General features: G+C 37.2%; 43 protein-coding genes and 1 riboswitch. Of the genes, 36 read left to right on the top strand and 7 right to left on the bottom strand.

Translation table 11 applies throughout. The features are described 5' to 3' along the window. The first annotated feature begins 417 nt into the window (after positions 1 to 417). Complete coding sequence (locus AMS59_RS15735) at positions 418 to 1,410, top strand: zinc-dependent alcohol dehydrogenase family protein (protein WP_053484691.1); 993 nt, start codon at positions 418 to 420, stop codon at positions 1,408 to 1,410. Positions 1,411 to 1,755: 345 nt separating this feature from the next. Here AMS59_RS15735 and AMS59_RS15730 read toward each other — a convergent pair whose 3' ends face one another. Beyond that, entirely contained in the window at positions 1,756 to 2,751 is a 996-nt protein-coding gene (locus AMS59_RS15730) for a PLP-dependent cysteine synthase family protein (RefSeq protein WP_053484690.1), read from the bottom strand. 455 nt (positions 2,752 to 3,206) lie between these two features. On the opposite strand from AMS59_RS15730, the gene AMS59_RS15720 reads away from it, so the two are divergent. From AMS59_RS15720 to AMS59_RS15700, 5 genes are all read left to right on the top strand, one after another. Next, on the top strand, positions 3,207 to 3,965 hold the full coding sequence (locus tag AMS59_RS15720; protein WP_053484688.1) for a formate/nitrite transporter family protein: 759 nt from the start codon (positions 3,207 to 3,209) through the stop codon (positions 3,963 to 3,965). A gap of 277 nt (positions 3,966 to 4,242) precedes the next feature. Further along, the gene (locus AMS59_RS15715; RefSeq protein WP_053484687.1) at positions 4,243 to 4,578 is read left to right on the top strand and encodes a hypothetical protein; all 336 of its coding nucleotides are present in this window, start codon (positions 4,243 to 4,245) and stop codon (positions 4,576 to 4,578) included. Positions 4,579 to 4,795: 217 nt separating this feature from the next. Next, positions 4,796 to 5,221, top strand: a complete 426-nt coding sequence (locus tag AMS59_RS15710) for a GatB/YqeY domain-containing protein (RefSeq protein ID WP_053484686.1) — start codon at positions 4,796 to 4,798, stop codon at positions 5,219 to 5,221. Between the two features lie 132 nt (positions 5,222 to 5,353). Next, complete coding sequence (locus tag AMS59_RS15705) at positions 5,354 to 5,932, top strand: TetR/AcrR family transcriptional regulator (RefSeq protein ID WP_053484685.1); 579 nt, start codon at positions 5,354 to 5,356, stop codon at positions 5,930 to 5,932. A 74-nt stretch (positions 5,933 to 6,006) separates the two neighbouring features. Beyond that, on the top strand, positions 6,007 to 6,954 hold the full coding sequence (locus tag AMS59_RS15700; protein WP_053484684.1) for an SDR family NAD(P)-dependent oxidoreductase: 948 nt from the start codon (positions 6,007 to 6,009) through the stop codon (positions 6,952 to 6,954). A 160-nt stretch (positions 6,955 to 7,114) separates the two neighbouring features. On the opposite strand, the gene AMS59_RS15695 is transcribed toward AMS59_RS15700, so the two are convergent. The 3 genes from AMS59_RS15695 to AMS59_RS26390 form a co-directional block, all read right to left on the bottom strand. After that, complete coding sequence (locus tag AMS59_RS15695) at positions 7,115 to 8,821, bottom strand: methyl-accepting chemotaxis protein (RefSeq protein WP_234007821.1); 1,707 nt, start codon at positions 8,819 to 8,821, stop codon at positions 7,115 to 7,117. After that, positions 8,790 to 10,439, bottom strand: a complete 1,650-nt coding sequence (locus AMS59_RS15690) for a pyridoxal-dependent decarboxylase (protein WP_053484682.1) — start codon at positions 10,437 to 10,439, stop codon at positions 8,790 to 8,792. Before AMS59_RS15690 ends, AMS59_RS15695 begins: the two co-directional genes overlap by 32 nt. A gap of 560 nt (positions 10,440 to 10,999) precedes the next feature. After that, on the bottom strand, positions 11,000 to 11,158 hold the full coding sequence (locus AMS59_RS26390; RefSeq protein ID WP_234007838.1) for a polysaccharide deacetylase family protein: 159 nt from the start codon (positions 11,156 to 11,158) through the stop codon (positions 11,000 to 11,002). 111 nt (positions 11,159 to 11,269) lie between these two features. Here AMS59_RS26390 and AMS59_RS15685 point away from each other — a divergent pair, with 111 nt between their 5' ends. The 17 genes from AMS59_RS15685 to AMS59_RS15605 all read left to right on the top strand — a co-directional run bounded on the left by AMS59_RS15685 (position 11,270) and on the right by AMS59_RS15605 (position 29,535). Continuing rightward, on the top strand, positions 11,270 to 12,460 hold the full coding sequence (locus AMS59_RS15685; protein WP_053484681.1) for a DHH family phosphoesterase: 1,191 nt from the start codon (positions 11,270 to 11,272) through the stop codon (positions 12,458 to 12,460). A 398-nt stretch (positions 12,461 to 12,858) separates the two neighbouring features. Next, entirely contained in the window at positions 12,859 to 13,701 is an 843-nt protein-coding gene (locus AMS59_RS15680; RefSeq protein WP_053484680.1) for a DUF4179 domain-containing protein, read from the top strand. 105 nt (positions 13,702 to 13,806) lie between these two features. Then, positions 13,807 to 14,967, top strand: coding sequence for a chromate efflux transporter (chrA, locus tag AMS59_RS15675; protein ID WP_082337538.1), 1,161 nt, complete (start codon positions 13,807 to 13,809; stop codon positions 14,965 to 14,967). A gap of 260 nt (positions 14,968 to 15,227) precedes the next feature. Beyond that, positions 15,228 to 16,373 carry a radical SAM family heme chaperone HemW gene (gene hemW, locus AMS59_RS15670; RefSeq protein ID WP_053484678.1) on the top strand — a complete coding sequence of 382 codons (1,146 nt, stop codon included), beginning with the start codon at positions 15,228 to 15,230 and terminating at the stop codon, positions 16,371 to 16,373. Positions 16,374 to 16,462: 89 nt separating this feature from the next. Beyond that, positions 16,463 to 17,491 (top strand): heat-inducible transcriptional repressor HrcA, encoded by a 1,029-nt coding sequence (hrcA, locus tag AMS59_RS15665; protein WP_053484677.1) that lies wholly within the window; start codon positions 16,463 to 16,465, stop codon positions 17,489 to 17,491. 2 nt (positions 17,492 to 17,493) lie between these two features. Next, the gene (gene grpE / locus AMS59_RS15660) at positions 17,494 to 18,081 is read left to right on the top strand and encodes a nucleotide exchange factor GrpE (protein ID WP_199777771.1); all 588 of its coding nucleotides are present in this window, start codon (positions 17,494 to 17,496) and stop codon (positions 18,079 to 18,081) included. Between the two features lie 74 nt (positions 18,082 to 18,155). After that, the gene (gene dnaK, locus AMS59_RS15655; protein WP_053484675.1) at positions 18,156 to 19,994 is read left to right on the top strand and encodes a molecular chaperone DnaK; all 1,839 of its coding nucleotides are present in this window, start codon (positions 18,156 to 18,158) and stop codon (positions 19,992 to 19,994) included. Positions 19,995 to 20,229: 235 nt separating this feature from the next. Next, positions 20,230 to 21,339, top strand: coding sequence for a molecular chaperone DnaJ (gene dnaJ / locus AMS59_RS15650; RefSeq protein ID WP_053484674.1), 1,110 nt, complete (start codon positions 20,230 to 20,232; stop codon positions 21,337 to 21,339). Between the two features lie 21 nt (positions 21,340 to 21,360). Next, entirely contained in the window at positions 21,361 to 22,302 is a 942-nt protein-coding gene (gene prmA, locus AMS59_RS15645; protein WP_053484673.1) for a 50S ribosomal protein L11 methyltransferase, read from the top strand. A gap of 82 nt (positions 22,303 to 22,384) precedes the next feature. Beyond that, complete coding sequence (locus AMS59_RS15640; protein ID WP_053484672.1) at positions 22,385 to 23,122, top strand: 16S rRNA (uracil(1498)-N(3))-methyltransferase; 738 nt, start codon at positions 22,385 to 22,387, stop codon at positions 23,120 to 23,122. Positions 23,123 to 23,929: 807 nt separating this feature from the next. Next, positions 23,930 to 25,279, top strand: a complete 1,350-nt coding sequence (gene mtaB / locus AMS59_RS15635; RefSeq protein WP_053484671.1) for a tRNA (N(6)-L-threonylcarbamoyladenosine(37)-C(2))-methylthiotransferase MtaB — start codon at positions 23,930 to 23,932, stop codon at positions 25,277 to 25,279. A 38-nt stretch (positions 25,280 to 25,317) separates the two neighbouring features. Next, positions 25,318 to 25,767: a hypothetical protein gene (locus AMS59_RS25360; RefSeq protein WP_234007820.1), complete on the top strand. Its 450-nt coding sequence runs from the start codon at positions 25,318 to 25,320 to the stop codon at positions 25,765 to 25,767. A gap of 272 nt (positions 25,768 to 26,039) precedes the next feature. Beyond that, positions 26,040 to 26,711: a deoxyribose-phosphate aldolase gene (gene deoC, locus AMS59_RS15625; protein ID WP_053484669.1), complete on the top strand. Its 672-nt coding sequence runs from the start codon at positions 26,040 to 26,042 to the stop codon at positions 26,709 to 26,711. Positions 26,712 to 27,596: 885 nt separating this feature from the next. Then, positions 27,597 to 28,082 (top strand): DedA family protein, encoded by a 486-nt coding sequence (locus tag AMS59_RS15620; protein WP_053484668.1) that lies wholly within the window; start codon positions 27,597 to 27,599, stop codon positions 28,080 to 28,082. Between the two features lie 257 nt (positions 28,083 to 28,339). After that, positions 28,340 to 28,567, top strand: coding sequence for a spore coat associated protein CotJA (locus AMS59_RS15615; RefSeq protein ID WP_053484667.1), 228 nt, complete (start codon positions 28,340 to 28,342; stop codon positions 28,565 to 28,567). Continuing rightward, a complete protein-coding gene (locus AMS59_RS15610) occupies positions 28,560 to 28,823 on the top strand; it encodes a spore coat protein CotJB (protein ID WP_053484666.1) in 264 nt (87 codons plus the stop codon). Before AMS59_RS15615 ends, AMS59_RS15610 begins: the two co-directional genes overlap by 8 nt. Before the next feature lie 142 nt (positions 28,824 to 28,965). Continuing rightward, positions 28,966 to 29,535 (top strand): manganese catalase family protein, encoded by a 570-nt coding sequence (locus tag AMS59_RS15605; RefSeq protein ID WP_053484665.1) that lies wholly within the window; start codon positions 28,966 to 28,968, stop codon positions 29,533 to 29,535. Positions 29,536 to 29,592: 57 nt separating this feature from the next. Here AMS59_RS15605 and AMS59_RS15600 read toward each other — a convergent pair whose 3' ends face one another. After that, positions 29,593 to 30,249, bottom strand: a complete 657-nt coding sequence (locus AMS59_RS15600; RefSeq protein WP_053484664.1) for a TrkA family potassium uptake protein — start codon at positions 30,247 to 30,249, stop codon at positions 29,593 to 29,595. 25 nt (positions 30,250 to 30,274) lie between these two features. Then, complete coding sequence (locus AMS59_RS15595) at positions 30,275 to 31,612, bottom strand: TrkH family potassium uptake protein (RefSeq protein WP_053484663.1); 1,338 nt, start codon at positions 31,610 to 31,612, stop codon at positions 30,275 to 30,277. A 133-nt stretch (positions 31,613 to 31,745) separates the two neighbouring features. Beyond that, positions 31,746 to 31,888: riboswitch (cyclic di-AMP (ydaO/yuaA leader) on the bottom strand. Positions 31,889 to 32,133: 245 nt separating this feature from the next. Here AMS59_RS15595 and rpsU point away from each other — a divergent pair. The 13 genes from rpsU to recO all read left to right on the top strand — a co-directional run bounded on the left by rpsU (position 32,134) and on the right by recO (position 43,740). Then, the gene (rpsU, locus tag AMS59_RS15590) at positions 32,134 to 32,307 is read left to right on the top strand and encodes a 30S ribosomal protein S21 (RefSeq protein ID WP_004227078.1); all 174 of its coding nucleotides are present in this window, start codon (positions 32,134 to 32,136) and stop codon (positions 32,305 to 32,307) included. 326 nt (positions 32,308 to 32,633) lie between these two features. Beyond that, positions 32,634 to 33,962, top strand: coding sequence for a nodulation protein NfeD (locus AMS59_RS15585; RefSeq protein ID WP_053484662.1), 1,329 nt, complete (start codon positions 32,634 to 32,636; stop codon positions 33,960 to 33,962). Between the two features lie 3 nt (positions 33,963 to 33,965). Beyond that, entirely contained in the window at positions 33,966 to 34,970 is a 1,005-nt protein-coding gene (gene floA, locus AMS59_RS15580; RefSeq protein WP_053484661.1) for a flotillin-like protein FloA, read from the top strand. 26 nt (positions 34,971 to 34,996) lie between these two features. Beyond that, entirely contained in the window at positions 34,997 to 35,485 is a 489-nt protein-coding gene (locus AMS59_RS15575; RefSeq protein ID WP_053484660.1) for a hypothetical protein, read from the top strand. A gap of 55 nt (positions 35,486 to 35,540) precedes the next feature. Next, on the top strand, positions 35,541 to 35,801 hold the full coding sequence (locus AMS59_RS15570; RefSeq protein ID WP_053484659.1) for a hypothetical protein: 261 nt from the start codon (positions 35,541 to 35,543) through the stop codon (positions 35,799 to 35,801). Continuing rightward, positions 35,791 to 36,909 (top strand): sporulation protein YqfD, encoded by a 1,119-nt coding sequence (locus AMS59_RS15565; protein ID WP_053484658.1) that lies wholly within the window; start codon positions 35,791 to 35,793, stop codon positions 36,907 to 36,909. The genes AMS59_RS15570 and AMS59_RS15565 overlap by 11 nt, the downstream gene beginning before the upstream one ends. Positions 36,910 to 36,911: 2 nt before the next feature. Next, positions 36,912 to 37,868: a PhoH family protein gene (locus tag AMS59_RS15560; protein ID WP_053484657.1), complete on the top strand. Its 957-nt coding sequence runs from the start codon at positions 36,912 to 36,914 to the stop codon at positions 37,866 to 37,868. A 345-nt stretch (positions 37,869 to 38,213) separates the two neighbouring features. Continuing rightward, on the top strand, positions 38,214 to 40,334 hold the full coding sequence (locus AMS59_RS15555) for an HD family phosphohydrolase (RefSeq protein ID WP_053484656.1): 2,121 nt from the start codon (positions 38,214 to 38,216) through the stop codon (positions 40,332 to 40,334). Positions 40,335 to 40,342: 8 nt separating this feature from the next. After that, a complete protein-coding gene (gene ybeY / locus AMS59_RS15550; RefSeq protein WP_053484655.1) occupies positions 40,343 to 40,816 on the top strand; it encodes an rRNA maturation RNase YbeY in 474 nt (157 codons plus the stop codon). Continuing rightward, complete coding sequence (locus tag AMS59_RS15545) at positions 40,817 to 41,167, top strand: diacylglycerol kinase family protein (RefSeq protein ID WP_053484654.1); 351 nt, start codon at positions 40,817 to 40,819, stop codon at positions 41,165 to 41,167. Between the two features lie 336 nt (positions 41,168 to 41,503). Then, a complete protein-coding gene (locus tag AMS59_RS15535) occupies positions 41,504 to 41,917 on the top strand; it encodes a cytidine deaminase (RefSeq protein ID WP_082337537.1) in 414 nt (137 codons plus the stop codon). Then, on the top strand, positions 41,904 to 42,821 hold the full coding sequence (era, locus tag AMS59_RS15530) for a GTPase Era (protein ID WP_053484652.1): 918 nt from the start codon (positions 41,904 to 41,906) through the stop codon (positions 42,819 to 42,821). Before AMS59_RS15535 ends, era begins: the two co-directional genes overlap by 14 nt. A 124-nt stretch (positions 42,822 to 42,945) precedes the next feature. Then, positions 42,946 to 43,740: a DNA repair protein RecO gene (gene recO / locus AMS59_RS15525; protein ID WP_053484651.1), complete on the top strand. Its 795-nt coding sequence runs from the start codon at positions 42,946 to 42,948 to the stop codon at positions 43,738 to 43,740. 41 nt (positions 43,741 to 43,781) lie between these two features. Here recO and AMS59_RS15520 read toward each other — a convergent pair whose 3' ends face one another. Next, positions 43,782 to 45,200: an S-layer homology domain-containing protein gene (locus AMS59_RS15520; RefSeq protein ID WP_053484650.1), complete on the bottom strand. Its 1,419-nt coding sequence runs from the start codon at positions 45,198 to 45,200 to the stop codon at positions 43,782 to 43,784. Positions 45,201 to 45,383 lie beyond the last annotated feature (183 nt).

Below are 45,383 nucleotides of genomic sequence, written 5' to 3'. Positions count from 1 at the left end.
AGTAAAGAAAACATTCCCTCTTAGCATGGGGATCAAACAAATCAAGTGAGGGGTATTCCTCCGTAGGTAGAGCTACCTGCCTTCGTTAAAACTTATTGCCAACACAACATCAGTTGTGTAAATAAGAAAGTCTTATGGAACAGAAGATAAATCAAAGATGTTGTACACAGGGCATGGCAACACCATCTGTGGAGAGCTTTGTAACGCTTCTCAAGTATATAAGAACCCCACTGCTTTAGCTGTGGGAGTAGTCAGAACCAAATAGTAGAGGAGATCGTATCCAACAATAAAGTAATTAAATATCGTTTATTTATTCAAAGTAATAAGGTCATTGGGAATGAAGAAAAGCCCCTTAAAGTCTCACTTAATGAGCCGTTACATAAAAGTTATTAATCAATCATAAAGGAGTTACAGTTTTTGAAAGCAAAAAGCATTAAATTATATGAATTCGGAAGCCCACGAGAGGTTTTGAAGTTTGAAAATAAAACGATTCAACCTCCTCAGGTACAAGAAATTCTTGTTCGAATGCTGGCACGACCTATTAACCCTTCTGATTTAATACCAATATGGGGGAGTTATGCTCATCGAATTTCTTTACCAACTATTCCTGGCTATGAAGGGGTCGGTATTATAGAGGATGTAGGTCCGTATGTTTCTCAAAATCTTATCGGAAAGCGTGTACTACCTTTACGAGGAGAAGGAACTTGGCAGGAAGTTGTAAAAACAAGTGCAGAATTTGCAGTAACCATTCCCGATTCCATTGATGATTTTACCGCAGCGCAAATGTATATCAATCCAATGACAGCTTGGGTAACTTGTACTGACATATTACAATTGCAGCCAAATGATGTATTATTAGTGAATGCTTGCGGGTCCGCAATTGGTCACATCTTTGCTCAGCTAGCAAAATTGTTAGGTTTTCAGTTAATAGCGGTTACGAGAAATAATAGACATATTGATGACTTAATTCAGCTTGGCGCTTCCTATGTAATAGATATCTCAACAGCACCGCTCTATGAGACGGTAATGGAATTGACTAATGGTAGGGGGGCTGATGCTGCTATTGACTCTATTGGGGGGACAGCAGGTAATGATCTTGCTTTCTGTCTTAAAGCTGGAGGGAATTTTTTAGCTATTGGTCTTTTATCAGGTGTACAAGTGAATTGGCAAAGAATCGTTAAAGAGGCGAATGTAAAGGCAAATATGTTCCATTTACGTCATTGGAACAAGCAAGTCTCGATAGAAAGATGGCAAGGTACATTTCATCACTTAATCAATCTAGTTAATAGTGGTAAGTTAAAAATGATGGCAGTGGATTCTCATTATGATTTGTTAGACATTAAAAATGCGATAACGGCTGTTGAATCGTCTAAAACCTCAAAAGGAAAGATCTTTTTAACGGGTTATTAATTTAGTCGAAGGGTAATACTCTGTAAAATTAAAGACAAGTGAATGTATTATAAAACAGTAATATCAAAAGGTTGTCTTTTGATTTACCGCAACATTAGATTGATTAACGAACAAATGAGTTGTTGTAGTAAATATGGTCATTTGTGGTAAAAAAGAGGATAGATAGAGCGAATTATTTAAGCTCTTCTATCCTTTTAATTTCTATACATATACTGTGTGACATTAAATAAAAATTCACTATTTAAAATAGTTTCAGCTTATAACATGACTTTTAAAAAAATTTATTTTGCCCTTCGTGTTTTATAGCTGTTAATAATACTTCGCTATTGTTCGGCGCGCTTGTTTCTAAAATAAATCTGTTGATAAATATCGTAGACCAGTATCGGGTAGGATAACGACAATCCGTTTCCCTTTGTTCTCTGGGCGTTTTGCAAGGGCTGTGGCGGCAAATAAAGCAGCGCCTGATGAAGTACCTACTAATAGACCATCTGACTTCGCAACAGCACGTGCCGCCTCATAAGCTTGTGCAGTTTCCACCTCGAGTACTTCATCAATTATTTCTAAATGAACATTCGATGGCACACGAGCCTCGTCAGCATCTGAGAAGCGGTGGACACCTGTGATTTCAATGATATCTGGAATATCAACTGTTGCAATGGAAATAACAGCAGGCTCTACACCAATGATCTGAACATCTGGATTTTTAGATTTTAAGTATGCACCAGCACCACTTATCGTACCACCTGTGCCAATGGCTGCTACAAAAATATCAATTTGTCCGTCTGTATCTTCCCAGACTTCAGGACCAGTTGTTAACTTATGAATATTTGGGTTGGCATTATTATCAAGCTGATTTAAAAATACAACATTTTCTTCTTGTTCAACGACTGTTTCTCGAAATACTTTAATCGTTTCAACAAAGTCACCATCTGTGTCCTCAAAGGCAGCTACCATTTCTGGGACATCTGAAAATGGTACAACCTCCGCTCCGTATGCCTTAACTACCTTTGTACGCTCTTCACTTACACCATCCTGCATGTAAATTCGAAGCCTATAGCCTTTTGCAGCTGCAATTGCTGCTAGGCCAATACCAGTATTGCCACTAGTTGTTTCAATTATTGTTTTATCCTTTGTCAACACACCACGAGCTTCAGCATCCTCAATCATCGCTTTAGCAACACGGTCCTTCACACTATTAGCAGGATTAAAATACTCTAGCTTTACGATAATTTCGGTTTCTAGTTGTTGCTCTTTTACATACTGATTTAATGCTAAAAGTGGGGTATGACCGATTAATTCTGTAATAGATTGTTTAATCTTATTAGTTACAATTTGACCCATCCCAATCAACTCCTTTAATTTAACTTACTTAACAACCTTGTTTTGTAGGGATTGGTGGAATCATATCAATATAAATCCATAAAAGCAATAAAATAACTAATAGAAGTATTAAATGTAGCAATAGAAAAAAATAATTAATCAAATCTACAAAATAATTTTTTCTTGGTTTAGTAATGCGAGAAATACGGATAATTATTGGCAATGCTTCTATGCAAAAACGAGTAGCCCGAAACATAAATTGATGTCTTCTCAGAAAGTAATAGTGCATGAAAATATGTATATTTGGAGGAATTTACTTTAAATTTGCTAATTAACGATATTTTGGAATAATATTTGTTAAAATGTAAGCCTTGTATAAAAGTTGGTTAGAGTGGAAACTGGAAGACTACTTGAGATCAACGTTAAAAATGAAATGAGTTATTAATTTAGCTTGATGTTGTTTGGGAGATGAAAGTATGAAAGAAACAATTTCTTCTGTTTGTATAACAGCTGAAACAAAAATTAACATGATGAAGCAAAAGCCTGCTAATTATTTATTGTTAGCTATTTTTGGTGGACTTTTTATCGGATTTGGAATTTTGCTCATCACTACTATTGGCGGCTTATTAAGTCCAGCTGGGGTACCGAGTATGAAGCTCGTACAAGGATTATCATTTGGTGTGGCACTTAGTATGGTCATGATGGCTGGGGCCAATTTATTTACCGGTGATAATCTAGTTTTAACGGTTAGTACACTATCAAAAAAATCATCACCATTAGAGATGTTGGGCATTTGGACGTTTAGTTACATAGGAAACTTCTTTGGTTCTCTTTTAGCAGCCGCATTATTTTTTTACTCGGGGCTAGCAAGTGGAGACATAGCAGCTTACATTGAAAAACTGGCTACAGCTAAAATGAGTGGTAGCTTCGTTGAACTTTTATGTCGAGGTATTTTATGTAATTTGCTTGTATGCTTGGCCGTATGGTGTACCTATAAATTAAAAACAGAGACTGGAAAATTAGTGATGATTTTCTGCTGTATTTTCCCTTTTGTCACAATTGGATTTGAGCATTGTATAGCAAATATGACATTGTTTTCCCTTGCTCTTTTAGTACCTCATGGTGAACTCGTATCGTTTGCTGGAGCCATTTCAAATTTATTACCTGTAACACTAGGTAATATTATCGGGGGAGCCGTTATTGGTTTTGTTTATTGGGTAAATGGTAGAGACTAATAAATCACTGGATATTGCTATTGCAGTCAGTATTATTCCCTCGGTTGGAAGTAATGGCAATTTGAAAAGTGATTGTAAGGTCTCCTGCAATAAAATTAACGGATGAATACTTGACAAACTTCATCTATTAATATTTTGACTTTGAAATAAATGATAGATAGAATGACAGGTAGAGTTGCTAATGTAACTCTACCTTTTTTATTTATGTCAATGTAATTAATGCTGTGAAATTAATAGATTATGTAATGAATATAAAAGAGAGCGGAGGAATTCAAAAATGGAACAAGAAGTAAACCAACATACGATCCTTCAAGCAATTTTAGAGCTTTCGAAGCAGATGCAAGACATGAAATCAGATCTTCAGCAACAAATAGAAGCGGTCGAAAAGAGACTTGAAGCAAAGATTGAAGCGGTCGAAAAGAGATTAGAAGCGAAAATAGAAGTGATCGAAAAAAGAATAGATAAAAAAATTGAAGCAGTGGACACAAGATTAGAAAAAGTTGAACAAAATTTAAGTAGAAAAATTGATCTTGTAGATGCAAAATTTGAAATATTATCACTGGATTTATTAACGACAAAAGCTGAAGTATCAATGTTAAAACAGGTAAGATAGTAGCAAGTATACCTTGGCATAATTGCCGCTGTCGCTTCGCTTTCGCGCAGATAAACAATGCTTCCAGGCTTGGCAGTGCTAGCACAAAGAGAAGCTTAAACCAACATTCATCTCACCACATAGTAGAAGTGGGAGATTCCTAAATTGGCTTACCGTATCCCTTAAGGTTACGGTATTTTTTTGTGTTATAATAAATGTCATGAAGGAGTGAAAAACATTGTTAAAAACAGAGGTATTTGAACAATTAAAACAGGCAATGAGAGAAAAGGATGTATTAGCCAAAGGTGTATTATCGCTTTTGAAATCTGCCCTAGATTTAGCTGAAAAAGAAAAGGGAGCAGCTTTATCGTCTGAAGAGGAAATGGCTATTATAAATCGTGAAGTGAAGCAAACAAACCAGGCTTTAGAGGGTGCTCAAAATGCAGGGCGAGCTGACTTAATTGAAAAAGAGGAAGCGAAATTAGTACTATTAAAATCATTTTTACCGAAGCAATTAACTGAAGAAGAAATTGCAGAAAAACTTGTGGCAGCTGGCGTTGTAAAAGGGATGAACATGGGGGAAGCAATGAAAATTGCAAAACCTTTGTTAACTGGTCAGGCTGAAGGCGCTGTTATTTCAAAAGTTGTAAAGGGCCTTATTTAATATCGTTAGAAACAGCCTCCTACTCTTAAGTAGTAAGGGGTTGTTTTTTTGAGCCTAGTTTGAGTCGCTATTGCCAAAAAATGAAAACACCTATATACTCATTATTAACCACCGGTCAACAAGGAGGATACTATGTCGCCACGTAAGCCGTCAACAAAAGATTTAACGAAAGAAATGATTATAAATGAGGCTCATAAGCAATTTATCACGAAGGATTTTCAGCAAATATCAATGCGTAGTATTGCTAAAGAGCTTGGTTGTAGTCATGGGGCTATTTACTATCATTTTAAAAATAAAGCAGAAATATTTTATGCAATATTAAGTGACTATTTTTCTGAACTAAATAATATTTTAGATGAAAATATGAACGGTCCTGATGATCCTAACACTAAACTGCTGAATGTTTTTGTAGGCTATATGGCGTTTGGTTTAAATAATCAAAGTCAGTATGAATTAATGTTTATCATGAGGGATAGCGAAATTGATGGATTATCGCAAGAGGCAGCAAACTTTAGTTATGAAAAATTTTCACAAGCTGTACAGTCCTTATCAAAGACAGAACTGTTAATTTCAGATATACAATCTACATTCATTGCTCTTCATGGGTTTGTTGCACATTATCGTCATTATGTAAAAAATTATGAAGAAGCGAAAGAAGCAGTAGATGTACATGCAAAATTTCTTATCACGGCTTTAACATTTAGAAAGTAGCTCTAGTAAAAAATCTAGAGCCTTCTTTTTACAGTTATTTGACCAGTGGTTAATTAATAAAGGGGGAATAAAATTTGCAAAAAGCATTGGTTATTGGGGCATCTGGTGGTATGGGTTATGCGCTAGTAAATGAATTAGTTAGTCGAAATATACAGGTGAAGGCATTTGCTAGAAATGAAAAAAAGTTAGTTGCACTTTTTCGGCATCATAAAAATGTCGATATCATTTCGGGTGATGTATTTAATGAACAGGACATGATGAGAGCTTCAAACGGTGTAAACGTTATTTTTCATGCTATTAGTTTTCCGTATCTGGAATGGGAAAAGCTCCATATGCGATGCTTAGATATGGTGATTAACATAGCCGAAAGGCGGGGAGCGAAAATTGCACTTGTAGATAATATTTATGCGTATGGAAGACAATCGATAAACCCTGTAAAAGAACAAGCTAGAAAGGAGCCACAGACGAAAAAAGGGCATATTCGTTTAACGATGGAAAATAAATTAAAAAACAGTAAGGTACCCTCGTTAATTGTACATTTCCCTGATTTGTATGGACCAAATGCAGAGAATACAATACTCTATGAAACATTAAAAAATGTTGCACAAGATAAAAAAGCTAATTTTGTAGGGAATATGCAAGTGAAGCGGGAATTTCTTTATACAGTTGATGGCGCAATGGCTATGGTTGAGCTTGCTTTGCGAGATGACACATATAATCAGAATTGGAACGTACCAGCTGTTCACCCAATTACAGGGGAAGAACTAGTGGGAGTTTTACGTGAAATTACAGGCTACAAAAAGGGTGTTCGTACAGTTTCTAAAGGCATGATACGACTAATTGGACTATTTTCTCCTTCTATGAAAGAAGTAGTTGAAATATTGTATTTAACAGAGGAACCGGTCATTTTAAGTGGGGAAAAATTTGAAAAGGAAATAGGCGCTTTGCCCTGTACTTCCTATAGAGTAGGGCTTGAGGAAACGATTGCATGGATGAACAAGAGAACACTAAAAAACATTTAACTTCTTTCCGATTCCAGACGCATTGTTTATCTGTGCGAAAGAGAAGCGACAGCAACAATTATGCCGGGGCATAATTGTTGAGTCAATGAAAAAAATCCGCATAAACTTCTGTTAGTAAAAACTTACCTACAGAAAGGATAGCGGATTTTTTATTAGTTCCTTATAGCTGGAATTTTTGGATGATATTACGAAGCTGTTGTGCCATCTCAGCTAAATTATTTGAAGACGCCGTAATCTCCTCAATACTAGCCGATTGTTCCTCAGAAGCAGCAGCCACATTTTGAATGTTTCCAGATGATTGAACGGCTACTACAGCAACTTCCTCTACAGAAATTGCAATGCTGCTAACTCCGTCATTAATATTTGAAATGACGTTATTGACATAATCCATTTCTTGAGTAAGTGCAGTAATATGAGAAGATATTTCTTTAAAGGCTACACCTGATTCATTAAAGGTAGTAGAGCTTTCTGCAAGATTACTACTACTAATTTCCATAGATTTCACAGCTTGTACAGACTCTTCCTTAATTGTTTCAATACGTGTTCGAATACTATTCGTCGCTGCTAAAGATTGGTCTGCAAGTTTACGCACTTCTTCAGCTACAACTGCAAAGCCTTTACCATGCTCACCAGCACGTGCTGCTTCAATAGATGCATTTAAAGCGAGTAAATTTGTTTGATCCGTTATCTCATTAATTAAAGTTACAATGTCGCCGATCTCATTTGAGTATGTGCTTAAACGTTTCACAACCTCTGAAGTCTCCTGAATAGCATTCGATGTTAACGCCATCTTTTCTGTAGCGCTTTGAATCGTCGTATTGCCTTTTTCTGAAATAGAAGATGCACTAGATGCTTTAGCAGTGACATCATTAACGCTCGCTACAACTTCCGACATTTTTGTGGAGATTGCCGTAATATGATTTTCTACTTCTTCAATAGAGGAAGTTTGTTTTTCTGATCCTGAAGCAACTTCTTGCATTGAAGATGTAATTTGTTGAATAGATGCACTTGTTTGCTCAGAGCCTGCCGATAACTCTTCAGACATAGCAGCTACTTGCTCAGCATTCTCAGCAATTTGTTGAATAAGTGAGCGTAAGTCTGCTGTCATATTTTCAATGCCTGAAGAGAGCTGTGCAATTTCATTTGAACCCTTTATTTGAAGTGGTTCAACAGTTAATTCTCCTTGTGCCACCTTACCAACATAACTAGTCATATTTTTAATTGGTTTGATAATGCCTTTGCTAATGAAATAAGCCACAATAATACCGAAAATCAAAAACATCACGGTCATGATGATACAATTCCAAATAATCTTTGTTTGAAGTTTAGATATGAAAGAAGCGTCCTTATCTAAACCAAAAAGAATATCAGTATCTTTAAATGGTATAAAAATCGATTTATGAACACCGTATTCATCTTCATAAATTTCACTAGATTGAACGGTTCCAGTACTTAGCGCTTCTTTCATGTCCTTACTAAAAACATAGTCCTCTTGATAATCATCTTTATTGCTTAAAGCTATAATATGTTCTTTACCATTTGCACGTGAAAGAACGTAGGCATTTTGAATATCATACTTTTTAAGTGCTGCATTTAATTCTTTTAATAGTTCTTCATATTTATCCTTATCGCCGTTATCTGCAGCTTTGACGTCATTTTCGTCCATACCTTCAAAAATGGTTTTAGATATAACATCCAAAGATGATTCAAATTGTGTAATAACAAAATTATTGATAATTTGATTAGACGCAATAAATAATACGATACTAAATATTACCGAAATAATAGCAATTGGAATAGTAAAACTTGCAATATATTTATAGAGTAAAGAGCTTTTAAATTTTTTGACTATACTCAACTTTAGCATCCTCCAATACTTTCACCTTTTGTTGTAAGAAATGAATCATATCACTAATATGTTCTGTCTCTGTATAAGGAGAAATTGAAAAGAATTTTGCAGCTGCGACTGGAATTTGTTGTTTTGTATCGCTAGTGCTAACAGTGCAAACACGCGTCGTATCACCGAAAAATACTTCGTCGCGACCTTCGCCTATAATTTCAAATAAAGAAGCGTTAATACCATTAATATATTCAATCTGATCTTGTGTATAGCTACCTGACTGTTCAGAGTTCCAATTAAAGCCTTCAGGATACAAACGAAAGGCAGTGACTGGTCCAATATTAGACTCATTGACTACTTGTAACATTGGAGTCTTCTCAGCTAACTGCGCACGGAACGCTAAATTTACACGCACATAATTTGCTAATATTTGTTGGTAGCCTTCTTTACCAAACGCCTGTAATGCAGCATAAATAGCAATAGAACTACCCATACGAGAGCACTCTAATGTATAGCCTGTATGATAAGAACCATAGCCTCGATTGCCAACATAAGGTGTGTCGAAATCCTCAATATCTAATAACTGTAGGTGTTTACCTTCTTTTATTAAGAATAAGCTTGTTAAATACGGTGTTTGACCAAGCTTTTGGAAGTCGAAGCAAAGGCTATCTGCAATAGGTAGATACTGCATACGTTCTTTAATTTGTTCTAGTGCTTGTAAAACATCAGTCTCTAATTGAAGTGGATTTGCCTTAAAATCATACTCGTTGAAAAATGCGTAAAAACCACCTAAAGCTGAATCAGCGTGAATATGTATAGGTTTTAAGGAATGTTTTTGTTCAAGATCAGTTGTAACTTTTTTGATTGCTTGTACATCATCAATGGCAAATTGATCTGTTGCGCCTGTTGTAGCAACTACATACACTGGAATACCACCATTTTCGATAACTTCAGTCATACGTATACGTAAGTCTTCGATATCCATTGAATGATCTTTTCCAGCTTTAATACGAATTAAATGCTTGCTACCAATGCCGACTGCTTCAATTGATTTTAATAAGCTGTAATGAGCATTTTCTGAAGCGAAGCAATATAAATTATTTGGTACGCCATTTTCTTTTGCGTTAGGGAATTGTTTAGCGATTGCAAGACGAAGCCCACTGAAAACAGCCCCTTGTCCACCCCAAGTTGTGTAACCAAAACTTTGTGTATAGTCGTAACCAACTAACTTCGACATCATTGCTACTACCTTTACCTCACATTCTGCGGCAGCTGGTCCGTATACATCCCATAGATTGTTACCGTTAAGTAGAGCATTCGTAAATTGACCTAATATGCCGGGAATACTAGCCATTGGCAAAACATTTGTTACAAAGTTGCGTGTATGGTAAGGATGTCCTTGCATCAATTGTGTTAAATCATTCACAACCTGATCAAGTCCGACACCTGAAACTGGTACTTGATTTTCTTGCATTAACTCTTTATAGAAATTGTCAGAGCGCTCTTTCATTGGTCCAAGAGTTGTTGTTTTTGGGTTTTTTAAATCATCTAATGATGAAACAATTTTCTCCAATAGGGATAAAAAATTCTCTCTTTGTTCGATATTTCCATCTTCACTTTGAAATAATTGTTGGATTTTTTTCATATTCATCTTCCTTTGTAGTTCGTTTTTCCTCTATTTTTGCCTTTAACAAAAATAGGTCGTTTTACTAAAAATATAATAACATATTATAACAGAAAATGAATTTATATTTTATTGAGAAATTAATTTTAGACATTTCTAAAAAATCTAATTTATTCTGAAGTAAAATATATGGGAGAAATATTGTCATAGGTTATGTTCGTAAATGTTGAAATTAAAGGGTTTTCATAATTTTTTTTAATGAGTTGTGACAAAGTTAATGACAGGGAAGCGTTAGGAGGAGGTGAATCTTACTTATAGTAAATACTATGTATTAAATAATTTTAATTTAATTAAAAATGGAGTACATTATAATGCTTTATGACTATTAAGATGGAAATATATATGTCAAAAAAGGTGGAATTTCTGTATAGCCAATACTTCTAATGAGCTCATCGTTTTTTTTCGATTTCATGTTTGTAAAAAGTGGGGCTTTTAAGCTTATGTGAAAAAGTTAAGTGATTTCCAATTTGGTGACCTGCCTTGATATTTTTTTGATTCTTTTGGATGTGCCTCGATTTCAATTAGAAAAAAATCGCTTTTGTATTGTAGTTATCTAATAAAGATAAAATGACGCTGACATTTTTAGTAGGGCCATCATCGAATGTTAATGCTACAACTTTCTTATGTGTTTCGACATGTGAGGTAATACAGCCAAATAGGTGGTAGGATCTAGCGCTCATTAATTTAAATGTACCAAGCCCTAAATAAGAAATTTTCTTTGTTAGTATAAACACTCCTTACAAAACCAATAATTTTTTAATGATAAACCATACTAATATAGAGGTGAAAAAATGTATAAATTGCTATCGCATAATGATTTAGATGGGGTAGGATGCGGGATTTTAGCCAAGCTTGCCTTTCAAGACCAGGTGAAGGTAAGATACAATTCAATTTCATCGCTAGATCGCGAAATTGAGTATTTTTTAGATAATAACGAACAAGATACATTTTTATTTATTACCGACTTATCTCCAAACGAGGAAAATGAAAAGAGATTAAATGATTATTATACCGCCACTGGCAATGTTCAACTGCTTGATCATCATAAAACGGCTTATCATTTGAACGATTATGAATGGGGTAAAGTATTAGTAGAAGATGAAAATGGTTATTTAACATCTGCAACGTCTTTATATTATAGGTATCTTGTTACACATGGACTTTTAGAACAAACAAATTCCATCACAGAATTTGTAGAGTTAGTGAGACAGTACGATACGTGGGAATGGGAAAAGAATGATAATCAAAAAGCGCGTCGGTTAAATACTCTCTTCTTTCTAGTATCAATTGAGGAATTTGAAGAAAAAATGCTTGAACGTTTAAAGACAAGCGAGCATTTTGACTTTGATGAATTTGAAAAGAAAATTTTGACTATGGAAGAAGAGAAAATAGAACGGTACATCCGACGAAAAAAACGGGAGCTAGTACAAACATCGATAGGAGAATACTTTACAGGTATAGTGTATGCAGAATCTTATCATTCTGAGCTTGGTAATGAATTGGGGAAAGAAAATGTACACCTTGATTTTATAGCTATATTAAATATGGGTGGCAAAAGAATTTCCTTTCGTACGATTCATGATCACATAGATGTTTCGGTAATTGCAGCAGAATTCGGAGGGGGTGGGCACCAAAAAGCAGCGGGTTGCTCTTTAACAGAGGAAGCTTATGAGCAGTATGTGGCTCAAATATTTCATATAGCACCAATACCAGAGGATGCGAAACGAAATCGCTATAATTTAAGGTTCTCTTCTTTTGGGACAATGTATAAAAACCTTAAGGAAGAATTTTTCCTCCTATATTCAATAAGTGATTTTGATTGGATAATTGAAAAAAATAAACTTCCATTAGACCAAATCTTTACAAGTTTTTATGAAGCGGAATGGTTTTTAAAAAGAAATTATCAAGCGTGGTTAGTGAAAGATGAGTTGTTTGTGGATTATTTAATGGAAGAGGCCAAAAAGGTTCGTCATCAAGAGTAAGGGGATATAGATTATTCCTTTCATAGTGTTATTATGTGAGAAATAATTAAGATGTCATACAAAGCATGGCTCTTCGGCACAGCACGATGTTGGTGACGAAGGCGTTATCACAGGACGTGATGGTTTTAGCCTTCGTTCCTCTATCGCTGATCCCCAAGGAGTCACTCAGTCTCCATTCCAATCAACCACAAAAGTGCTGCAACAATCATAAAGATTTCTTTGACCATTTTGTTCTTCAAGTTTTTCAACAACATGAAAGGAATATAAATTATTCCTTTCGATACATAGTGAAATCAGTCACACCTTATTTCGTTAGAGGTTATATAATGTTCACCTAAAAACTACAATAGATAAAAAGCATTTGTGTAGACATTCTTTCTTAAAATGAGGTGTACATGATGTCCAATGATTTGATAGTCGAGGTTCAACCTAAGGAAAATCGAGGACGGAAAATATGGTTTGTTGTAGTATTGCTTTTATTGGTAGTTATTTGTGTAATTGTTTTTTATTTTTTGTTTAATAAGGATTTGAATTTTGAAGCTTACAAAACAGTTGTCGGTAAAACTACTGAAAATAGTCTAGGACGTTTAACGTTAAATGAAATAATGATTGACGATAATCAAATATTATTGAATGCGACCTTTGAGCCAGGAAAAGACTTAAATTTCGACTATCAAATTTTTTTCTTTCCACAGGTTTTTGTGAATGGAAAAGAGTTCACGGTTAGAAATGGAGGACAGTCAATTCAACAATCCGATAAAACCTATACAATCTATAGTAGTGTGAAATTAAGTGAACTACCAGAAGATAAAATATTGAATATAGATATTCGTTATAACGACTGGAACGGGGAAAAAAAGATTGACGAGCCCTGGGAATTTCAAGTAGAAGCGTCACAAGCGCAATTACAAGAAGATAGAAAAGTCTTCCCGGTTGAGAAAAAAGTAAAGCTGTTAGATGGTCAGGAAATAACAATAGAAAAGGTTGTTTCTACACCAATATCAACAACGATTTACTTTGATTCGGAGAATAGTCTATTAAATGAAGCATTACATTTTAAAATTCAATCAGCGACAGGGAAATCTTGGCCCTTTAACTTAGCTTATCCGTTAAATGAAGAGTATACGAAGTGGGGTGTCCGCCTCGATGCATTATATTTAACGGAGAAGAGCTATGAGCTTATTCCGATTGCTGCAAATGGAAGTGAGCTTGGTTCTGCTGTTAAAATTGGAGGTAAATAACGAAACCTGATTAGCGTATTATAAAAACTTTACAATATCTTAAAGAAAAAGGATGACTGCCCCCTGTAATATGAATATAGATGGCATGGAAAGTAGTTGAAGATATTGCGAAGGTTATGGGAAATTTTTTTAGTTTCGCTCAAATTAGGTTGTACATCTTTCGGGGGCCCTGCTGCTCATTTAGGGTATTTTCAAAATGAATATGTTCAGAAGCGTAAATGGTTATCTGATAAGGACTACAGTCAGCTTGTTGCACTCAGTCAATTTTTACCTGGGCCAGCATCGAGCCAAGTAGGGATGGGTATTGGCTTATTAAGAGGCGGTTTATTCGGGAGTATTGTGTCATTTCTTGGTTTTACATTACCATCTGTTTTGCTGCTTATGACATTTGCCTATTTTTCTGCACGTACAGGGAAGGATATGGGCTGGATTCATGGCTTAAAATTAGTGGCTGTTGCGATTGTTGCACAAGCTATTTTTGATATGTCCAAAAAATTAATCCCTAGTATTCGTCATTTTACAATCGCTTTATTGGCTCTTATAGTAGTGCTTTTGTGGGTCCATCCACTTGCTCAAGTAACTACTATTATCGTTGCTTCTTTAATAGGCTATTATTTTTTTAAGAAGACTAATCAAAAAGATGACCCAAAAGAAACAGTTGTACCTATTTCAAAAACGACAGGCGCATGTTTTTTAGCGCTGTTTGTTATACTTCTCGTTGGATTACCCATTGTTAGTCCACTTATTCAATATGAATGGTTTACGATCATTGAAAAATTTTATCTTTCAGGTGCATTAGTGTTTGGTGGAGGTCATGTCGTATTGCCTTTACTAGAGGCACAGTTAGTCCAAAGTGGATTAATGAGTTCTTCTGATTTTATAGCAGGATACGGAATGACACAGGCAGTCCCTGGTCCATTATTTACATTTGCTTCCTACATAGGTATGGTCATTGCTGGAGTACCTGGGGCTATAATCGCTACGCTAGCCATTTTTTTTCCGGCATTTTTGCTAATAGTAGGGGCAATGCCTTTTTGGCTAGCTCTTAATCGTTTCGCTGGATTAAGAGGGGCGATGGCTGGTGCAAATGCAGCAGTTGTTGGCATATTAGCTGCAGCTTTTATTCATCCGATTGTTACACAAACAATTCAAAATGGTCTAGACATAGTAATTGCAGCCGTTTTTTTATGGTGCTTGATGCGTTGGAAAATTCAACCTTATTTGCTAGTGCTAGTCGGCATTTGCGTAGGAATTGTATGTTATTAAGAACACTCAAAAAATCAAAACCATTATTGCTGTGGTTTTGATTTTTTTGTGCAATGAATTAGCTATGTGTAGATAAAGTGAGTACTGCTTTTTGCAACAATCCTCTTTATAAAAAATGTGTCCAGTAGGTTCCTTCTATCAATATATTTAGCATTCAGTCTTGATTGAGTTCTTTTTACTAGCTCGATTCATGGCGTTCCATGCCGTGATTGTTTATAATGAGGAAATGGAAAAAGACTTACGAGAAAGAAGGGATAGCTATGGCACGGGGTGTTTACATTCATATTCCTTTTTGTCATCAAATTTGTAACTATTGCGATTTCAATAAATTTTATTTTAAAAATCAACCAGTAGATGAATATATAGAAATGCTTGGCAAGGAGATGGAGCTTGCGACAAAAAAGTATCCCGAGAGTTTTAAACAAATCGAAACGATATTTCTTGGTGGCGGTACACCAACAGCATTATCGCCTCAACAAATAGGGAGACTTCTTGAGCTTATTCGTATGTATATTCCAATGGACAGTGTGACAGAATTTACATCAGAGGCCAATCCGGACGAGCTATCAGAGGCAAAATTGCAGGCATTATTTGATGGTGGTGTAAATCGCTTAAGTATGGGTGTACAATCCTTTGATCAAGAGTTGTTAAAGAAAATTGGACGTACGCATAGCAACAATCACGTCTATGAAACAATTGCCTTGGCGAAAAAGGTAGGTTTCAGAAATATTAGTGTGGATTTAATGTATGGTTTACCAGGTCAGACGATGGCACAATGGAAGGATACTTTAGAAAAAGCATTCGCACTTGATTTACCACATTATTCTGCTTATTCACTAATAGTGGAGCCAAAAACGATTTTTTATAATCAATATTCAAAAGGTAAGCTCCATTTACCAACTGAAGATCTTGAAGCGGATATGTACGATGTGTTAATGAACCAGATGGAGGCACATGCACATCAACAATACGAAATTAGCAACTTTGCTCAATTAGGTTTCAGTTCTAGACATAACAAAATATATTGGGAAAACGATGAATATGCAGGCTTTGGTGCTGGTGCTCATGGGTATTTAGCTGGTGTGCGTTATTCAAATCATGGACCATTGAAAAAGTATATGGATGCAGTAAATGCAGGGGAACTACCTATTGTATATGAACATGTTGTAACAGAGAATGAGAAACGAGAAGAGCAAATGTTTTTAGGTTTGCGTAAAACAGAAGGAATTACACACCCTATATATGAAGAAAAATTTAATGAATCGATGTATAGGCATTACTCTCATATCGTTGAAAAGTTAGTATCAGAAGGTCTATTGGAACATGATACTATAGGAATTCGCCTTACGCGAAAAGGTCGTTTTGTAGGGAATGAAGTATTTCAACAATTTTTACTAGAAGATTGAGCGATATCGTTGACATAAAATGTAGGATTTGATAACTTAATAATAGTATTAGCACTCCTCTTAGTTGAGTGCTAACAGAGGTGATGATCATGCTAACAAATCGGCAATTACAAATATTGCAAGCTATTGTAGACGACTTTATTATGTTTGCACAGCCGGTAGGTTCTCGCCAAATCTCCAAAAAGCAAGAGATTACATTTAGTCCAGCCACAATTCGAAATGAAATGGCGGATTTAGAGGAATTAGGCTTCTTAGAAAAAACGCACACTTCCTCTGGTCGAGTGCCTTCGGAAAAGGGTTATAGATTTTATGTAGATCATTTGTTGAACCCACAAGGCATTAATTCAAGGGATATTCAGCAAATCCAATCAATTTTCAATGATCGTTTAGTAGAAGTGGAACATATTATCCGAAAGTCAGCAAATATTTTATCAGAGCTGACATCGTATACATCGATTCTTTTAGGACCAGACGTTCAAAGACATCGTGTTAAACGATTTTCAATTGTGCCACTCTCTAGTGATACAGCAGTTGCGATTATCGTAACGAATAACGGACATGTTGAAAATCGCATGTTTAGTTTACCGCCTAATTTTACCGCTTCTGATTTAGAGAAAATGGTTAATATCTTAAATGAACGCCTAGTGGGTGTGTCATTAGAGGATATTCATAAAAAACTCGAAGCTGAAGTGCTCACAGTATTACAGCAGCATGTTCGATCAGCGGATGATTTTATTCACGCTCTCGTTACAGCGACGATGCATAATTCGGAAAGTAAAATTTTCTATGGTGGTAAAACAAATATGTTCAACCAACCGGAATTCCACGATTTAAATAAAGTCCGTATGATTTTGGACTTAATGGAAACGACTAGCCAAGTGCAGTCGCTCTTCCAACCCAATGAATCGGGCATTCATATTCGTATTGGCTCGGAAAACAAACAACTAGAAATGGAAAACTGTAGTGTCATTACGACCACTTATTCTATTGGTGAAGATCAGCAAGGAGCAATAGCAATTATTGGTCCAACACGTATGGATTATAAGCGTGTTGTTGCTTTACTAGACGTAATACGCATGGATTTAACACAAGCCTTTACGAAGAATCGTAGTGATTGATAATGAGGAGGATTCAAGTGACGGAAACAACTGAAAACAAAGACCTTGTACAAGAAGAAAAGGATGTACAAGCTGAAAATGCAGTAGAAGCAGAAGTTAAAGAAGGACAAGAAGCTGAATTAACAATCGAAGAACAGTATGAAGCAAGGCTAGCTGAGTTACAAGCAAAGCTAGACGACGAGGAAAATCGTCATCTACGCTTACGTGCTGACTTCGATAATATCCGCCGCCGCAATCAACTTGATCGTGAGGCTGCTGAAAAGTATCGCGCTCAGAGCTTACTGTCAGATTTACTACCAGTCATCGATAATTTTGAGCGTGCCTTACAAGTTGAAGCGACTTCAGAAGAAACTGCTTCAATCGTAAAAGGTATTGAAATGGTATACCGTTCTCTGATAGAAGCTACTGAGAAAGAAGGCTTACAGATTATTAAAGCTGAAGGTGAGCAATTTGATCCGAATGTTCACCAAGCTGTCATGCAGGAGCAAGATAGTGAAAAAGAGACGGGTGTTGTCTTACGCGAGCTTCAAAAAGGCTATATGTTAAAGGATCGTGTATTACGCCCCACAATGGTATCTGTAAACGAATAGGCTTAGTACTATTTAGTTAATTACATTTAGTTAAAAAACGCATCATTTGCGTTTAAATAATAGGAGGCAATTTTATGAGCAAAATTATCGGTATTGACTTAGGAACAACAAACTCTTGTGTTTCTATACTAGAAGGCGGAGAACCAAAAGTAATTCCAAATCCAGAAGGAAACCGTACAACACCATCTGTTGTTGCATTTAAAAATGGCGAACGTCAAGTTGGTGAAGTAGCTAAACGTCAATCAGTAACAAACCCTAATACAATTATTTCTATTAAATCTAAAATGGGTACATCTGAAAAAGTTAAAGTGGAAGATAAAGAATATACGCCACAAGAAGTTTCTGCAATGATTCTTCAATATTTAAAAGGCTATGCTGAAGACTACTTAGGTGAAAAAGTAACAAAAGCAGTTATTACTGTACCTGCTTACTTCAACGATGCTCAACGTCAAGCTACTAAAGATGCTGGTAAAATCGCAGGTTTAGAAGTAGAGCGTATTATCAACGAACCAACAGCCGCTGCACTTGCTTATGGTTTAGACAAACAAGATACAGATCAAAAAGTATTAGTATTTGACCTTGGTGGCGGTACATTTGACGTATCTATTCTTGAATTAGGTGACGGTGTATTTGAAGTATTAGCAACAGCTGGTGATAACAAACTAGGTGGGGACGATTTCGACGACGCTATTATCGAGTATCTTGTAGCAGAATTCAAAAAAGAAAACGGCATTGACCTTTCTAAAGATAAAATGGCTATGCAACGTCTAAAAGATGCAGCTGAAAAAGCGAAAAAAGACTTATCAGGTGTAACATCTACTCAAATTTCTTTACCATTCATTACTGCTGGTGAAGCGGGTCCATTACACTTAGAAATTTCTTTAACTCGTGCAAAATTCGACGAAATTACATTACCATTAGTAAACCGTACAGTAGGTCCAGTACGTCAAGCATTATCTGATGCAGGTCTTTCAACATCTGAAATTGACCAAGTAATCTTAGTTGGTGGTTCTACGCGTATTCCAGCTGTACAAGAAGCTGTACGTAAAGAAACTGCTAAAGAGCCACACCGTGGTGTAAACCCTGACGAAGTTGTAGCGATGGGTGCTGCTGTTCAAGGTGGCGTATTAACTGGTGATGTAAAAGACGTAGTTTTACTTGACGTAACTCCACTTTCTTTAGGTATCGAAACTATGGGTGGCGTATTCACAAAATTAATCGACCGTAACACTACGATCCCAACATCTAAATCACAAGTATTCTCAACTGCAGCTGACAACCAACCAGCAGTAGATATTCACGTGCTACAAGGTGAACGCTCAATGGCAGCTGACAACAAAACATTAGGTCGCTTCCAATTATCGGATATTCCACCAGCACCACGTGGTGTACCACAAATCGAAGTAACATTCGATATTGATAAAAATGGTATCGTATCTGTTAAAGCGAAAGACCTTGGTACAAACAAAGAACAAACAATTGTTATCCAATCTGATTCTGGTTTGTCTGAGGAAGAAATTGAACGTATGGTAAAAGATGCGGAGGCAAATGCTGAGGCGGATACTAAACGTAAAGAAGAAGCAGATCTTCGCAACGAAGCTGACCAATTAGTGTTCCAAGTTGACAAAACTATTGCTGACTTAGGCGAACAAATTACAGAAGACGAGAAGAAATCTGTAGAAGATGCTCGTGATGAACTGAAAAAAGCGCTTGAAGCTGGCGAATTAGAAGGCATTAAATCTGCTAAAGAAAAACTAGAAGGCGTATTACAGCCATTAGTTATGAAAGTATACGAACAAGCTGCAGCAGCTGCTCAAGCAGCTCAAGGTGGCGATGCTGGTGCAGATGCTGGCGCTGGTAAAAAAGATGATATCGTAGACGCTGACTTTGAAGAAGTAAAAGACGATAAATAATAGTAAGTAACACAGTTAAGTGAAGAAGCCAAAGACCGCTTGCGGCTTTGGCTTTTCTCTTTATTTTTAGCTATATCCTACGTACACTTAATCGTTTAGCTGTATAGGTTATGAGCGAGAAAAGTGAAAAAACATGTGTGCAACAATTTTAATGTATATTTAATAATAAAATAGAGGCAGTTTTTTTAACTGCGTGATACAATAGATTTTATGCAAAAAGAGCGGAGTGTGAATCATGGAGAAACGTGATTACTACGAGGTGCTTGGTTTAACGAAATCGGCTTCTAAAGATGAAATTAAAAAAGCATACCGTAAATTATCAAAGCAATACCATCCTGACCTTAATAAAGAGCCAGGTGCAGATGAAAAATTCAAAGAAATCGCTGAAGCTTATGAAGTATTAAGTGACGATCAGAAAAAAGCACGCTATGATCAATTTGGCCATGAGGATCCAAATGCAGGCTTCGGAGGAGGAGGCGGCTTTGGCGGCTTCGAGGATATTTTCAGCTCATTCTTTGGTGGTGGCGGTCGCCGTCAGGACCCGAATGCACCTCGTAAAGGTGATGACCTTCAATATCGTATGAATATTTCATTTGAGGAAGCGATTTTCGGGAAAGAAACAGAAATCGAAATTCCAAAAGATGAATTATGTGATACTTGCAACGGTTCAGGTGCAAAACCAGGTACTAAACCTGAAACATGTTCAACATGTCAAGGTGCAGGTCAAGTAAATCAAGCTGTAGATACACCTTTCGGCCGTATGATGAATCGTCGTACTTGTTCAACATGTCATGGTACAGGTAAAATCATTAAAGAAAAATGTTCAACTTGTCGTGGCGAAGGAAAAGTTCAAAAACGTAAGAAAATCAAAGTAAACATTCCAGCAGGTGTGGATGATGGTCAGCAAATTCGCGTGTCTGGTCAAGGTGAGCCAGGTATAAATGGAGGACCAGCGGGGGATTTATATATTATGTTCCGCGTTCAAGGACACAAAGAGTTTGAACGTGATGGCGATGATATTTATTTCGAACTAAAACTGACATTCCCACAAGCAGCTCTTGGTGATGAAATTGAAGTTCCGACTGTTCATGGGAAAGTAAAACTACGTATACCAGCGGGAACACAGTCAGGTGCGCAATTCCGTCTAAAAGACAAAGGTGTCAAAAATGTACATGGCTATGGCACAGGGAATCAATATGTAACAGTAAAAGTTGTAACGCCAGAAAAATTAACAGAAAAACAAAAACAATTACTACGTGAATTTGCGGAAATCAGTGGTGATATTCCTGAAGAGCAAGGAAGCTCACTATTCGATAAAATTAAGAAAAAATTCCAAGGTGAATAATTAGAGGAGCTGAAGAGCTACGTGAAGTGGTCAGAATTATCCATTCATACAAAACATGAAGCGGTAGAAGCAATTTCGAATATTTTGCATGAAGCAGGGGCAAGTGGTGTGGTTATTGAGGATTCTGCAGAATTTGCTAAGCCACGTGAGGATCAGTATGGTGAAATTTATGCGCTAAATGAAGCGGATTTTCCAAAAGACGGTGTTATTGTTAAGGCTTACTTATCGGAGTCTAGTTTTTTAAATGAAACAGTCGAAGAAATTAAGGCGGCTATAACAAATCTAACGAACTTCAACATCGATATTGGTGAAAATGTTGTATCGATTGTGGAAGTGAATGAGGAAGACTGGGCAACAGCATGGAAACAATACTATCATCCTGTAAAAATTTCTGAACGCTTTACAATTGTACCAACATGGGAAGAATATGTACCAGTATCAACTGATGAATTAATTATTGAATTAGATCCTGGCATGGCTTTTGGTACAGGAACACACCCTACAACTGTTATGTGCTTACAAGGGCTTGAGAAGGTTGTAAAAGAGGGAGATACGGTAATCGATATCGGAACGGGTTCAGGCGTTCTATCAATTGGTGCAGCCTTACTAGGAGCTAAGAGCGTCCATGCACTTGATTTAGACGATGTAGCTGTACGTTCAGCTCAAGAAAATGTTACGTTAAACAAAGTAGCTGATAAAGTATCTGTATTCCATGGAAATCTATTGGATACAGTAACGGAACCCGCTGATGTCGTTGTGGCTAATATTTTAGCAGAAATTATTATATCCTTTACTGACGATGCATTTACAGTTGTCAAACCAGGTGGATTATATGTCACTTCAGGCATCATTGGCGCAAAACGTGATGATGTAAAAGTAGCACTGGAAGCTTCAGGCTTTGTAATCGAAGAAGTATTATTAATGGAAGATTGGGTAGCGATCATTGCCCGTCGACCACAATAAGTGGACTGAGGAAGCGCCAAATCATGAGCCGAGTGCTTGCGATTTGGCGCTTTCTCTTCTTGCTATAAAGGAGTATGGTAACATGCAGCGATATTTTATTGAGACGGCAATAGAGGAAGCACGTATTGGCGGAGAGGATGCGCGACATATTGAACGAGTAATGCGTATGAAAGAGGGCGAGAAAATCGTTGTAGTTGCACAAAATACCGCCCATATTTGTGAAATTGTAGCCTTTGAAGGAGATGAGGTACACGTTCAAACTACAGGTGACGTTGTTCCTTCTCCGGAGTTACCTGTTCATGTCACAGTGGCATGTGGTTTGCCAAAGGGCGATAAATTAGAACTTATTACACAAAAGGCTACAGAGCTTGGAATGTTTGCCTTGTTGCCATTTGAAGCAGAGCGTTCCATCGTTAAATGGGATAAAAAGAAGGGTGCCAAAAAGCAAGAGCGTCTACAAAAAATTGCAAAAGAAGCAGCTGAGCAATCCCATCGTACACATATCCCAGAAATTTATGAACCAATCTCTTTTAAACAGCTAGTAGAACAAGTTGGCAATTTCGACGCCGTTTTTATAGCAGATGAAGAAGATGCAAAAGCAGAAAAACGCACGAGGTTTGCGGAGAAGCTAAAAAATGTGCAAGACAAGAAGTCAAAATCAATTCTTATGATCTTTGGTCCAGAAGGCGGCATTGCTAGAAAAGAAGCTGATGCCCTGCTTCAAGCCGGCGCCCAAACGATGTCATTAGGACCCCGAATTTTACGAGCAGAAACAGCGCCACTCTATGCACTTTCTGCAATATCTTATGAATTTGAATGAAATAGCTTTTAAACTTGTCAAAAGAGGTTTTTCACACCTTAGCTTTGCAAGAGTAAATGTCATTATAATTGAGTATAAATACATTGGTGACAAGGTTTGAAGAGGTAGAAATCCACCTTAATGACTGCTTAACAAATAGAGCCGATTCAAAAAACTTTGAATCGGCTCTATTACATTGTTCTTCAAAAAACTAGTTAGAATAGGATAAATTAGGATCATCACCGAAACGTGTGGTTGATTTCCGTTCCGACTGGGCGCTTTCCTGGGGGCGTTCGATAAGCCGCTTCGCTTCGCTGCAGGGTCTTATCTGAAACGCTGATCCCCGAGGAGTCGCCCAGTCTCCACTACAATCAACTATTTGCATAGTAAACGTTTTAACAAAAGTCATCCACAACTTTTGGTGATGAACCATAAATTATAACAAGTGTAATTAGTGAATGTAGAATAGATTCAAATCTTCTTTAAACTGTATGAGGGGAAATTTGGGGGTTATTTTATTTATAGTTAGTTTTTTTCAAACAGGACTCCACATGAGGTTGCATAATAAGAGTGTTAAGTGATATAAACGATTAGACCAGGTGCTCAAAACGGTGAGTACCTGATGGAGTAATAAGGACAAAATGGCTGTTTTTTGTTTGTTGGAACAACCAATTATAAAGCAGATACCCAATATTATGGTACCTGTATTTTTATACAAAAAAATAAGCTTAGCCAAAAAGCTAGGCTCATTATCTTTATTTGTGCTATTATAAGACACGTTAATAATTTAATTTATTGTAGTGTACTCTTGAAAGGATGATATATATTATGAGTAACGAGCGACCGAAAATCGTGAGTTTCCATACTCTAGGTTGTAAAGTAAATCATTATGAAACAGAAGCAATTTGGCAACTATTTAAAGAAGAAGGCTATGAACGTACGGAGTTTGATAAGCAAGCAGACGTTTATGTCATTAATACATGTACAGTAACAAATACAGGGGATAAAAAATCACGTCAGGTCATTCGTCGAGCTGTACGTCAAAATCCGGATGCTGTCATTTGTGTTACAGGATGTTACGCTCAAACATCTCCAGCAGAAATTATGGCGATTCCTGGTGTTGACATTGTAGTAGGAACGCAGGATCGTACAAAATTACTTGGCTACATAGACCAATATCTTACTGAACGCCAACCAATTAATGCTGTACGCAACATTATGAAAAATCGTGTCTATGAAGAATTAGATGTGCCTGCATTTACAGACCGTACACGTGCATCTTTAAAAATACAAGAAGGCTGTAATAACTTCTGTACGTTTTGTATTATTCCATGGGCACGTGGGTTAATGCGCTCTCGTGATCCTCAAGAAGTATTGAACCAAGCACAACAACTAGTGGATGCGGGGTATCTTGAAATTGTTCTAACTGGTATTCATACAGGTGGCTATGGACAAGACTTAAAAGATTATAACTTAGCGCAATTACTACGTGATTTAGAGGCGAATGTGAAAGGCTTAAAACGTCTTCGTATTTCTTCAATTGAGGCAAGTCAATTAACAGATGAAGTGATTGAAGTTTTACGTGAATCAAATATCGTTGTTAATCACTTACACATTCCAATCCAATCGGGCTCTGACACAGTTTTAAAACGTATGCGTCGTAAGTATACAATGGAGTTCTTCGGTGAACGCTTAACTAAACTACATGAAGCTTTACCAGACTTGGCTGTCACTTCTGACGTAATCGTAGGTTTCCCAGGAGAAACTGAAGAAGAGTTTATGGAAACGTATAACTTTATTCGTGATCATAAGTTTTCTGAATTACACGTATTTCCGTTCTCTCCACGTACAGGCACACCAGCTGCACGTATGGAGGACCAAATTGACGAAGACATTAAAAATGACCGTGTTCACCGTCTAATTGCGTTAAATGACCAATTAGCGAAGGAGTATGCTTCTCGCTTTGAAGATCAAGTACTAGAGGTAATTCCTGAAGAATTCGTACATGATGGAAGCGATGAGGAAGGGCTTTTAACGGGGTATACAGATAACTATTTAAAAGTAGTCTTTGCAGGTCCTGAAAGCCTAATCGGTCAGCTTGTAAAGGTGAAAATTACCCAAGCTGGATATCCTCATTCTAAAGGACAATTTGTTCGTGTATTAGAAACTGTAAAATAACTATGTAGAGAAACACCGTTCAAACTTTGGACGGTGTTTTGTTCTTTTTTAACTTCTTTCAGTGGGTGACTAAACACCTGCGAAAGCGAAGTGAATACCCGCGGAAGCAGAGGGAATACCCGCGGAAGCAGAGGGAATACCCGCGGAAGCAGAGGGAATACCCGCGGAAGCAGAGGGAATATCCGCGGAAGCAGAGGGAATACCCGCGGAATCAGCGGGAATACCCGCGAAAGCGAAGCGAATACCCGCGGAAGCAGCGGGAATACCCGCGGAAGCAAAGCGAATACCCGCGGAAGCAGAGTGAATACCCGCGGAAGCAAAGCGAATACCCGCGGAAGCAGAGCGAATACCCGCGGAAGCAAAGCGAATACCCGCGAAAGCGAAGCGAATACCCGCGGAAGCAGAGGGAATACCCGCGGAAGCAAAGCGAATACCCGCGGAAGCGAAGCGAATACCCACGGAAGCAGAGGGAATACCCGCGAAAGTGAAGCGAATACCCGCGGAAGCAGAGGGAATATCCGCGAAAGCGAAGGGAATACCCGCGGAAGCAAAGCGAATACCCGCGAGAAGTGAAGTCGCGGAATCGAATGTGCAAGCACAAACTCGATTCCGGATGCAATTATGCCGAGGCATAATGAATTAGTTTCTACAATAGTTAGAATTCATCTAATTGCATTCAAAATTAGACGGCAACGTGAAAAAATGTTATGATGCGAGAGAGGTACGTACAACTTGTTGATAGAAGGAGAGTCTAATAAAAATGGAACAAAATTTCGCGCGTATGATTGATCACACATTATTAAAGGCTGAAGCAACTAAAGAGCAAATTGAAAAACTATGTGCAGAGGCAAAACAGTTTAACTTTGCTTCTGTTTGTGTAAATCCAACTTGGGTAAATTATAGCAGCGAGCTTTTACAAGGCTCAGATGTTTTAGTTTGTACAGTAATTGGCTTCCCTTTAGGTGCTAACACGCCAGCTGTTAAAGCATTCGAGGCGAAAGATGCAATTGCTAACGGTGCTCAAGAGGTAGACATGGTTATAAATATCGGTGCATTAAAGGATAAAAACTATGGCCTTGTGCAAGCTGATATTGCTGCAGTTGTTGAAGCGGCAAAAGGCAGTGCACTTGTAAAAGTAATTATTGAAACTTGCCTTCTAACTGAGGAAGAAAAAGTAAAAGCATGTGAGCTAGCTGTTGCAGCAGGTGCTGATTATGTAAAAACATCAACTGGTTTTTCTACTGGAGGCGCAACAGCAGAAGATATTGCTTTAATGCGTAAAACAGTTGGCCCGGATTTAGGTGTAAAAGCTTCTGGTGGTGTACGAAGCCTAGAGGATATGAAAAAGATGATTGAGTCTGGGGCAACTCGTATCGGAGCAAGCTCTGGTGTAGCTATTATGAACGGATTAATCGCAGATTCTAATTATTAATAGTAATAAAAAATACTTATAGTAAATATTTCGGGGCTGTTCAATATGGACTAGCCCCATGTCCATGTTTACAATTTTTTATTGTACAATTCGTGTGTCGTAACTTCTTCTTTAATCCCCACAATTGAAATCCCTCAGCAACAATTATGCCTCGGCATAATTGTTGCTGACGCTTCGCTTTCGCACAGAAAACATTAGTTGCTGACGCTTCGCTTTCGCACAGAAAACATTAGTTGCTGACGCTTCGCTTTCGCTACAGAAAACATTAGTTGCTGACGCTTCACTTTCGCTACAGAAAACATTGGTTGCTGACTCGCAGATAAACAATGCATCCGGAATCGGTTTTGTGCATGCACAAAGAATTCCTATCCCATTTCCGTGACATCCGCTGAAAGAAGTTAAAATTTGAGCAAGTTGATAAATTCCCTTAATTAGTGATGATTTATATCAAAAATTTTAACCAATTGATATATTGTAATTGTTTCATCCATAAAACCCCTCTTTTTAACTCATTGTAGTTGATGTATTATGAATAGTAATTGCAAAAATGATAGGGAGGAATTTTATTATTTTTATGGTTTTATAAATATAAAATCTATACTATTTAAAAAGTGCTAAATTGATTATTGGACTGATTAATTTTTTCTTTATAAGAACATTGTATAGATACGAACCAAATTCTTACATAACCTAGTAACATCGATAACATAGAAAGATTAAATGCGTAGAATTAATGGGTCAATCATCCGTTATTACTATTATTAAATCTTAATTGCCTCTCCGTTATTAATAATCATTCCAGGGTTTTAATTGCAAAAAAAATGGGGAATATATGATGTTTGATGATAAAGGTAACGAATTGTACTAAAAAAGGAGAAACTATCCGTGGAAATCATAAGTAGTTTTATAAGTCAATATGGATATCTTGCTATATTTTTACTTTTATCTTTAGGGATAATTGGCTTACCCATTCCCGATGAGATTTTGATGACGTTTGTGGGATTTATGTGCCATGAGGGGCATTTAAGCCTTCCATTGAGTATACTTTTAAGCTTTCTTGGCTCATCTACTGGTATGATCATTAGCTATTTAATTGGAAATAAATTAGGGAAACCTATAATATTAAAATATGGAAAATGGATTGGTCTCAATAATAAACGATTTACTAAAGTTGAACGATGGTTTCATCGATTTGGACCATGGACAATAATTATAGGATATTATGTTCCAGGTATTAGACATGTAACAAGTTACATGTCTGGAATAACCCAGATGAAGTTAAGGACTTACCTTGCTTTTGCTTGTTTTGGAGCTTTGACGTGGGTAATTATTTTTATTTCTATAGGATATTTTGTAGGTGTAAATATATAAAGATTTCGGTTAAATTTTTCTTTATAGTTTCAATGGAACTAAAATGCATAATAAGTACAAAATACAGCTCGTGTTTTTCAAAATGCGAGCTGTATTTTGTGTTCGCATTGATCTTGTCAAGGGAGTTATTACCTATGACATGCGATCTTTTACGTTTAGTTTGAGCAAGCCATTAACAGCTTAACACTAGTCTGAATAATAATTTAATCTACCTCATATACTCCACTGATGTAATTGATTACAGAAGGGAGGATACAATGTTTACGCAATATAAATATTGGAAGCCTTTTATTAGCCCGTTCGATCCATGTCCACCTATAAGGGTGAAAAGCTTTTCTACACCGCCCCAATTATATATAGGTTTTCAACCGCCTGGGCTACCACAATATCAAACCCCTACAGAAGCTCTCAGATCTGGCACTTTATGGCCTCAATTATTTAGCCCCTATCCAAATCCTCAAGAAGGAGGGATAAAGAATGAGTAAAAAGATGCCACCCGAATTTTATAAGCTACTTGAAGAAATACAAGCCATTGATTTTGTAATAGTGGAATTGAATCTTTATTTAGATACTCATCCTCACGATTATGATGCTATTCAGCAATTTAATGAAAACACTGAAATAAGTATGCGACTTAAGGTTGAATTTGAGCAAAAATTTGGTCCGCTTATGAATTTTGGGAGAAGTTATTCAAATTATCCTTTTAATTGGATTGATACACCTTGGCCATGGCAAGTCTAACTTCTTTCAGCAATTGTTTAAGTAGCGAAAGCAACGCGTCAGCTACAAATGTTTTGGGAGTTCTTTGTGCAAGCACAGAGCCGATTCCGGATGCAATTATGCCGAGGTATAATTGATTATGAGTAACTAGGAGGAATTACTTTTGTGGTATTATGAAAAGAAGCTCCAGTATCCAGTTAGAGTGAGTACTTGTAACCCTATGCTAGCTAAATATTTAATTGAGCAGTATGGTGGTGCAGATGGAGAATTAGCAGCAGCACTGCGATATATGAACCAGCGCTATACTATTCCCGATAAAGTGGTTGGTTTGTTAACAGATATAGCAACAGAGGAATTTTCTCACTTAGAAATGATTGCCACGATGGTTTATAAACTTACGAAGGATGCCACTCCAGAGATGCTAAAAGAGGCAGGACTTGGAGAACACTATGCTAATCATGACAGGGCATTATTTTATCAGAATGCAGCGGGATCACCGTTTACGGCAACTTATATTCAGGCTAAAGGGGATCCGATTGCTGATTTGTATGAGGATATTGCAGCTGAAGAAAAGGCACGAGCGACCTATCAGTGGATTATTGATTTATCTGATGACACTGATTTGAATGATAGCCTAAAATTTTTACGTGAACGAGAGATCGTCCATTCTCTACGTTTTAGAGAGGCGGTAGAGATTTTAAAAGACGATAGGGATAGCAAGAAGGTCTTTTAAAAGAGGTGAATAGGCTGTGTCAAAAGAAAATTCCTTTTGACACAGCCTATTTGATTACTATTCAATATTTGCAAATAAAGCAAGATCCTTCCGATGACCAATCATGACTAATAAATCTTCTTTTTCAATAAGCTGCTCAGGGGAGGGAGAAATGATAATGTCCCCTTCTCGAACAATGGCAATGACACTTACATTATACTTTGCACGAAGATCTAAATCTCGAAGATTTTGTCCAGCCATCTTTGAAGGAATCATAATTTCTTCTATACTGTATTCTTTTGATAATTCAATATAGTTTAGCATGTTAGGTGAGAGAAGCTGATTGGCAACTCGCTCTCCCATATCTCTTTCAGGATAGATAATCCAGTCAGCTCCTACTTTATCTAAAACTTGCCCGTGTCTTTTTCCAAGAGCCTTTGCAATTACTTTTTTGATTCCGAGTTCTTTTAATAATGATACGGTTAAAATGCTCGACTGCATATCATTGCCTATTGCTACGATGACATAATCGAAATTGCCTATTCCTAAAGCGGTAAGAGCTTTTTCTTCTGTCGTATCCGCGACTACTGCATGTGTAACATATAGTTCGGCATCTTCGACTCTTTCCTCATTAATATCGATTCCTAACACTTCCTGGCCAGCTTCATGTAATCTGCGAGCTACACTTGTTCCAAATCTACCTAGGCCAATTACAGCATATTGTTTGATCGTCATTGCACTCTACTCTCCTTTATTGTGATTACCCAATCATAATATTTCCTTTAGGATGACGGAATGCCTCAGATTTCCGTCGTTTTGCTATAGCAAAAGCAATAGTTAATGGACCTAATCTACCTGCAAACATTGTAAGTATGATGACTAGTCGACCACCAGGTGATAGCTCAGGAGTTAATCCCATCGATAGTCCTACTGTACCAAAAGCAGAGGTGGCCTCAAATAAATACATCATAAAATTATGTCCTTGCTCGGTAATACTTAAGACAAATGTGACGAATATAACAATCATCATTCCACACATTGTCACTGTTAAAGCTTTAAAAATTGTTTCGTTAACTATTCTACGTCTAAAGAGGACAACATCTTCTTTACCTCTAATTTGTGACCACATCGTAGCAATTAAAAGCGCGAAGGTTGTTATTTTTATTCCCCCAGCAGTGGAACCGGAACCTGCTCCAATGAACATCAGCAAGATGATTAAAAATAGTGTAGATTGTGTTAAATCTCCTATAGAAAGGGTATTAGAGCCTGCAGTCCTTGGGGTAACAGCTTGGTATAATGAACCAAGAACTTTGCCCCATTCAGACAAAGGTCCAAGGGTTTTACTATTTCCATATTCAAATAAGAAAATTAAAATCGTAGATCCAACTGTTAAAATAAGCGTTGTAGTTAATACAATTTTTGAATGTACGGAAAGGCGTTTTGTTTCCCGATATTCATAGAGTTCATTTATGACGATAAACCCTAGGCCACCAATTGTAATAAGAGCGCAAATTGTTAAAACGATAAACGGGTCGTCTACATATTTGGTCAACCCATTAAAGCCTCCCATTATATCAAATCCAGCGTTATTAAAATTCGAGATGGAATGAAAGAAGCCAAAGTATATAGCTTTACCTACAGGCATATCGAACGAAAAACGGATAGATAAAATTAAACCACCTATTAATTCAATTAGTGCAGTAAATAGTAGTATCCTTCTAACCAGTTTAACAAGACCAGCCATTGTAATATTATTGAAGGCTTCTTTTAATAAAAGTCTTTCTTTTAAGGAAATTTTTTTTCCTAATAGTAAAAATACTAATGTTGCAAACGTCATAAAGCCTAATCCACCAATTTGGATAAGAAATAAAATAACTAATTCTCCAAAGACAGAAAATGTATCGCCAGTATCTACAACAATAAGTCCTGTTACACACGTGGCAGAAGTGGCGGTAAATAAGGCATTTAAGAATGACAGTCCCTCACCATTCTCCGTTGCAATAGGAAGTGTTAACAAAAACGCTCCAATAAGGATAATAGTTGCAAAGCCCAGCACAAGTATTTTAGGAGGATTTAATTTATTTTTAACAGTTTTCATCTTACTCTCCTCAATGTTTTGAATTCACCTATAAAATGTTAAATTGACATAATAAAAAGACCAACTGTTTATTGTATGTTTCAAGATTATGTAGGCATAAAAATAAACATACTAACTAATGGTGGTCTAATATGACCTCCTTCGCTTGAGCCGACGAAGTTAGCTGACGGGTAGAATGGCGAAAGAGATTCTCATTCCTTCTGCAAATGCAGAATTAACCCCAAAATACTGGGTCCTCCGTTCTCATAAATAATTGAGATTTGGCGAATATATAATTGAATGTGATTATTCTACGCCCATATTCTATTTTTTGTAAACCTTTAATTTTTAGAAAGACATATTTATTGTGTTCAAAAAGTAAGCTGGAAATTCCTAAAGAAATAAAACCAAAAATTCATCAGATTTATTCGTACACTTTCTATTGACCATTTTTAGACAATACGTTATAATTCTTTAGTACACAGCAGATGGTTATATACCTATTTGTGTATTGACGTGTGTTCGGAGGGAGGGAAAGAGAGATGTCAAAAACTGTCGTTCGCAAAAACGAATCGCTTGAAGATGCTCTTCGCCGCTTCAAACGTACTGTATCAAAAAGTGGTACAATTCAAGAAGTTAGAAAGCGCGAGTTCTACGAAAAACCTAGCGTAAAACGTAAAAAGAAATCAGAAGCTGCACGTAAACGTAAGTGGTAATTTAATTTCCCATTAAAAATCCCTACGTTCATAACACGCAATTGTATGATTCACTGAGCAGACAAAAATATACCTGAAATTAATCGCATGCCGATTAATTTCAGGTATTTTACTATAAGCTCTCAAATTTACGTACATATTGGAGAAGCCGAATGTGATCCCTGAGATTCATTCGGCTTTTATGTTATATACTGATTCTATATTCGGTTATTAAAGCCCCGTAAATGAAAAATTCACTGTATAATATAATTATTAGGATTTATGAAACTTTTTGGTTAATCAGCCGTATATACAGAAGAGAAGCATGTTAGAGGGGAGGGAAAAAGATGCGAAGACGAAGAATCCTCAGCTATTTATTAGTTATTTGGATGACATTTTTGTTAGCGTTTCCAATAACGTCGGCTTTTGCAAGTAATAAGGTCTACCACATACCTATTCATAATGAAGTAGAACGAGGACTTCACGCATTTTTAGAACGAGCTTTTAAAGAGGCGGAAGAAAACGATGCAAAGGCGATTATTTTAGACATTCATACGCCTGGCGGTTTCGTGAATGCAGCCGGTGATATTGCTATGCTTATGGATGCTACAGATATACGTAAGATTGCGTATATTAACAAAGACGCGCATTCTGCAGGTGCCTTTTTAGCCTTACATGCGGATGAAATCTATATGGTGCCAAATGGGACGATCGGGGCGGCTGCAGTTATTGACTCAGCAGGAAATGCGGCAGACTTAAAGGCTCATAGTGCATGGGTTGCTCAAATGGAGGCAGCTGCAGAATCGAAAAAACGCAATCCGAAATATGCACGAGCAATGGCTGATGCATCTGTTGATTTACCGGAATTTCGAGCAGGAGAAGGGCATTTATTAACCTTTTCTGCTTCGGAGGCAGAAAAGGTTAGATATTCTAATGGAACGGTTTCGAATTTCCAAGATCTTTTAAAAGTAACGCAATTAAATGGTAGTGATATCGTTTCAATTGAGCCTACTTTTTCTGAAAAACTTGCTCGTTTTATTACGAATCCGATTATAGTTCCGATTTTATTGTCGATTGCAAGTTTGGGACTTGTAGTTGAGCTATATTCGCCAGGTTTTGGTGTTCCAGGTATAATGGGATTGTCAGCACTTGGATTATTTTTCTTCGGTCATATGGTGGCAGGCTTGGCAGGTTATGAAACATTACTTTTATTTATTGTAGGCTTGGCGCTTGTTATTGCGGAATTTTTTGTCCCCGGAGGTATAGTTGGTATTTTAGGTGGTGTGCTAATATTACTAAGTCTAATACTGGCAGGTGCGAACATGATGCAAATGATTATAGCGATATTCATTGCGCTTATTGTAGCGATAATAGGAATGGTGATCCTGATGAAATTTTTCGGTAAAAAATTGCATGTTTTAAACAAGCTAGTCTTGATGGATGCGACAACGACGGAAGATGGCTATGTATCTAACGTGAATCGCACAGAGCTGCTCGGAAAAGTGGGTACAACGATTACACCACTTCGTCCAGCAGGTACAATGCTATTTGGTAGTGAACGCATTGACGTAGTATCGGAAGGTGGCTATGTTGATGCCGAGAAACATGTAGAAATTATTAAAGTAGAGGGCTCACGTATAGTTGTGAGACAAACAGAAAAAGAGATGGAGGAATAACAAATGGGATTTGATTTAGCTTTAATAGGTCCAATTGTAGGGCTAGTCTTATTATTCATTGTTGTCGCGGTATTCTTTACCTTTGTACCAGTGGCGCTGTGGATTTCTGCACTTGCTGCAGGTGTCCGCGTTAGTATTTTCACATTAATCGGTATGCGTTTACGTCGTGTAGTCCCATCACGAATTGTAAATCCATTAATTAAAGCGCATAAGGCAGGTTTACCTGTAACAATCAATCAACTTGAAAGTCACTATTTAGCAGGTGGTAATGTTGACCGTGTAGTAAATGCGTTAATCGCGGCCCATCGTGCAAATATTGAGTTAACATTTGAACGTTGTGCGGCAATTGATTTAGCTGGACGTGATGTGTTAGAAGCGGTACAAATGTCTGTTAACCCGAAAGTGATTGAAACACCATTTATTGCAGGTGTTGCTATGAACGGGATTGAAGTAAAAGCGAAGGCACGTATTACAGTGCGCGCAAACATTGAACGTTTAGTCGGTGGTGCTGGTGAAGAAACGGTTATTGCCCGTGTAGGTGAGGGGATCGTTTCTACAATTGGTAGCGCCACTAGTCATACGACAGTTCTTGAAAATCCTGATATGATTTCCCAAACAGTATTAGCAAAAGGCTTAGATTCTGGGACAGCATTTGAAATCTTATCGATCGATATTGCAGACGTTGATATCGGCAAAAACATTGGTGCTGAATTACAAATTGAACAAGCACAGGCTGATAAAAACATTGCCCAAGCGAAAGCTGAAGAACGTCGTGCAATGGCTGTAGCGAACGAGCAAGAAATGATTGCACGCGTACAAGAGATGAAGGCAAAAGTAGTAGAAGCAGAAGCTGAAGTACCACAGGCAATGGCAGAAGCTCTACGTTCAGGTAATCTTGGTATTATGGACTACATGAACTACCGCAACATTCAAGCAGATACAGCTATGAGAGACTCCATTTCTAAAGTAAGCTCAGATAAAACAGAATCAAATGAACCTAACGAATAAAAAACTGAAAGGAGCGGTACTAATAAATGGAACAATTAATTATATTTGCGATAATTGCCATAGTCAGCTCTATTTTCGGTAAATCAAAAAAGAAAGAACAAAAACCAATGCCTCCTTTCAATAAGGATTCACATGTTGAGCCTCCTGTTGTAAAAAAAGAAGAGATGACTCCAACGCAACGTCCTACTTCTAAACCACAGAGCTTTGAGGATTTTGCGCGTGAATTTATAGGTGAATGGAAAAATGAACAGCCAAAAGTTGAAGAGCCGAAAAAAATTGTCGAAGAAACAGTAAATAAAGAAAATCAAAGCTATGTAGCACCACCGTTAATCCCAACTGAGAAAATGAGTCGTACTACGAATAGAGAAAGTAACGGTCGTTTGGCAGCTGGGAAAAAAGTTGTGGGAGTAGCTGAATCACAATCGGCTTTTCAATTACCAAGATCAAAAAAATCATTAATGCAGGCTGTTGTAATGGCAGAAGTTTTAGGTCCTCCAAAAGCAAAAAGAAAATAACTAGCATGTCCTCCTTTTTCGATGCATATATTGCCGAAGAAGGAGGCATTTTTTTATGAGAAAACTATTTCAATTAACGCCACTAATGGAATTATTACAATATGAAACATTAAAAATCATTGGGCCATATCGTTTTCTACATGCTGATGCTTCATCATGCTCTTTTATCTATGCAGATTACCATATTACTGTGCGTGGAAAATCAGTGGAAATTAATGCTCTTAAAGAAGAAATGCTTCATCTTTCTGTAGAGGATTTACAGGAGCTTCATATGAAAATGACAAAAGATATGGGTGTGAACGATAATGTGGAATAATCGGCCAATTATCATACGTATAAAGCGCCATGAAAATGTTCATCCTTTTATTCAAGCATTGCATGCACACCATGTGCCATTAAAGCGGATTGTCTTTCGTGAGCAAGAGGTTGCTTTTGAAACAACTATGCATTATCTACCAAAGATTCGCCGTGTACGCAGGCGTTACCGACTTAAAATGGCTGTCTATTATGCTGATGAACTAAAAGTTTTTCGAGCGCAGCTTTGGACTTTGCTTGGCCTAGCGTTGATGATATTAATTCCATTGCTATGTGCACAGATTATTTGGCGTATTGATATTGAGGCGGCAACACCAGAGTTAGAGGAACGTCTAGGAAAGACCTTTGAAGATACATTTCAATTAGAAACACCCATTTCTAAAAAAGACTTACCTTCAGATGCTGTCATTCGTCAGAAGCTACTAGAAGGGCATCGAGATCTTTCGTGGGTGCATATTGAAAAGCATGGTGGCCGTGTAATTTTACGACCTCAGGAGTCCCCGAAACAATCAAAACAAACGAATGAAAAATTAGCGACACATTTAGTGGCAACAAAAAGTGGTGTTATTACTCACTTTAATATTCAAAATGGAGAACGGAAAATTTCAGTCAACGATACTGCTTATGAAGGAGATGTTCTCGTAAGTGGTGTAATTGAAAGTGGTGAAGATCAAGTCTTTGTTGGGGCAAAGGGAGAGGTCTACGCTGACTATTGGCTCGAATGCTCATTTAAAATTCCAAGAAAGCTAACGATGGAAACGCTACAACAGAAGCAGTGGCGTGTATTAGTGAAAGGCATTCATCAAGAAAAAGAAAAAGTTGACTATGTGCAAAAGAAAGAATTACCTAATTGGCTCGATCCATATGTTTCAATTGTTGAGGAGCAGTACACTAAAAAAATACAAGTAGAGCTTGATGAATCTAAAATAGATTCATTGCTCATCCCATTGCTTCATGAAAAGGTACTACGTTCATTACCTGCGAAAACGGTTATAAAAAAAGAAAACCTTTTACAGGTAAAGTGGGGGAATGGTACAGTTGAAGGGAAAGTTCTATTTTTAGTCAATGAAAACATAGCCAGTCCAATACAAGGCCCACAAGGAGAATGATTATGTCAGAACATTTAACTGTATTACAAGTGGATAATCCAAACGAAGCGGTTATGCTACTCGGAATTTCCGATGCAAATATGAAATTAATCGAAGAGGCTCTACACGTTCACATCATTACACGTGGTGAACAAATTCAGCTTGCTGGTGAAGAGGATGCAAAGGAACAAGCGACATTCCTTTTACATGCTCTTTTAAAGGTCATTCGTAAAGGAATTAATATTGATCAGCGTGATGTTGCAACAGCTATTGAAATGACACAAAAAGGAACGATTGAATATTTTGCAGAACTTTATGATGAAGAAATAGCTCGCACGACGAAAGGAAAGCCTATTCGTGCAAAAACAATAGGTCAACGAGAATACATACAAGCAATCCGTCATAAAGACGTTGTTTTTGGTATCGGACCAGCTGGTACTGGGAAAACGTATTTAGCGGTAGTCATGGCAACACAGGCGCTAAAAAACGGGCACGTTAAGCGTATTATTTTAACACGCCCTGCAGTAGAGGCAGGCGAGTCTCTAGGCTTTCTTCCGGGGGATTTGAAGGAAAAGGTAGATCCGTATTTACGTCCTCTTTATGACGCTTTAAACGATATATATGGGTCAGAACAAACTCAAAGACTCATTGAACGAGGCACAATCGAAATTGCACCTTTAGCGTATATGCGTGGCCGTACATTAGACGATGCCTTTGTCATTTTAGATGAAGCTCAAAATACGTCACATCAACAAATGAAGATGTTTTTAACGCGACTAGGCTTTGGCTCAAAAATGGTCATTACCGGCGACAAAACACAAATTGATCTACCAAAAAATACAGAATCTGGATTAATTGTGGCCGAACGCACACTAAAATATGTAAAATCTATACATTTCCAAATTTTAGAACAAGGCGATGTAGTACGCCACCCAATCGTAGCAAAAATCATCAAAGCCTACGAAGAACAGCAACTTTAGAATTGCGCAAAGCGCAATTCTAAAGTCTGCACCGAAAGTGAAGTGAAACGTAACGGCAGGTGCAACTGGTTTAAAAAAGTCTGCACCGAAAGCGAAGCGTCAGGTGCAACGGGGTTTAAAAGTCTGCACCGAAAGCGAAGTGACCTCAGGTGGGACTAAATTTAAAGTCTACACCGAAAGTAAAGCGATAAATATAAAATTTAACAAACATGAAAATGGTTGGAAAATGGAAAAATTTGTGACAGCTATACAAATTGTATAGCTGTTTTTTTTCTTTCTTATACATTTTTCGGGAAAAATGTTTTTTGAATTGGTATGATAGTAGATAGATAGAGGAGGTGCCAGATGCAGAAACAATTAAAAAAATTTACAGAACTTATTGGCTTCCGCTACTTTTTAATTGTCGTTCTCATCTTAACAGGAGCCCTACAATTTGCTTTTATGTATGGCAATGTTAAAGGTGTTACATATGATTTTAAACCATTACAACTAGCGCCTGAAACAGTACGATCTACAAAAACGATAGAAGATACTTATAAAACACAGCAGGAACGAGAAAAAGCAACAAATGCGGTTGAACCAGTCTATCAATTTTCTGCGGATGTTGCTAAACAGCGAGCTGCGATTGTAACCTCTTTATTTGATTATGTTCTTGACGTAAAGGCGGATGTTGAGAGTAGCAAAGAACCTATTCCGATTGCCGACCAAGTGGCGCAGCTCCGAAAAAAGTTTGAATCAATAGATTCAGAGCAAATGCCAATCATCTTTACTGATTCACAGCTAGAAGGTTTGTTAGTACAAAGTGAAGCAGATTTAAAAAGAACAAGTACGCAACTATCAAAACTCGTGCAGGAATATTTACAAAAATCCATTCGATCAGAAAATGTGTTTGCGTCTCAAAATGATTTTGAGGCAAAAATTCGTGGACAACGAGGCTACCCAGATAAAATATTTAATACGGTAGTTTTAATTGGACGTACGAGTATTATCGAAAACGAGACGATAAACGAAGAACAAACGAAAATTCGAAAGGAACAAGCGAAGGATTCGGTAGAACCAACTCGAATTCTTCAAGGCCAAATTATCGTACAGGAAGGTCAAATTATTGATAATGAGGCGTTTCGTCAATTAGAGCTTCTTGGTATGGTGAGTAATAAGGCATCGATGAAACCGATTGCAGGGCTGATTATTTTAATCCTTCTAGAAATGATGTTCATGTTTGTTTTATTTGAACGTTGGGATATAGATGAACACAAGAAACGGAATGCCTTGTTGGTAACAGTAATTGTGTATAGTTTATCCATCCTGCTGATGAAATTTATAAGCCTAGTTTCAGGTGGCTTCGATGTTACTGTTGCTTTCCTTTTCCCAACAGCTTTGGCAACAATGCTTGTACGGTTATTAGCGGATGATCGTGCTGCGATACTTATTACGGTTATGACAGCGGCATCTGCGGGTGTTATTTTTCAAGAGGGTTATTCATCTGTCATGCAGATGGAAATTACATTGTATATAATTTTTGGAGGCTTTGCGAGCTTATTCTTTTTGGGCAGTGTAGAAAAGCGTTCGCATATTCTACATGCTGTAGGTGTCATAGGGCTAGTAAATATGTCGTTTATCGCATTTTATTTACTGATGACACAATCTTCCTATGGTATGCCAGAGTTGATGTTTTACTTTATAGCGGCAATAATATCTGCTCTATTTTCAGGGGCTCTTACAATGGGGCTTTTACCATTTTTTGAATCAGCATTTAGTTTATTGTCGTCGTTGCGTTTAATTGAATTATCGAACCCAAACCATCCATTGCTGAAAAAATTACTAATGGAGGCTCCGGGAACATATCATCATAGTGTAATGGTGGCGAACTTAGCAGAAGCAGCATGTGAGGAAATAGGAGCGGATGGATTACTAGCTCGTGTAGGATGTTATTATCATGATATTGGTAAAACAAAACGACCTGCCTTTTTCATCGAAAATCAAATGTCTGGAATTAACCCACATGATTCATTGTCCCCAGAAAAAAGTGCGGAAATTATAATCGCGCATACAACTGACGGGGCTGAAATGCTAAAACGTTATAAGATGCCGCAGGAAATTATCGATATTGCCTTGCAGCATCACGGGTCTAGTCTGTTAAAATACTTCTACTTTAAAGCGAAGGAAGAAGGAAAATGTTTCGATGATACAATGTACAGATATCCAGGTCCGAAACCACAAACAAAGGAAGCGGCAGTTATTAGCGTTGCAGATAGTGTTGAGGCAGCGGTCCGATCGATGAAGGAACCGAATGCAGAGAAAATTCAAAAGTTGGTTCGAGCAATTATTGATGATCGAGTACAAGACAATCAATTTGATGAATGCGATATTTCAATAAAAGAGTTAAAATGTATAGAGCGAGTACTTTGTGAAACGTTGAATGGAATTTTTCACTCACGAATTGAATATCCAAAGGCAGATAAGTAGGAGGATCTATGATTTTAACAATTGATTTTACAGATGAAACAAATGTAGTGGCTGCTGAACATATGGAGCTTGTTGAAAAGCTTTTACAGCATGCAGCGAAACTAGAGAATATTGAACCGGAAACAGAAGTATCAGTGACGTTTGTTACAAATGAAGTGATTCAAGAAATAAACCGAGAATATCGTGACAAGGATCAACCGACAGATGTTATCTCGTTTGCCCTGGAGGAATTAGGTGAGGGAGAAATGGAAGTAACATTTGAAGGGATGCCTCGTGTCTTAGGAGATATTATTATTTCAACGGATCGTACAAAAGAACAAGCAGAGGAATATGGGCATACATTTGAGCGAGAATTAGGCTTTTTAGCGGTTCATGGTTTCTTACATCTACTTGGCTATGATCATATGGAGCCAGAAGATGAAAAGGTGATGTTCGGTAAGCAGGATGAGATTTTACAATCTTTCGGCTTAGGACGAGAATAAATGGATTTTCGCAAATTCGTACGCTCTTTTGGGTATGCCTTTAAAGGTATCATGACAGCCTGGACTGAGCAAAATTTCAAGTCCCATTTGCTAAGTGCTGGAATAGCTTTGATTGCTGGCTATTTTACGGATTTATCACGTATAGAATGGTATATTGTGTTGCTAATAATAGCAATAATGTTAGTACTTGAAATGATAAATACTGCAATTGAACGAGTAGTAGATTTAGCTTCACCTACCATCCATCCACTTGCTAAGCAGGCTAAAGATCTTGCAGCAGGCGCAGTACTTGTATTTGCGATATTCAGTGCTATAATCGGATTACTCATATTTATACCGAAATGGTTTTGATATTACTATTAATCGGTCATGAAATAGTGGCAGTTGTGCTGGATAATTATGATTATTAGGCTCGTCACCAAAAGTTAAGTGAGGACATTTGTTAATCCATGCTATAAGTTGATTGAAGTGGAGGCTGGGCGACTCCTTGGGGATCAGCAATAGAGGAACGAAGGCTAAAAGCATCACATCCTGTGATAACGCCTTCGTGACCAACATCGTGTTGGCCCGAGACCCTGGAGCGCAAGCGAAGCGGCTCATCGGACGCCCCCAGGAAAGCGCCCAGCCGGAACGGAAATCAACCCACGTTATGGTGGTGAGCTATTTTTTATGTAGAGGTGAACGTTAATGACAATTGATATGCATGCATTACTAGAAGAATCAAAAAAAGCGCGAGAAAAGGCTTATGTACCTTATTCAAAATTTAAAGTTGGCGCGGCGATTTTAACGAAAGATGGAGAGGTTATTCATGGCTGCAATGTTGAAAATGCGGGCTATAGTATGACCAATTGTGCTGAACGTACAGCCTTTTTCAAAGCTGTGTCAGAAGGTATTTATGATTTTGAGGCGATCGCTATTGTAGCTGATACGGATGGACCATGTGCACCATGCGGAGCTTGTCGTCAAGTGATGATGGAATTTTGCAAACCATCTATGCCTGTATATTTAACAAACTTAAAAGGTGATGTCACGGTAACGTCTGTAGGCGAATTACTACCGTTTGCATTTACAACGGAGGATTTAGAGAATGCTGGAAAATAATACTGGCTACAAGTCAGGTTTTATCTCCATAATCGGTCGACCAAATGTAGGGAAATCAACATTTTTAAACCGTGTCATTGGTCAAAAAATTGCGATTATGAGTGATAAACCACAAACAACACGAAATAAAGTACAAGGTGTACTAACAACAAATGATAGCCAAATGATTTTTATTGATACACCAGGAATCCACAAGCCGAAACATAAGCTAGGGGATTTTATGCTAAAGGTTTCTAAAAATACATTGCGTGAAGTGGATGTTATTATGTTCATGGTAAATGCAGAGCAGAAACTTGGGAAGGGTGATGAATTCATCCTTGAAATGCTGGCGGGTAATCCAACGCCGGTCTTCCTAGTAATTAATAAAATCGATCAAATTCATCCTGATGAATTAATAGGAATTATTGAAAGCTACAAAGAGCGTTATGACTTTGCGGAAATAGTTCCGATTTCAGCGTTGCAAGGGAATAATGTAGAAAATTTATTAACAACATTAACGAAATATTTACCAGAGGGTCCACAATATTATCCAGCTGATCAAGTAACAGATCATCCTGAGCGTTTTATTATTTCAGAGTTAATTCGTGAAAAAGTGTTACATTTAACGCGTGAAGAAATTCCTCATTCCATTGCTGTTGTTATTGATAAAATTCGCCGTGATGAAGAAAATGAAGATAAAATTCGTGTAGCAGCAACGATTATCGTGGAAAGGGATTCTCAAAAAGGGATTGTCATTGGTAAACGTGGAGCGCTACTGAAAGAAGTAGGGATACGTGCAAGAAAAGATATTGAAATGCTTCTTGGTTCAAAAGTGTATTTAGAGCTTTGGGTAAAGGTACAAAAGGATTGGCGAAATAAATCAACACATTTACGTGACTTCGGTTTCCGTGATGATGAATATTAATAGGATAAGCTACAAAGCAACTTACCAACATTCCTATTTGTCGCTGTAGTTTTATATGGAGCTGTCCAATAATTTATTGGACAGCTCTATTTTCATGCATAGCATGTAGAAAAGAGGGGGATCGATGCTTCATAAATGGGAAGGAATTGTCCTAAAGGTGCGTGCCTACGGAGAATCAAATAAAATTGTAACATTACTAACGAGAGAAGCAGGAAAGGTTGCCACGATGGCTCGAGGAGCGAAGAAGCCTTCCAGTAGATTAGCATCTGTGACACAGCCATTTACGTATGGCATGTTTATGGTACAGCATCATACTGGTATGGGGACATTGCAACAAGGTGAGCACCTTAATTCTATGCGTCATATTCGCGAGGATATAATGGCAACGGCCTATGCAAGTTATATAATGGAACTTGTCGAGCGTGTAGTAGAAGAGGGGAAAACTGAGCCACTTGCATTTGATGTGCTCCTTCAAGCATTACAAGCAATTGAGGAAGGTTATGACCCCGAGGCGATTACATTGTTCGTAGAATGGAAAATGCTACCTTATACAGGTGTACAACCTATATTACATGCTTGTGCTTCTTGTGGTGCCGTAGACGGTGAATTTGCGTTTTCTTTTGTGCAGGGAGGTTTTTTGTGTCATCGTTGTTATAAGCATGATCCTTATATCATTCGATTAACACCGACCCAGCTTAAGCTTATCCGAATGTTCTATACAGTTCCGATTGATCAGATTGGGAAATTAGAATTGAAAAAAGAAACAAAATATTTTATAAAAAAAATAATTACTACAATTTATGAGGAGCAAACAGGAATTCGTTTTAAGACTAAAAAATTTATCGAACAGCTTGAGAGAACGCCTGAATTTCAGTTAAGAACAAGTGCTGATCAAGAAAAAACGCCAGAAGACCATTAATATTGATCTTCTGGCATTTTACTTTTTTACACTACAATTTATTAATATTCTTCTGGATCATCCACAAAATCGTAACGAGCAACCCATTTATTAGCGATTTTTAGAAATTCAATATACAGGTAAGCAGTTTCACCATTTTTACCTGTAATATGTAAAATTGCGGGACCTTCTGCTAATGGTGTAACATTTACATTCTTTTCCTTTATTGAAGCTTTCACAGCTGCTGGTTCAGAATTAAATTTTTCTAAGGCAACTTGTGTTGGCTCGAACGATAGTTTGTTACTCGAAAATGTTAACTCATCTGTAACTTGATACAAATCAATACTACGCACAAAATCATACGTATCAACATCAGCAGCCATCGTTTGTTGTTGAGTACCATTCGTGAAAGTCAGAATATATTGCCCGTTTTTAAAGATAGAAAGTGTAGCTGAATTATTCGTTGATTTAAAACTATATAAATTAGGGGATAAGGCTTGACCATCCGCAGTTTGAATACTTACCTCTGTAGGGACAAATTTTAAATCGCTTTCCATTAAGTTGAGCGGTGAGTCTTCTACATAATCCTCTTCTTTCACTTTTTCAAGTGTTGTTTGTAGCTTTCCATTTACGTTTTTCACATGTACTAAGTAAAAGAAATCCATAAATTCTTCAGAATCATCCTTAAAGCCCGTAATAACTAATTTTCCTGTACCTTCTTTTAGCGGTTTAATTGTAATGGACTCGCTCGTATAATCTTCTTCATCTTCACTCCATGTAAAGATATCCTCTGCAGGCTTAATGCCGCCATAAGAAGCAAAGATATAATCTTGCTTAAATTGACTAGCAAAAACTGTAGTGTTGCCTTGAGCTTTTTCAGCACGAACAACAAAAAGTGCTAACTGGGAGCGTTTTACATTGGTTTGTGGTCCAAAGGTAGTAGGAGTTGTACCTTTTGTGATGTTGTTGGCAAATAGCGTTTTTATATATGGTTCGTATTCACTGCCTTCATTGACATCTTCGAAAGGAATGGAAATGCCGTTTGTAATTGGTAAATGAAAACCTTTCACAATCATTTTTGACATTTGTCCACGTGTAATATTTTTAGTTGGGTAGAAATAGCCATTGGATCCACTAATAATACCTGCATTTGCTAAAGCAGCAATCGCACCATAATTTGCATCTCCAGGTTTTATGTCCTTAAAATTAGGATTTTTTACATGAACCGTATCTAGCTTTAAAATACCAGCTAAAATTTTCGCAGCTTGTGTACGAGTAATAGGATTCGCAGGTTTAAATGTCCCATCTGGGTAGCCTGATATAATGCCACGTTGGGCTAAGTTAATAACAGCTTTGCCTTCCTCAGTTGACGCATTTATATCGGGGAACACCGATGCAGCATTTGCTTGTGGGGCAATTACAATAGCACTTGTTGCTAGTGCTGATGCCATTGCGATGTGATAAAAACGATGGGTCTTCAAATAATTTCCTCCAAAGTAAATAAAAAATTTTTATAGCTGGGATCAACCTATTACAATGGGCTGAATGTAATAGGTTGGAACCTCTATTAATTGTTAAATTATTGTTATTTAACATATATGATTAACTATAATACTTTATTTATATCAAAATGATGAAGCTGAGAATAGAGGAAATTTTATACT

This window comes from Lysinibacillus sp. FJAT-14745 (genome assembly GCF_001275675.1).
Classification (GTDB): domain Bacteria; phylum Bacillota; class Bacilli; order Bacillales_A; family Planococcaceae; genus Lysinibacillus.
The sequence above is the reverse complement of the archived record's forward strand: the minus strand, read 5'-3'. Positions and strand labels throughout refer to the sequence as shown.

Coding starts and splice junctions, on each gene's coding strand:
- AMS59_RS15715 (WP_053484687.1), top strand. CDS start 4,243: ATGGAACAAGAAGTAAACCAACATACGATCCTTCAAGCAATTTTAGAG.
- AMS59_RS15610 (WP_053484666.1), top strand. CDS start 28,560: ATGAGTAAAAAGATGCCACCCGAATTTTATAAGCTACTTGAAGAAATA.
- AMS59_RS26390 (WP_234007838.1), bottom strand. CDS start 11,158: ATGAGCGCTAGATCCTACCACCTATTTGGCTGTATTACCTCACATGTC.
- AMS59_RS15720 (WP_053484688.1), top strand. CDS start 3,207: ATGAAAGAAACAATTTCTTCTGTTTGTATAACAGCTGAAACAAAAATT.
- grpE (WP_199777771.1), top strand. CDS start 17,494: ATGAGGAGGATTCAAGTGACGGAAACAACTGAAAACAAAGACCTTGTA.
- AMS59_RS15730 (WP_053484690.1), bottom strand. CDS start 2,751: ATGGGTCAAATTGTAACTAATAAGATTAAACAATCTATTACAGAATTA.
- AMS59_RS15535 (WP_082337537.1), top strand. CDS start 41,504: ATGACAATTGATATGCATGCATTACTAGAAGAATCAAAAAAAGCGCGA.
- dnaK (WP_053484675.1), top strand. CDS start 18,156: ATGAGCAAAATTATCGGTATTGACTTAGGAACAACAAACTCTTGTGTT.
- AMS59_RS15575 (WP_053484660.1), top strand. CDS start 34,997: ATGGAACAATTAATTATATTTGCGATAATTGCCATAGTCAGCTCTATT.
- AMS59_RS15640 (WP_053484672.1), top strand. CDS start 22,385: ATGCAGCGATATTTTATTGAGACGGCAATAGAGGAAGCACGTATTGGC.
- AMS59_RS15595 (WP_053484663.1), bottom strand. CDS start 31,612: ATGAAAACTGTTAAAAATAAATTAAATCCTCCTAAAATACTTGTGCTG.
- AMS59_RS15560 (WP_053484657.1), top strand. CDS start 36,912: ATGTCAGAACATTTAACTGTATTACAAGTGGATAATCCAAACGAAGCG.
- AMS59_RS15695 (WP_234007821.1), bottom strand. CDS start 8,821: ATGCTAAAGTTGAGTATAGTCAAAAAATTTAAAAGCTCTTTACTCTAT.
- AMS59_RS15705 (WP_053484685.1), top strand. CDS start 5,354: ATGTCGCCACGTAAGCCGTCAACAAAAGATTTAACGAAAGAAATGATT.
- deoC (WP_053484669.1), top strand. CDS start 26,040: ATGGAACAAAATTTCGCGCGTATGATTGATCACACATTATTAAAGGCT.
- AMS59_RS15680 (WP_053484680.1), top strand. CDS start 12,859: ATGTCCAATGATTTGATAGTCGAGGTTCAACCTAAGGAAAATCGAGGA.
- AMS59_RS15585 (WP_053484662.1), top strand. CDS start 32,634: ATGCGAAGACGAAGAATCCTCAGCTATTTATTAGTTATTTGGATGACA.
- recO (WP_053484651.1), top strand. CDS start 42,946: ATGCTTCATAAATGGGAAGGAATTGTCCTAAAGGTGCGTGCCTACGGA.
- AMS59_RS15690 (WP_053484682.1), bottom strand. CDS start 10,439: ATGAAAAAAATCCAACAATTATTTCAAAGTGAAGATGGAAATATCGAA.
- floA (WP_053484661.1), top strand. CDS start 33,966: ATGGGATTTGATTTAGCTTTAATAGGTCCAATTGTAGGGCTAGTCTTA.
- AMS59_RS15570 (WP_053484659.1), top strand. CDS start 35,541: ATGAGAAAACTATTTCAATTAACGCCACTAATGGAATTATTACAATAT.
- hrcA (WP_053484677.1), top strand. CDS start 16,463: ATGCTAACAAATCGGCAATTACAAATATTGCAAGCTATTGTAGACGAC.
- ybeY (WP_053484655.1), top strand. CDS start 40,343: ATGATTTTAACAATTGATTTTACAGATGAAACAAATGTAGTGGCTGCT.
- dnaJ (WP_053484674.1), top strand. CDS start 20,230: ATGGAGAAACGTGATTACTACGAGGTGCTTGGTTTAACGAAATCGGCT.
- AMS59_RS15685 (WP_053484681.1), top strand. CDS start 11,270: ATGTATAAATTGCTATCGCATAATGATTTAGATGGGGTAGGATGCGGG.
- AMS59_RS15565 (WP_053484658.1), top strand. CDS start 35,791: ATGTGGAATAATCGGCCAATTATCATACGTATAAAGCGCCATGAAAAT.
- era (WP_053484652.1), top strand. CDS start 41,904: ATGCTGGAAAATAATACTGGCTACAAGTCAGGTTTTATCTCCATAATC.
- AMS59_RS15555 (WP_053484656.1), top strand. CDS start 38,214: ATGCAGAAACAATTAAAAAAATTTACAGAACTTATTGGCTTCCGCTAC.
- AMS59_RS15600 (WP_053484664.1), bottom strand. CDS start 30,249: ATGACGATCAAACAATATGCTGTAATTGGCCTAGGTAGATTTGGAACA.
- mtaB (WP_053484671.1), top strand. CDS start 23,930: ATGAGTAACGAGCGACCGAAAATCGTGAGTTTCCATACTCTAGGTTGT.
- AMS59_RS15615 (WP_053484667.1), top strand. CDS start 28,340: ATGTTTACGCAATATAAATATTGGAAGCCTTTTATTAGCCCGTTCGAT.
- AMS59_RS15545 (WP_053484654.1), top strand. CDS start 40,817: ATGGATTTTCGCAAATTCGTACGCTCTTTTGGGTATGCCTTTAAAGGT.
- hemW (WP_053484678.1), top strand. CDS start 15,228: ATGGCACGGGGTGTTTACATTCATATTCCTTTTTGTCATCAAATTTGT.
- rpsU (WP_004227078.1), top strand. CDS start 32,134: ATGTCAAAAACTGTCGTTCGCAAAAACGAATCGCTTGAAGATGCTCTT.